This is a genomic window from Geofilum rhodophaeum (assembly GCF_002210225.1).
In the GTDB taxonomy this organism is placed as follows: domain Bacteria; phylum Bacteroidota; class Bacteroidia; order Bacteroidales; family Marinilabiliaceae; genus Geofilum; species Geofilum rhodophaeum.
In genome coordinates, this window is the sequence record NZ_MWUJ01000005.1 from 1 (window position 1) to 57,671 (window position 57,671).

49 protein-coding genes (1 of these 49 running past the window's edge) are annotated in these 57,671 nt (G+C 51.9%); 22 read left to right on the forward strand and 27 right to left on the reverse strand.

Features of this window, described 5'->3' with window-relative positions:
* The first annotated feature begins 70 nt into the window (after positions 1-70).
* The gene (locus B4W65_RS06250; protein ID WP_088654282.1) at positions 71-520 is read left to right on the forward strand and encodes an SMI1/KNR4 family protein; all 450 of its coding nucleotides are present in this window, start codon (positions 71-73) and stop codon (positions 518-520) included.
* A 158-nt stretch (positions 521-678) separates the two neighbouring features.
* Here B4W65_RS06250 and B4W65_RS06255 read toward each other — a convergent pair whose 3' ends face one another.
* From B4W65_RS06255 to B4W65_RS06265, 3 genes are all read right to left on the reverse strand, one after another.
* Positions 679-1,158, reverse strand: coding sequence for an integrase core domain-containing protein (locus B4W65_RS06255; RefSeq protein ID WP_240509497.1), 480 nt, complete (start codon positions 1,156-1,158; stop codon positions 679-681).
* A 153-nt stretch (positions 1,159-1,311) separates the two neighbouring features.
* Positions 1,312-1,713, reverse strand: coding sequence for an IS3 family transposase (locus B4W65_RS06260; RefSeq protein ID WP_088654284.1), 402 nt, complete (start codon positions 1,711-1,713; stop codon positions 1,312-1,314).
* Between the two features lie 5 nt (positions 1,714-1,718).
* On the reverse strand, positions 1,719-2,000 hold the full coding sequence (locus B4W65_RS06265; protein WP_088654285.1) for a transposase: 282 nt from the start codon (positions 1,998-2,000) through the stop codon (positions 1,719-1,721).
* 448 nt (positions 2,001-2,448) lie between these two features.
* Here B4W65_RS06265 and B4W65_RS06270 point away from each other — a divergent pair, with 448 nt between their 5' ends.
* The 3 genes from B4W65_RS06270 (at position 2,449) to B4W65_RS06280 (ending at position 6,293) form a co-directional block, all read left to right on the forward strand.
* The gene (locus tag B4W65_RS06270; protein ID WP_088654286.1) at positions 2,449-3,543 is read left to right on the forward strand and encodes a fibronectin type III domain-containing protein; all 1,095 of its coding nucleotides are present in this window, start codon (positions 2,449-2,451) and stop codon (positions 3,541-3,543) included.
* 27 nt (positions 3,544-3,570) lie between these two features.
* Positions 3,571-4,533 carry a fibronectin type III domain-containing protein gene (locus B4W65_RS06275; RefSeq protein WP_088654287.1) on the forward strand — a complete coding sequence of 321 codons (963 nt, stop codon included), beginning with the start codon at positions 3,571-3,573 and terminating at the stop codon, positions 4,531-4,533.
* Between the two features lie 74 nt (positions 4,534-4,607).
* Positions 4,608-6,293, forward strand: a complete 1,686-nt coding sequence (locus B4W65_RS06280; RefSeq protein WP_146697725.1) for a TonB-dependent receptor — start codon at positions 4,608-4,610, stop codon at positions 6,291-6,293.
* Here B4W65_RS06280 and B4W65_RS06285 read toward each other — a convergent pair.
* Complete coding sequence (locus tag B4W65_RS06285) at positions 6,290-7,798, reverse strand: cellulase family glycosylhydrolase (RefSeq protein ID WP_088654482.1); 1,509 nt, start codon at positions 7,796-7,798, stop codon at positions 6,290-6,292. The genes B4W65_RS06280 and B4W65_RS06285 overlap by 4 nt on opposite strands.
* A gap of 103 nt (positions 7,799-7,901) precedes the next feature.
* Here B4W65_RS06285 and B4W65_RS06290 point away from each other — a divergent pair, with 103 nt between their 5' ends.
* Positions 7,902-9,077, forward strand: coding sequence for an MFS transporter (locus B4W65_RS06290; RefSeq protein WP_146697726.1), 1,176 nt, complete (start codon positions 7,902-7,904; stop codon positions 9,075-9,077).
* Between the two features lie 61 nt (positions 9,078-9,138).
* Here the strand turns inward: B4W65_RS06290 and B4W65_RS06295 are convergent, their stop codons facing one another.
* The 8 genes from B4W65_RS06295 to B4W65_RS06330 form a co-directional block, all read right to left on the reverse strand.
* Positions 9,139-10,749, reverse strand: coding sequence for a bifunctional metallophosphatase/5'-nucleotidase (locus B4W65_RS06295; protein ID WP_088654290.1), 1,611 nt, complete (start codon positions 10,747-10,749; stop codon positions 9,139-9,141).
* A 159-nt stretch (positions 10,750-10,908) separates the two neighbouring features.
* On the reverse strand, positions 10,909-11,400 hold the full coding sequence (locus tag B4W65_RS06300) for a dihydrofolate reductase (RefSeq protein ID WP_088654291.1): 492 nt from the start codon (positions 11,398-11,400) through the stop codon (positions 10,909-10,911).
* 10 nt (positions 11,401-11,410) lie between these two features.
* Positions 11,411-12,205 carry a thymidylate synthase gene (locus B4W65_RS06305; RefSeq protein ID WP_088654292.1) on the reverse strand — a complete coding sequence of 265 codons (795 nt, stop codon included), beginning with the start codon at positions 12,203-12,205 and terminating at the stop codon, positions 11,411-11,413.
* A gap of 20 nt (positions 12,206-12,225) precedes the next feature.
* Positions 12,226-13,332 carry an endonuclease/exonuclease/phosphatase family protein gene (locus B4W65_RS06310; protein WP_088654293.1) on the reverse strand — a complete coding sequence of 369 codons (1,107 nt, stop codon included), beginning with the start codon at positions 13,330-13,332 and terminating at the stop codon, positions 12,226-12,228.
* 61 nt (positions 13,333-13,393) lie between these two features.
* Positions 13,394-14,317, reverse strand: a complete 924-nt coding sequence (locus tag B4W65_RS06315; RefSeq protein ID WP_088654294.1) for a rhomboid family protein — start codon at positions 14,315-14,317, stop codon at positions 13,394-13,396.
* A 13-nt stretch (positions 14,318-14,330) separates the two neighbouring features.
* Positions 14,331-15,170, reverse strand: coding sequence for a rhomboid family intramembrane serine protease (locus B4W65_RS06320; RefSeq protein WP_088654295.1), 840 nt, complete (start codon positions 15,168-15,170; stop codon positions 14,331-14,333).
* Positions 15,171-15,218: 48 nt separating this feature from the next.
* Positions 15,219-17,087 carry a DNA mismatch repair endonuclease MutL gene (gene mutL, locus B4W65_RS06325; RefSeq protein ID WP_088654296.1) on the reverse strand — a complete coding sequence of 623 codons (1,869 nt, stop codon included), beginning with the start codon at positions 17,085-17,087 and terminating at the stop codon, positions 15,219-15,221.
* Positions 17,088-17,135: 48 nt separating this feature from the next.
* Positions 17,136-17,456 (reverse strand): hypothetical protein, encoded by a 321-nt coding sequence (locus B4W65_RS06330; RefSeq protein WP_088654297.1) that lies wholly within the window; start codon positions 17,454-17,456, stop codon positions 17,136-17,138.
* 103 nt (positions 17,457-17,559) lie between these two features.
* On the opposite strand from B4W65_RS06330, the gene B4W65_RS06335 reads away from it, so the two are divergent.
* Positions 17,560-19,098 (forward strand): YifB family Mg chelatase-like AAA ATPase, encoded by a 1,539-nt coding sequence (locus tag B4W65_RS06335; protein WP_088654298.1) that lies wholly within the window; start codon positions 17,560-17,562, stop codon positions 19,096-19,098.
* A gap of 82 nt (positions 19,099-19,180) precedes the next feature.
* Positions 19,181-19,888, forward strand: a complete 708-nt coding sequence (locus tag B4W65_RS06340; protein WP_240509498.1) for an inorganic pyrophosphatase — start codon at positions 19,181-19,183, stop codon at positions 19,886-19,888.
* A gap of 61 nt (positions 19,889-19,949) precedes the next feature.
* Here B4W65_RS06340 and B4W65_RS06345 read toward each other — a convergent pair whose 3' ends face one another.
* The 3 genes from B4W65_RS06345 to B4W65_RS06355 form a co-directional block, all read right to left on the reverse strand.
* Positions 19,950-23,066, reverse strand: coding sequence for an ATP-binding cassette domain-containing protein (locus B4W65_RS06345; RefSeq protein ID WP_088654299.1), 3,117 nt, complete (start codon positions 23,064-23,066; stop codon positions 19,950-19,952).
* A gap of 179 nt (positions 23,067-23,245) precedes the next feature.
* Positions 23,246-24,463, reverse strand: coding sequence for a mannonate dehydratase (gene uxuA / locus B4W65_RS06350; protein ID WP_088654300.1), 1,218 nt, complete (start codon positions 24,461-24,463; stop codon positions 23,246-23,248).
* 14 nt (positions 24,464-24,477) lie between these two features.
* A complete protein-coding gene (locus B4W65_RS06355) occupies positions 24,478-25,293 on the reverse strand; it encodes an SDR family oxidoreductase (protein ID WP_088654301.1) in 816 nt (271 codons plus the stop codon).
* Positions 25,294-25,449: 156 nt separating this feature from the next.
* On the opposite strand from B4W65_RS06355, the gene B4W65_RS06360 reads away from it, so the two are divergent.
* From B4W65_RS06360 to B4W65_RS06380, 5 genes are all read left to right on the forward strand, one after another.
* Positions 25,450-26,337 (forward strand): AraC family transcriptional regulator, encoded by an 888-nt coding sequence (locus B4W65_RS06360; protein WP_146697727.1) that lies wholly within the window; start codon positions 25,450-25,452, stop codon positions 26,335-26,337.
* 112 nt (positions 26,338-26,449) lie between these two features.
* Positions 26,450-30,184: a methionine synthase gene (gene metH, locus B4W65_RS06365; RefSeq protein WP_088654484.1), complete on the forward strand. Its 3,735-nt coding sequence runs from the start codon at positions 26,450-26,452 to the stop codon at positions 30,182-30,184.
* A 38-nt stretch (positions 30,185-30,222) separates the two neighbouring features.
* Complete coding sequence (metF, locus tag B4W65_RS06370; RefSeq protein ID WP_088654303.1) at positions 30,223-31,179, forward strand: methylenetetrahydrofolate reductase [NAD(P)H]; 957 nt, start codon at positions 30,223-30,225, stop codon at positions 31,177-31,179.
* 13 nt (positions 31,180-31,192) lie between these two features.
* The gene (locus B4W65_RS06375; protein WP_088654304.1) at positions 31,193-32,560 is read left to right on the forward strand and encodes an NAD-dependent succinate-semialdehyde dehydrogenase; all 1,368 of its coding nucleotides are present in this window, start codon (positions 31,193-31,195) and stop codon (positions 32,558-32,560) included.
* Positions 32,560-33,027: a regulatory protein RecX gene (locus B4W65_RS06380; protein ID WP_088654305.1), complete on the forward strand. Its 468-nt coding sequence runs from the start codon at positions 32,560-32,562 to the stop codon at positions 33,025-33,027. Before B4W65_RS06375 ends, B4W65_RS06380 begins: the two co-directional genes overlap by 1 nt.
* Before the next feature lie 36 nt (positions 33,028-33,063).
* On the opposite strand, the gene B4W65_RS06385 is transcribed toward B4W65_RS06380, so the two are convergent.
* The 9 genes from B4W65_RS06385 to B4W65_RS06425 form a co-directional block, all read right to left on the reverse strand.
* Positions 33,064-33,933 (reverse strand): lysylphosphatidylglycerol synthase transmembrane domain-containing protein, encoded by an 870-nt coding sequence (locus B4W65_RS06385; protein ID WP_240509499.1) that lies wholly within the window; start codon positions 33,931-33,933, stop codon positions 33,064-33,066.
* 57 nt (positions 33,934-33,990) lie between these two features.
* Positions 33,991-35,292 (reverse strand): KamA family radical SAM protein, encoded by a 1,302-nt coding sequence (locus B4W65_RS06390; protein ID WP_088654306.1) that lies wholly within the window; start codon positions 35,290-35,292, stop codon positions 33,991-33,993.
* 210 nt (positions 35,293-35,502) lie between these two features.
* Positions 35,503-36,924, reverse strand: a complete 1,422-nt coding sequence (gene rodA / locus B4W65_RS06395) for a rod shape-determining protein RodA (protein ID WP_088654307.1) — start codon at positions 36,922-36,924, stop codon at positions 35,503-35,505.
* Positions 36,908-38,752: a penicillin-binding protein 2 gene (mrdA, locus tag B4W65_RS06400; protein ID WP_088654308.1), complete on the reverse strand. Its 1,845-nt coding sequence runs from the start codon at positions 38,750-38,752 to the stop codon at positions 36,908-36,910. Before mrdA ends, rodA begins: the two co-directional genes overlap by 17 nt.
* Positions 38,753-38,768: 16 nt before the next feature.
* Entirely contained in the window at positions 38,769-39,284 is a 516-nt protein-coding gene (gene mreD, locus B4W65_RS06405; protein ID WP_088654309.1) for a rod shape-determining protein MreD, read from the reverse strand.
* On the reverse strand, positions 39,277-40,107 hold the full coding sequence (gene mreC, locus B4W65_RS06410) for a rod shape-determining protein MreC (protein WP_088654310.1): 831 nt from the start codon (positions 40,105-40,107) through the stop codon (positions 39,277-39,279). Before mreC ends, mreD begins: the two co-directional genes overlap by 8 nt.
* Positions 40,108-40,174: 67 nt before the next feature.
* Entirely contained in the window at positions 40,175-41,200 is a 1,026-nt protein-coding gene (locus B4W65_RS06415) for a rod shape-determining protein (protein WP_088654311.1), read from the reverse strand.
* A 12-nt stretch (positions 41,201-41,212) separates the two neighbouring features.
* A complete protein-coding gene (purH, locus tag B4W65_RS06420) occupies positions 41,213-42,736 on the reverse strand; it encodes a bifunctional phosphoribosylaminoimidazolecarboxamide formyltransferase/IMP cyclohydrolase (RefSeq protein ID WP_088654312.1) in 1,524 nt (507 codons plus the stop codon).
* Between the two features lie 155 nt (positions 42,737-42,891).
* Positions 42,892-43,611 carry a ComF family protein gene (locus B4W65_RS06425; RefSeq protein WP_146697728.1) on the reverse strand — a complete coding sequence of 240 codons (720 nt, stop codon included), beginning with the start codon at positions 43,609-43,611 and terminating at the stop codon, positions 42,892-42,894.
* A 135-nt stretch (positions 43,612-43,746) separates the two neighbouring features.
* On the opposite strand from B4W65_RS06425, the gene B4W65_RS06430 reads away from it, so the two are divergent.
* On the forward strand, positions 43,747-45,111 hold the full coding sequence (locus tag B4W65_RS06430) for a UDP-N-acetylmuramate--L-alanine ligase (RefSeq protein WP_088654314.1): 1,365 nt from the start codon (positions 43,747-43,749) through the stop codon (positions 45,109-45,111).
* A 91-nt stretch (positions 45,112-45,202) separates the two neighbouring features.
* Here the strand turns inward: B4W65_RS06430 and B4W65_RS06435 are convergent, their stop codons facing one another.
* On the reverse strand, positions 45,203-46,507 hold the full coding sequence (locus B4W65_RS06435) for an acetyl-CoA hydrolase/transferase family protein (protein ID WP_088654315.1): 1,305 nt from the start codon (positions 46,505-46,507) through the stop codon (positions 45,203-45,205).
* A 204-nt stretch (positions 46,508-46,711) separates the two neighbouring features.
* Here B4W65_RS06435 and pdxH point away from each other — a divergent pair, with 204 nt between their 5' ends.
* The gene (gene pdxH, locus B4W65_RS06440) at positions 46,712-47,359 is read left to right on the forward strand and encodes a pyridoxamine 5'-phosphate oxidase (RefSeq protein WP_088654316.1); all 648 of its coding nucleotides are present in this window, start codon (positions 46,712-46,714) and stop codon (positions 47,357-47,359) included.
* Here pdxH and gldA read toward each other — a convergent pair whose 3' ends face one another.
* A complete protein-coding gene (gldA, locus tag B4W65_RS06445) occupies positions 47,360-48,268 on the reverse strand; it encodes a gliding motility-associated ABC transporter ATP-binding subunit GldA (RefSeq protein WP_088654317.1) in 909 nt (302 codons plus the stop codon). It lies immediately after the preceding gene.
* An 82-nt stretch (positions 48,269-48,350) separates the two neighbouring features.
* On the opposite strand from gldA, the gene ispG reads away from it, so the two are divergent.
* From ispG to B4W65_RS06480, 7 genes are all read left to right on the forward strand, one after another.
* Positions 48,351-50,237 carry a (E)-4-hydroxy-3-methylbut-2-enyl-diphosphate synthase gene (gene ispG / locus B4W65_RS06450; RefSeq protein WP_088654318.1) on the forward strand — a complete coding sequence of 629 codons (1,887 nt, stop codon included), beginning with the start codon at positions 48,351-48,353 and terminating at the stop codon, positions 50,235-50,237.
* Positions 50,238-50,406: 169 nt separating this feature from the next.
* Complete coding sequence (locus tag B4W65_RS06455; protein ID WP_088654319.1) at positions 50,407-51,189, forward strand: hypothetical protein; 783 nt, start codon at positions 50,407-50,409, stop codon at positions 51,187-51,189.
* A gap of 173 nt (positions 51,190-51,362) precedes the next feature.
* Positions 51,363-52,163 (forward strand): ParA family protein, encoded by an 801-nt coding sequence (locus B4W65_RS06460; protein WP_088654320.1) that lies wholly within the window; start codon positions 51,363-51,365, stop codon positions 52,161-52,163.
* A 24-nt stretch (positions 52,164-52,187) separates the two neighbouring features.
* Entirely contained in the window at positions 52,188-53,069 is an 882-nt protein-coding gene (locus tag B4W65_RS06465; protein ID WP_088654321.1) for a ParB/RepB/Spo0J family partition protein, read from the forward strand.
* Between the two features lie 16 nt (positions 53,070-53,085).
* Positions 53,086-53,865 (forward strand): DUF5683 domain-containing protein, encoded by a 780-nt coding sequence (locus B4W65_RS06470; protein ID WP_146697729.1) that lies wholly within the window; start codon positions 53,086-53,088, stop codon positions 53,863-53,865.
* Positions 53,866-53,875: 10 nt separating this feature from the next.
* Positions 53,876-55,405 (forward strand): lytic transglycosylase domain-containing protein, encoded by a 1,530-nt coding sequence (locus B4W65_RS06475; protein ID WP_088654323.1) that lies wholly within the window; start codon positions 53,876-53,878, stop codon positions 55,403-55,405.
* Between the two features lie 89 nt (positions 55,406-55,494).
* The gene (locus tag B4W65_RS06480; RefSeq protein WP_088654324.1) at positions 55,495-56,199 is read left to right on the forward strand and encodes a zinc metallopeptidase; all 705 of its coding nucleotides are present in this window, start codon (positions 55,495-55,497) and stop codon (positions 56,197-56,199) included.
* Here B4W65_RS06480 and B4W65_RS06485 read toward each other — a convergent pair whose 3' ends face one another.
* On the reverse strand, positions 56,200-56,925 hold the full coding sequence (locus tag B4W65_RS06485) for an RDD family protein (RefSeq protein ID WP_088654325.1): 726 nt from the start codon (positions 56,923-56,925) through the stop codon (positions 56,200-56,202).
* 83 nt (positions 56,926-57,008) lie between these two features.
* On the opposite strand from B4W65_RS06485, the gene B4W65_RS06490 reads away from it, so the two are divergent.
* On the forward strand, positions 57,009-57,671 hold the 5' portion of the coding sequence (locus tag B4W65_RS06490; RefSeq protein ID WP_088654326.1) for a stage II sporulation protein M. The gene runs 315 nt beyond the window's last position; the window shows 663 of its 978 coding nt (coding positions 1-663); it begins with the start codon at positions 57,009-57,011; its stop codon lies beyond the right edge, outside the window.

Here is a 57,671-nt window from a genome sequence, read left to right on the forward strand (position 1 = left end):
TGTCCAATAAAGGGGAAGTCTACAATACAAATCGAACTATTGGAAAAATAGGGCGGCAAATTTTTGATTTATGGATGCATTTGATAAAATAAAAGAAAAAGTAGAGCAAAATACTGATACTGTTGAATTTCGTGATTTTGGCGATGGGACAACAGATAATTGGATAAAAAAAGCAGAATTAGCTTTAGGGGTTAAGTTTCCTGTTTCCTACAAATGGTGGTTGAAAAATTATGGGGGAGGAGAAATATTAGGAGAGGAAATATTTTCCATATATGAGATGGATTTTGAAGAAGTAGTAGGTGGAGATGTTGTTAAGATGACTAAACTATACAGGACAAGAGGGGTTGATAAAGATTCAATTGTTGTATCGACAACAGACCGTGGAGAGATTTTCTATCTAAAAACAAGTGAGATGAATAATTTTAATGATTGTCCTGTTTATTTAAATGTTACCAATGCCATTTATGCTGATAACTTTATAGATTTTTTACAGAAAAGGATTGACGAAAATATCACATAAATTTTCATTGCTCCCACGGGTTAAGCAATTTAATACCGTCAATATTTTTAAAATCGGAGGTATTGCGTGTAACCAGGGTGTCTTGGCCTCTAAAAACCGAGCACTTTTTTGATTTTTTTCTATTTTTGTGTCGGACAAACTGGTCCGACGGTGATTTATTATACCGAAGGATCTACGAAAGGGGCATTTCCGAAAGGTTTGCCCCTTTGTTTATTTGATCCTTTTTTTCGTGGTATCGAACCACTCAAAAGGAGGACAAACTGGTTCTCTGGCTCAATATTACCCGAAGTTTTGGCCTGGGTGTTCTTCAGCTCTTCCACATATCTACGTTTATACTCCAACGGGGAGTAATGGTCCAACCTATGCAATATCCAATGCGTATTGTATTTTTCAACAAAGTCCGCTATTTCTCTTTGAGCTTCTTCTAAAGAATTGAATGACTTGATTTGCAGGAGTTCTTCCTCCAGCGTTAGGTGAAATCGCTCAATTACGCCATTGCATTCCGGCGACCTAACGTATGCCTTTGACATATTCAGGCCAATAAATTTCATCTCATTCATAAAGTCTGAGGAGTCATATTGTGAACCATGGTCACTGCGTAGTTGCAGCTCCATCCCTTTGCAAACATCTTTATTCACAGAGCCAAATTGTTTCCGAACAGCAGAGCGTATAGGTTCCATAGCAGCAAATCGACTTCCAATCTTTGCAATATGCCAGGCCAATATTTCATCATTGAAATGGTCTATTACGCCAAAAAACCAATGCCACCCACTTCCATTAATCCAAAACTTCTACCCATCAGTAGCCCACATTAGGTTTGGTTTGTCTGTTATTATGCGCCCCTTATGTTCGTTTTTCTTAACTTTTTGAGGCCTGCGATGCGGACTGAGTAAGTCATGCTCACGCATTAACCTATTAACTCGTTCTTTTCCAGCCCTAATAGGGTTCTCTGGCCTTCTTTGCATGCGCTTCTTAACTTTAAAATAGCCTTCAGATTTAAAAACGCTGTTCGCTATTTCTGTTTTGATTGCATGTAAAACAGTCTCGTCACTATGAATTGGTTTTCGACCGCGCTTGCCCGTTTTAGAGCTTGGCTTTTCGTACCAAGTACTGCTGCTGTAGCCCACCACCTTGAAAATAAGTCTTTTTGGATATGGTTTTTGAGTAAATGTGCATGTCTCTTCAATCAGCAAAGCGATTATCTCCTTCTTAGTTTTGCTACCAATTCGTTCTTTTTTTTTGTGAGTTCCAGCTCCATTTGAAGTCGGCCTATCATCCGCTCAGCTTCCTTAAGCCTTGAATCTTCTGGTTTGCGCTTAAACCCATGAGCGCCTTGTTCAATAAACTGGTCCCGCCAAAGGCTCAAATCGGCGATTGTTACCCCATGTTTGCGGCTCAAAGCCTCAATGCTTTCTCCTCTAAGCAAAGTCAGAACTATTTCTGTCTTGATTTTTGTCGTAAAACGTGTCTTTTTCTCCATAGCAGTACAAATATAATTGCTTATTTACTGCTCGGTTTATTTGAGGGCTAATATACTCACTGCAGTTCCTTTGTCTGCTTAGGCCACTTGTTCCACAGCTCCCTTTCCCGCCCCGCGGGATAGGCTGTTCCTCTCTACGCCATGGCCCAAGCCGCCACGCATCTAACCGTTGCTGTGTTAGGCTCGCCTACTAACTCCCTCGATTTACTTTTACTTCCTCATACTTCGTTATAACAAGGATGTCAACACTGTAAGTGTGTTTCTGCGTGTAATCCCCGTCTAAAAAAATTGCTTGCAGTTTTTATGATTGGTGGTAAAATTCTGCCCGCCTTTCAAAAGGCTTGTTGTAAGCTGATTTTTATTGTTATACAGCATAGAACAGTAGAGTGGATTATGAGGTGAATTAATAAAAAATTTGTTATTATTGTACACCTTTTAATCCCATGCTATGTTCCCTAAACTGAAAACCCTTAAGCTTATATTGTCCCATTTCAGAGTTTCTTTCCTGGTTCTTGGTTTTTTGATTGTGTCGGGTCCCTTTGTTTATGCCGAGGGGGTTCAGCTTCTGGGCAGTCCGCGCCAGGATGCGGTGCTGCTGCGTTGGGCACCCATGTCTCCGGCGGTTTGGCGTTTGGGAAATGAGTATGGCTATGTGGTGGAACGTTTTACCGTGCTGCGCAATGGACAGATTCCGGATAGTATTGTAGGAGAACGTTTGTTTCAGACCCCGTTGCGTCCGATGGAGCAGGCAGCCTGGGAAAGGTATATTGATGAGGACAAGTATGTGGCCATTGCTGCAGAGTGTTTGTTTTCTTCCACTTTCAGGGGTTTGGACGCCGGGGGTAATCCGCACATGGTGTATAAAATGCATCAGGAAGAACAGCATCGTTTTAGTTTTGCTGTGTATGCTGCCGACCAGTCGGTAAGGGCTGCGGAGTTGTCGGGCTTGTTTTTGACGGATGAATCGGCACGTGCTGAGGAGAAGTATCTCTATCGTGTTTTTATCAATTGTCCCGATTCACTGGCTGTAGATACCGGATCGGTGTTTACCGGCTTGTCGGAGTATCGGCCTTTGCCAAAACCTCAGGCTCCGGAGGCGGAGTGGGGCGATAAAACGGTGTCCTTGGCGTGGAATACGCTGTATCTGAGTCACGTTTACAACAGCTATGTGTTGGAGCGGTCGGAGAATGGGGGCACATCTTTTGAGCGTGTGAGTGACAATGCTTTGGTTCAGCTGGCCGACGAGGGGGTCAGTCCCGAATACATGTATCGCAGTGATTCTTTGGCGAATAATCAGCAGGTTTATTATTATCGGGTTAGAGGAAGGAGTGCTTTTGGAGAAATGGGGCCACCTTCGGATTCGATATTTGGCCAGGGGCTTATGCCCCTGACCCATGCGCCGGTATTAATAGATAAAAAGGTGGTGGACAATAGCCGGGTGGAACTCACTTGGGAGTATCCCGATGAAATGAACCCCTACGTAAATGGCTTTAAAATATACCGTTCGTCGGGTCCCAAACAGCGTAAGGAGGTGATTTATTAGGGAGACGATGGTGCACAGCGCTCTTTTGTGGATACCGTGCCAGACATGACCAATTACTATTTGGTGTCTGCTTTCAACAATCAGGAAGAAAAGATTTCCCTTATTGAGACTTATGCCGCTCGAGTGGATAGCTTTCCGCCCTTGCCGCCGAAGGGTTTGTCCGGTTCGGTAGATTCACTGGGACAGGTGCAGATCTCCTGGTTGCCCAATCGGGAGTCGGATTTAGAGGGATATCGGGTTTATGTGTCCAATCATCCTGACCATGAATTCATTTTGTCTACAGCATCGGTTTTAAGGGATACTGTTTTTGCCGATTCCATCAATATTCGAACGCTGACAAGTAAGGTGTATTATAAAGTTACCGCTGTGGACGTGCGACAAAATCAATCGGCTATGTCGGATGTTTTGATTCTTCAACGCCCGGATGTTATACCACCAGTAGCGCCTCGTCTTCTTTCGGTTAAGGAGGGCCGGAAAGGTGTTGAGTTGGAATGGGTGCCCAGTTCCAGTACAGATGTGGTGCAACACCATGTTTATCGCAGAAGTGATAAAGATACAAGCCTGGTCAGGGTGGCGAGTGTGCCCGAAGCCGGGGAAGTCTTAAGTTTTGTGGATGCATTGATTTCTGGTGGGCTTGGATACTCTTATTGTGTTGTAGCTGAAGATGATGCCGGTTTGTTGTCCCCTTTTTCTAATCAACGCTTTGTACGTGTAAGCTCAACTATTCCGGAGGGCATTCGCCTTAGAACGACCCGGCGTATTGATCATGTCGTGCTGGAGTGGGACATTCAATCACTGAAGCTCGTGGAGCGGGTGGTCGTTTTTAGAAGTGTGGACGACGGGCCCCTGCGACTTTATGGTCATTCGGTGGAGGATCGTTTTGAAGACCGGGAACTTAGTCCTGGTAAGACCTATGTTTATCGGGCGCATGCGGTCTACGAAGATGGGTCTGTCTCTCCCTATAGCGCCCCTGTAAAAGTAAAACTGTAACCTTTTGTATTGTTTTCATGCTCAACCCTGGCCGTTTCCTAATTCTATTTTCCCTGGCTTTTCTTCCACAATTGATGGCTGCACAGGATGTGGAACAAGTTGTTAAGGCTCCGCCTCTGGTGGCTAACGGTGGACTTAATATGAGCCATATTTTTAATTATTCTCCCGATTCGGTGTCGCGCCTGGAGCCCTATTCCTATTATCTTTCAGGTAATTTTAATACTACGCTTTTTGGGGTGGTGAATCTGCCGCTTTCCTTTGCCTATACCAATAATCAGGTAACAGCCAATCTGCCTCAGCCTTTTAACCGTTTCTCGTTATCGCCCAGCTATCGGTGGATTACCACCCATATGGGTTACGGTTCAATGACTTTCTCGCCCTATACTTTATCGGGCCACGAATTTTTTGGTGGAGGAGTGGAACTTAAGCCTGAAAATGGTTTTCGTTTTGCTGCTTTGTATGGTCGTTTTCGAAAAGCGTTGGAGCCCGATTCATCGGTTTACGAGCCCATGTATCGGCGTATGGGAGGAGGTTTTTTGGTTGGCTATGAAGGGGATAATATGGATGTGTCGGTCAACCTTTTTAAGGCAAGCGACCAGGTTGGCAGTCTGGACTTGAGGGAAGAGCAGGAGCAGCCCATGTCTGCCCCTGCAGAGAATGTGGCTGGCAGCGTGGTTCTGAGCTATCGCCTGGCCAATGGCTTTTCGGTAATGGGCGAATATGGTCTTAGCGCCATAAATCACGATATTGGGCGCGCCGATAGTTTGTCGGGGGACTTTGGGGATCATTTTTTTACCTCCCATGGCGATGTTACGGTGCATCACGCTTTTAAAGCGGCGGTGGCGCAATCTACCTCATTGGGACGTATAGGGGCCACCTACGAAAGGGTGCAGCCCAACTACCAGACCTTTGGGGTGTATTATTTTACGAATGATTTTGAAAATATTACGGCCAACCTGGCTACTACGCTGTTTAAGCGGATTAGTGTGGCTTTGGATGCGGGTTACCAACGCGATAATCTGGAAGGGCAGAAGACCAGTACTGGTAAGCGCGCCATATATTCTGCAAATGTTTCTGCGCCTGTGTCCGACCGGCTTTCTTTGGGCTTGTCTTTTTCTAATGTGCAGTCGTATATGCATATACGAGATATTTACGACGAGGTAACGCGCAGCAATCAATACCAGAATTTGGATACGCTTAGTTTTACACAATTAAATCTATCCTCCTCGTTAAATGCCAATTATGTGCTAAGGACTACAGAGCAACAACGTCAGAATTTGAATTTTGCCTTTTCGTATCAGGAGGCCTCTGAGCAGCAGGAAGACGATCGTCGCTATGTGGGCAGTCGCATATACAACACCATGCTGTCGTATCTTTTTTCGCTTACCCCAACACGCTTTACGGCAGCCGCAACGGTCAATCACAATCAAAACAATATGCCCGAGATGAACATGCATGTTTTGAGTTATAATCTGTCGTTGCAAAAAGTCTTTGCAGAGCAGTTCAGGACTGCATTTACGGGCACCTACAGTTCAACGTTTAATGATGATGGCGGAGTAGCAGATATTCTGAATTTCAGATTGACCGGGGGCTACTCGCTTAAGAAGCGACACAACTTTAATGTGAGTCTCGCGATGGTCAACAATCAGGCAAAGCGGGGCCACTCCACTTCTTATTCGGCCAATCTGTCGTACAGCTATATTTTTGATATGCGCCTCCTTCGTACCAATAAGAAATTCGGCTTTGAGGGAAATTTCTAAGGCGCCTTCTGGTAAACCGCTTCGAGGGTGTAGGCAGGGTCGTCGTTGTTGACAGCCGTGACCATGATGGCTGCGATATCGGCGCCGTTGTTAAGGAACTCGCCCGTAGCGTGGTTGATGATGCCTGAGCTTTCGCGACCGGCAGCAGTGCTGCCGTTGTCCCAGTAGAAAGGGGCCATGCCGTAGGTTCGGGCCGCTTTACAGATGTATTCGAGGTAGTACTTGCGAAAAGCCTCTGCCGCTTCGGTGCTTCGGTGCACGCTGCCCATTTCGCCGATGTAAACCGGAATGCCTTTGTCGATGAATTTGGTTTTGAGCTTTCCAAAGATTTCCTGCACATGGGCTTCATCACCATAATCGGCTTTTTTGTCGGCTGCTGCGCTGTGTCCCCACTGCTGAAACTGGTCCTCCAGGGTAAAGAGGTGGGGGTCGTAATAATGTGCTGAAACCAGCAGGCGGTTGGTGGCCGGGTCGCTGGGAAGAACCAGGTGATCGATGGTCAGCTGGGGACTGGTAACGTAGCCGGGTATGCCCAAATAGCGCTCGCTGTTGTTGCCGCCGGTAGCACGTACGGCATCCACAAAAATCTGGTTCCATTGGTTGAGCGTGGCGTACTGCTTGCCGTTGTCTTTGAGGTTGGCACCGTAGCCCCATCCGCCGTCGTGGATCTCGTTCATGCTTTCGAAAATAAGGAAGTCTCCTTTGTCCTTAAATTTCCCGGCAATCTGGGTCCACATGGCCGCCAGTTGTTCTTTTACCGCCTGATTTACCTGAGGGTTGGTGGCGGCGTCTTTAATGTTGAGCCAATATTTGCTGTCGGCCCCGTCGTGGTGAATGTTGATGATGACATTCAGACCTGCATGCTCGGCATAGTCCACCAGTTCGGCTACGCGGTTGAGCCAGTCGCTGTCGATGGCATAGTCGGGAGCTGCACCCACCTTGCCCAGCCAGGTGACGGGTATGCGCACGGAGGCAAAGCCGGCTTCGGCCAGTTTATCGAAGGTGGCCTGCGTTGCGGCCTGGTTGCCCCAAATGGTTTCGTTGGCCGTTCCGTTGGCATGAGCGTCGAGCTGATTGCCCAGGTTCCAGCCCATGCCCAGCGTGCGGGCTACTTCCAGCGCTTCTTCGGGCTTGTAGCTTAGGCTGGTGCCCTCTTGTCGCAGCCAAAGGTCTCTGGCGTAATCGCGTCCCAGCAGGGTCAGCTTGGCCTCCCGGGAGTTGACGCTGCTGTTGGGCAAGGTCGTGATGGTAAATACCTGCTTGCTTTCGCTGCCTTCGCTGCTGCTTATGCTGTACCAGTCGGCTTCCGGTCCCTGCAGTTCAAGTTCGGTGTTGGTGCTTGCACTGAGGAGCATACTGCCCCCTTCATGGGTAAAATCAAAGCTGGTCTGGGAGAGGCTGACCTCGGGTGTGAAGATTTCTTCTTTTTTGTCCTTGCAACCTACCCAGAGTACAACAAGGGTCGAGAAGAGTAAGGTCTTGAAAATGTGATGAATATTTTTCATGGTCATGTTTTTCATGTGTGCTGCTTATTGCTGGTGCTAAAATACTATTTTTCAGGGATTTTTTGTCTTTTTTGCAGCGGGCTTAGGGGACAAATGCCTAGCTTTGCACACATTTTTTTCTATCCGCATGTTGTCGTTGAAAATATTCTTTAAAGAGCGTAAGTATTTTGCGCCGGCATTTTTGTATTCCTGTTTTGCCCTGGTCTTCAGCACCTGGATCATTTACATTCCCTTTTTAGCGGAAAAACTTCAGATTACGGAGGGACAGATTGGCACGGCCTTGTTTTTTGCTTCGGTGGGCTCCTTTGTAATGATTCCCCTGGCCAATCGACTCACCGATGTGTTGGGCGTAGGGCGTCAGGCCTACTGGGGTTATGTGTTGTACGGGACTTCGCTCTATGGGATTTTTCTGGCGCCCAGTTATTATTGGTTGTTGGCGGCGCTTTTTTATTACGGCATGACCAGTTCGGTTTTTGCCATTGCCGTTAATTCGCTCATTGCGGAGATGGAAAAGCAGGCGGGCAAGTACATCATGACGGGCAGTCATGGTTTTTGGAGCATCGGCGGCATCATCGGAGCTTCTTTGGGGGGCTATTTGGCCGGTCGTTTTGAGCTGCCTTTGGTGCACCTGAGTGTTTTGCTGGTGGTTTTGATTGGGGCGCAGACTTTTTTGCGTAAGGAGTACTACCACATTAAAGGGGAAGCCCGAAAGAAGGGAGAGAAACGCAGTACACCCTGGAAGCCGATGTTGCTGATTGCCCTCATAGGAATGATTTTGATGGCTTCGGAGGGCGCCATTGCCGACTGGAGCGGCTTGTACTTAAAGCAGGTGGTGGTAGTGAAACCGGAGCTGTTGGGACTGGGTTATGCTTTGTTTGCCGGTGGCATGGCGGTGGGACGTTTTACCGGCGATGCACTGAGTCTTCGCTTTGGCTCCTGGCGTTTGCTGCGTTCGGCCATTTTGGTGAGTCTGGTCGGCTTTGCCCTGGTGCTGACGGTGCAAACGGTTTTGGTCTTTGCCGGCTTTTTGGTGGTGGGACTGGGCTTTTCTATTGTGGTGCCGGAGATTTATCGTCTGGCTTCGAATGTGCCGGGGGTGCGGGCGGCTGATGGTATTTCGCTGATTGCGGCTTCGTCGAACGTGGGTTTTTTAACGGGACCGGTGGTGCTGGGTTTTGTGGCGGAACTGCACACCTTGTACGCCAGCTTTTTGGTGCTGACGGTTTTTGTATTTCTGGCCTATGTATTGGGCAGCATTCAAAAGCGCAGGGCCAATTAGGCGGGGAATATAAAAGTATTGGGGGACGGTTGGCCGGATGGGTCGACCGTCCCCTGTTTTTTTAGCGGAATTCGTAGTTGGTTCCGGGCACTGTACTGAAGGGCAACGGGCCCAGGTCGGTCGCTCTGGCGCGACCGTCCACGCGGGGGTCAATGGGGGAGTGGACTTTCAGGTAGTCTTCGAGGGCCTGGTGCAGGGTGTAGTCTTCCACGGCCACATCGGTGGCGTGGTGCAGGCGACAAAGCGCATGATCGGGATCGCCGGGGCGCACGCAGGTGGCCAGACTGTAGGTCTTTTGTTTTTGCAGGGCTGCGCCGTTGATGCGGACTTCTTGGACGCGCTGACCACGGGGGGCGTTGGCGACAAAAGTGACTTCCATGCCGGAGAAGCGCACCAGCCAGCCGCCGAAGCGTTCCATGGGGTTGGCGGCAAAAACGTTGTGTATTTCTTTTTCCAGCCAGTCGAGCAATTGCTGTCCGCTTACCTTTCCGGTTTTAACGTAATCGTTGACGGGCAGCATGTTGTAGATGTCGCCCCGCGTGATGGGGGCTGCAGCTCCATTTTTCGGAACAATGGGGTTGCCGAAGCGGAAGCCGTTGGACAGGGCAATGTCGGCACCGGTCTTCCAGCGCAAGGCATCGGTAATCATATTGTCCATGGGATTTTCTACGGTGAGGTAGCGGTAGAGCGGGGTAGAGCTGTGTCCCACAACGGTTTCCATTTCTTCCTTCCAGGGGGCCTTGGCCTGTTCGACCAGGGCAGCTGCCTTGGGGTCGGCGGGGTAGACTTCCGGATCGACTTCCAGCAGTTCGTAATCGTCGCCCACGAGTTTTCCGCCTACAAAGTGCAGGGTCAGTTTGCCTACAAAGGAGCCGAAGGCACCGGGTTCGGTGACTTTGGCGTGCTTGCCCCGGATGGGCTTGCGGATGCGCTCATGGGTGTCTGAACCCAGCACGTAATCTACGCCGCTTGCTGCTTCGCTGTTGGCCAAATCGACTTGCTTAAAAATGCCGATGTGGGTCATGAGAAATACCGCTGCAGGTTTTTCTTTTTCCTGCACTGCTCTGATGAGGGCTTTTACTTCCTCATTGATGGGGTTAAAGGCAATGCCTTCGCTGAAGCTGGGGTTTTGGCGGACCGGCACATCGGGGTCGTTGATGCCGATGAAGGCCAGTTTGATGCCTTCGATTTCGGTGGTCCAGTAGGGTGCAAACAACTGTTCCCCGCTGTCTTCGTGCTTCATGTTTTGTACAATGATGTTGGTGTTGTAGGCGTTCATGACTTCCAGCATGATGTCCTTGCCATAAACCACCTCCCAGTTACCGGGTTGCAGCAGGTCGTAGCCCATTTCCCGTACGATGGGCGGAAAGATGCGGCCTTGCGAGCGGGCAGCGTAGCCGCTGCCCTGAATCAGGTCGCCCGAATCGACGATGAGGGTGCGGCCCGGGTTTTTCGCTCTTTCGCGGTCGAAGAGGGTTTTGATGTGGGCCAAGCCGCCCCGCTCACGGAAGACCAGTTGCCCGTCTTCGACAAAGAGTTCGTCGTGGGCATCGAGTTGACCGTGGATGTCGGCGGTTTGTAAGAGGCTTATGCTGAGGGTGTCGGTCTGGGCCTGTAGTTTAGCGGTGCCGAGCAGTAGTGTCGCTGCCAGCAGGATTTTGAATGCTTGCATGATCAAACTTGTTTGAGGTTTCGTAAGTAACAACTATGAATATCTAAAAATGTTCATAGTTGTATTTATGCAAGTATCGTACCGAAGGACGGCTTGGTGGTGTTTACCCGAAATGCGCTTTTGCGATGTTATTGTGTAATAGTAGTGACGCGACCGGAGCTACCGTCTTTCGAGGGTTTCGTAGTGGTAGTGGAGACCGGTTTTTTCGTCGACCTGCGTGGGTCCGCATTCTACACTTTGCCAGTCCCCGGGCAACCATTGGGGAAACCAGGTGTCGGCTCCTTCAAAGCGGTAGTGGATGTGGGTGAGGTAGAGGCGATGGGCCAGGGGCAGGAAGGCCTTATAGATTTCGCCACCGCCTATGATGAAGCATTGCTCCTGACCAGAGGCGGACTGGAGGGCGGCCTCCGGGGTGGTGGCCATGCTGCAGCCGGGCAGTTGCAGACCGGCGTCACGTGTGAGTACAATGTTCTGACGCTTGGGCAGGGCCCCTTTGGGCAGGGCCGCAAAGGTCTTACGACCCATCACGATGGCCTGTCCGGTGGTGAGTTGTTTGAAGCGCCGGAGATCGCCGCCGATGTAGGCCAGCTGGTCGCCCCCGCGCCCGATGGCCAGGTTTTGATCGACGACTGCTATGAGGGCTATTTGCATGGCTGGGGGTTTATACGGCAACACTGCCTTTGATGTGGGGATGGGGATCGTAGCCGCTGAGTTGGAAGTCCTCAAAGGAAAAGTCGTTGATGCTTTTCACCTCGGGATTGAGCGTCATGTTGGGCAGGGGACGCGGGGAGCGACTCAGTTGCAGCTTGACTTGTTCGAGGTGGTTGGTATAGATGTGGGCATCGCCAAGGGTATGCACAAAATCCCCGGGTTGCAATCCAGTTACCTGGGCCACCATCAGCAGCAGCAGGGCGTAGGAGGCAATGTTGAAGGGCACGCCCAGAAAGATGTCGGCGCTGCGTTGGTAGAGCTGGCAGCTCAGTCGGCCCTCAGCCACATAAAACTGAAAAAGAATGTGGCAGGGCGGCAGTTGCATGTCGTCGATCTGGCCCACGTTCCAGGCACTGACCAAATGGCGACGCGAGTCGGGGTTCTTCCTGATCGCATCCACCACCTGTGCAATCTGGTCGATATGCCCCCCTTTGTAATCGGGCCAGCTGCGCCATTGGTAGCCGTAGATGGGACCGAGTTCGCCGTCTTCTTTGGCCCACTCGTTCCAGATGCGCACTCCGTTTTCCTGCAGGTAGGTGGCGTTGGTGCTGCCTTGCAAAAACCACAAGAGCTCGTGGATGATGGATTTCAGGTGCAGTTTTTTGGTGGTGACCAAAGGGAAGCCTTCGGCCAGATTAAAGCGCATTTGGTGACCAAATACGCTGTACGTCCCCGTACCGGTTCGGTCGGCTTTGTAAACACCTTCGTCGAGTACGCGCTGTATGAGTGAGAGGTATTGCTGCATGGTTTCTACTTGCTTTAGATTCAGGATTGGGGTTTCAAATCCAGGGTGGTCATGATGGGATGGTGATCGGAATAGGGCAGGGGCAGGGTTTCGAAGTTCCAGGATTTAAAGGCCGGATCATGAAAAATGTAGTCGATGCGCAGGGAGGGCAGTCGGCCGTTGTAAGTCGCACCAAAACCACTGCCGCTTTCCACAAAGGCGTCTTTCAATTTTCCCCGCATGGTACGGTAGACGTAAGACACCGGCGTGTCGTTGAAGTCGCCACACACAATAACGGGGTAGGGGGCGTTTTTGATGTGTCGGGCCAGGGTTTCGGCCTGACTCGAGCGCATTTTAAAGGCGCGGGTCAGCTTGCGTGAGATGTTGACCAGGCCCTGTTTCTGGCTTTCTGTCATGCGGAAATCCAGACTGTCGAGCACATTCAAATCGTTGTCCTGAAAGCCGATGGATTCGAGGTGCACACTGAAGACCCTGATGGTGGTCTCTCCTACTTTTACATCGGCGTAAATGGCCATGTTGCGCGAGTGCTCAAAGGGTATCACGCCCTGGTCGACCAGCGGGTACTTGGAAAAAATGGCCAGTCCGTAGCCCGTATTTTGCTGGTGGGTGGTGGCGTAGTGAATGTGTTTGTGGGGATAGCCCCTGAATTTGGCCGCGATGGCCGTTGGGGTGAAATCCTTTTTATTCAGATTGGTGTAGTATTCCTGAAAACAAAGGAGGTCGGCGCCCTGGCGCAGCAAGTCCTCGTAGGTGCGCTGTGGCGTTCCCTCGAGGCCCGAATGTCCGTAGTAGTCGAACATGCGGGTGTTGTACGACATTACTTTCAGTGTTTTCCCCAGTTCTTCGGGGTGATTGGTGCTTCGGCTGCTTATTTGAAAGGTGTTGTTCCAGTGCGACCACGAGGCGGCCAGTGCCAGCAGGGGAATGATGATCCAAAAACTGCGACGAATCAACAGCCATAGTGCAAAAAACAGGTTTACCAGCCAAAGCAGGGTAAAGCCAAAGCCGGCAAAAGCCAGTACATTGATTTTGGCGGGACTGACATAGGCGGTTCCGATGGAACCCAGTAGAAGCAGGGCCGGTGTTAAAATCAGGAGGACCGATATGGAGTAAAAAAGCCGTTTCAAGGTGCAGAGGTGCTTTGGTTGGACATCCAAAAATAAATAAAAAAAACGGGTTTTGCAGGGGCTATTCCTTGCTGGCCTCGAAGAGGGTTTTCTTTTCGGCGCTGCTGAGACTCTCGTAGCCGCTCTGTTTTATTTTTTCCAGAATGCGGTCGAGCTCCTGTTGACGTTGAACCTTTATGGCGTTGTATTCGAGGTCGCTCAAGGGCCGCTTATGGGCTACCGATAATTTACTTTTTTTGCCGAAAGACCACCTGAAAGAGGACTTTCGGGGGGGACTGTAAGTCTCGTTAGAAAAGGTCGTTGCGGTGGGGCGACCCTGTGGCGGGAGGCCTTTTCGGCTCCAGACATAGCCCAGCCAAAGGCCTGCTGCGGCGCCGCCCAGGTGGGCCAGGTGCCCGCCTGTATTGTTGAGGGTGGGGATGCTGATGAGGTCGATCACCAGGGCCACCAGGGCCACGTATTTCAGGCGGACTTCCCCAAAGAAAAGGAGGGTGATGGTGGCTTCGGGTCGGTAGCGGGCTAGGGCAAAGAGAATGGCCATGGCCGAGGCCGAGGCGCCCAGCAGAAAGGACGAGCCGAAGTAGGAGGAAAAGGCTGGAAGGAAGTTGTAGCTTAAGAGGTAGAATACGGCTCCTGCCAAGCCTCCCAGTACATAGGTCTTTAAAAAGGGACCGGGGCCGATGTAGTGCAAAAAGAGGCGACCAAACCAGTAGAGGTAGAGCACATTAAAAAGCAGGTGCAGGAAGTCGAAGTGCAGGAACATGTAAGTCAGCAGCGTCCAGGGTTGCCGCAGCAGGAGGGCCGGCTCGGAGGGCACGCTCAAGAAGTGGAGCCAGCCCACGATGGTATCGGCGCCGGCACCTCCGAGCACCATGAATAATTGAATGAAGCGAAAGATTAAAAAAACGCCGATGTTGATGTAAATCAGTCGCGTTAAAATGCTTCCTTGCTTGAATGAACTGCGTATTTCCTGAACAATACTCATACGGTTTACCAGTTTAGTATATGCCTTTGCTGCGCCAGTATTTGATGAGGATGAAACCAAAGAGCATGCCCCCAAGGTGGGCAAAGTGGGCCACATTGGTCATGCTGCCGCTGATGCCTAAAAACAGCTCCATGGCGCCGTAGCCGATAACAAAGTATTTGGCTTTAATGGGAATGGGCGGAAAGAGGAGCATCAATCGGGTGTTGGGGAAGAGCATGCCAAAGGCAAGGAGAATGCCGAAAACGGCTCCCGAGGCGCCCACGGTTACGTGACTGTTTAGATAGTCGCTGCGGAAACCATAGAGATATTCCCGTGCCAGTCCCGTTGCCAGCTCCGGGTCGGTGTGCAATAGCTCGTTGTAGGAGGCCACAAAGGCATTGAATTTTTGCTGCATCTCCATGGAGCGGATTTGCAGGTGCTCGTCTAAAAAGAGCTGCAGCTCTTCGTGACCGGCATTGTTCATGTAATGGGTAATGCCCTTGAGCACGGGCAGGATGTCGATGTATTGGGTCAGCAGGTGAACGAAGGCGGCACCTACGCCGGTCACCAGGTAAAAGACCAGGAAGCGTTTGGGTCCCCAAACCAGCTCCAGCATGCGGCCGAACATGAAGAGGGCAAACATGTTGAAGAAGATGTGCATGGGATCGGGGTAGGCGTGCAAAAACATGTAGGTAAAGAGCTGGTGCACCCCAAAGTCACCGGCCATGGGCACATGCAGCCCCAGAAATTTTTCGAGGGGCAATCCCAGGGTGCTGTTCAGTACAATGCTGGCCAAATAAAACAGCACGTTAATGATCAAGAGATTCTTGACCACGGGGGGTAAGCCGCCAAAGGGAGATGCTCCGTAATTCATGCTAAATATTTTTACAAATATAGTGCCTGTTGCTGCACATCTGTTGTTTTAATTACCGAATCGTTTTTCGAACTCTTCGTTGTCGATGATGAAAAAGACGGTCTTTCCGCGGGGCGAAAAGCCCGGCATGCTGCATTGGAAGAGTTGCCCCACGAGCAGCGTCATGGCTTCGGGCGTCAGGCGTTCGCCACTACTCATCCGGGCCTTGCGGGCCATAATGCCGGCCAGGCCTTCGCGCAAATGTTCGGTGGCATTTTTTTCTCCGGTTTTATAGGCCTGAAGCAGTTCTTCAATCAGCTGGGTATGGTCGGTCTTTTCCATTTCTGCAGGAATGCCCCGGAGACAAAACTGTCCGGAAGCTTCCTCCACCAAATCGAAGCCGAAGGCGCTGAGTTCTTCCTGCAAGTCGCGAACCAGTGCGGCGTCCTCGGCACCAAAGGAAAGGGTTTGGGTAAAAAGCACCTGCTGTGTGGTGGAGCGGCGACTTTGTACGCGTGCCATAAAGCGCTCGTAGAGAATGCGCTCATGGGCCCTGCGTTGGTCAATCACCATCAGTCCCGATTTAACAGGTGTAAGGATGTATTTGTTCTTGAGCTGAAAAAAAGCCGCGTCCTGTACCGGGCGGTCCTCTTGTTGCGGGTGCAACTCCTGTTGCCTGGGCGCTGCATTGCCCCGCGAAGGCAGTACGATGGTTTCGGGCTCGCGGGGCCCTTCATCTGCCGGAAAGGCTTCGTCACCACTTTCGAAACCGCTGTAGAGTTGATCCCAGTCGCGGGGCAGGGGATCTTTCCGCTGGTAGCTGCTGCCGGTGTTAAAGGGATTGTAGTCGGGGTTAAAATGGACCTGGGGCGTTTTTATTTCGTCGCCGCCACGGGCTACCGGGATCTGCAATTGGTTGTCGGTGTCAAAATCGATGGAGGGCACGATGTTGTGCTTACCCAGACTCTCGCGAACGGCGGCGTTGAGCACTTTCCACACCAGTTTTTCGTCTTCAAACTTGATTTCCGTCTTGGTGGGATGGATGTTGACGTCTATGTCGCCCGGATCTACATCAAAATACAGAAAGTAGGCCGGGTACTGGTCGCTCCCAATCAGGTTGGCGTAGGCCTCCATGACCGCCTTGTGGAGATAGGGGTGACGCATGTAGCGGTTGTTGACAAAGAAGTACTGATCGCCAGCTGTTTTGCGGGCACCCTGCGGGGTGCCAATGAAGCCGTGGATGTGCAGAACGGTGGCTTCGGTGTTTACAGGGACCAATTGTTGGTTGACCTGGCGGCCCAGGATGCCGGCAATGCGTTGCCTGTGGTTGCCTGTGGCCAGGTTCATCAGTGGCTGGTCGTTGTGGTAGAGCGAAAGGGCTACCTGGGGCTGGGCCAGGGCGATGCGCTGAAATTCGGTGAGAATGTGGCGCAGTTCCGTGGTGTTGGATTTCAGGAATTTTCGTCGGGCTGGTACGTTGTAGAAGAGGTTTTTGATGAGGAAGTTGGCGCCCTGGTCGCAGGCAACGGGCTCTTGTTTCTCGATGCGGGAGGCGGCGGTTTCGATGCGGGTGCCGATATCGGCGCCCGCTTCCCGGGTGCGCAGTTCTACCTGAGCAATGGCCGCAATCGAGGCCAGAGCTTCCCCACGGAAGCCCATGGTGTTGAGGGCAAATAAATCGCCCGCTTCCCGTATTTTGGAGGTGGCGTGGCGCTCAAAGGCCAACCGCGCATCGCTCTCGCTCATTCCTTTGCCGTTGTCGATGACCTGAATGGCGGTGCGACCGGCATCTTTAATGAGGACTTTGATTTGGGTGGCTCCGGCGTCGATGGCGTTTTCCACCAGTTCTTTAACTACCGAAGCGGGACGTTGTATGACCTCTCCGGCAGCAATTTGATTGGCTACCGAATCGGGTAATAATTGAATGATGTCGGACATGAAAAGCGCTTCTTCTTTTGTTTTGCAGTGGTTTAGGACTGGGTTGGCTTATAGAAAGCGGCTGTACCACTCGTACCCGGCCTGCAGCAAATAGTAGAACAGGGCCATGAGTGCCAGTAAAATAACAATAAGGCGGAGGTTCGACTTCTTGCGGGCACTGCGGGTCACCTCAAAAGGGGTTTTGATGCGGCGACGCATTTGTCCCCGAATCCGTGTGTCGAAGCTGCGGTGGTCTTCCTCGGTTTTCAAACCCATTTCGAGGCGTATGCGTCGCTCCCTTTCTTCCCGCTCTTCCTTATCGGCGTCGTAATAAATCGGGTCGTGCTTAAACTTTCGGTGTTCGGGTACTTTCACGAATGTAAACCTCATGGCACAGTTTCTTTTTGTTTGTACAAAAATACAAAATCCCCTCGGGCTTTTTAAAAATATGGAATTTTATTAAATTGAGCGGGATTACTCTAACCTGATTACTATGTTGGTAAAGACTTTTGGCGCCGCGGTGAGCGGTATTGATGCGCTCGTGATAACCATGGAAGTGGATTTGTCGCGGGGCATTCGTTTTTTTATGGTGGGCCTGCCCGATAATGCGGTTAAGGAGAGTCAGCAGCGCATCGAATCGGCCTTTAGGGTGTGGGGCTTCGACTGGCCGGGCCGACGCATCGTCATTAATATGGCCCCGGCCGATACCCGCAAGGAGGGTTCGGCCTACGATTTGCCGCTGGCCATTGGTATTTTGGCGGGCGACGAGCAGTTGTCGGCCGAACGGCTGTCGGATTATATGCTGATGGGAGAGCTGTCGCTCGATGGCAGTCTCAAAGCCATTAAAGGGGCCTTGCCCATTGCGTTGCGCGCACGGGAGGCGGGCTTTAAGGGCCTGGTGCTTCCTATGGAGAATGCGCGGGAGGCTGCGGTGGTATCCGGTCTGGAAGTATATGGGGCCGGGGATTTGGGCGAGGTGGTGCGTTTTTTGAATGGGGAAGAAGGGCCGACTAAAACGCAGGTGGACCTGAAGGCCGAACTGGGTAAGGCGGGACTGGGTGAGCCGCTCGACTTTGCCGATGTACGGGGCCAGGAAAGTGTGAAAAGAGCCCTGGAAGTCGCCGCGGCCGGTGGTCATAACCTCATTATGGTAGGCGCTCCCGGCAGTGGAAAGTCGATGCTGGCCAAACGCTTACCTTCCATTTTACCGCCGATGGTGTTGGACGAGGCCCTGGAAACCACAAAGATTCACTCTGTTGCCGGCAGTTTGGCTGGCGGCAGCGCCTTGCTGACTCAGCGGCCCTTTCGTTCGCCCCACCATACGATTTCAAATATTGCGTTGGTAGGTGGGGGAGCGGTGCCCCAGCCCGGGGAAATTTCTCTGGCCCACAACGGGGTATTGTTTTTAGATGAGCTGCCCGAATTTAAGCGCTCGGTGCTGGAGGTGCTGCGGCAGCCTTTGGAGGACCGCAGCATAAGGGTTTCACGGGCCCGTTATGCCCTGGAGTATCCGGCCGGATTCATGTTGGTGGCCAGTATGAACCCTTGTCCCTGTGGTTTCTACAATCATCCCGATAAAGAATGTGTTTGTCCCCCCGGTGCCGTGCAGCGCTATCTGAGTCGCATTTCGGGCCCCCTGCTCGACCGCATCGACCTGCATGTGGAGGTGGTGCCGGTTGCTTTTGAGAAGTTGAGTGGGGCAGCACCGGGTGAAAGCAGTGCTCAAATCAGGGAGCGGGTGGTGGCTGCACGGGACTTGCAGGCCCGTCGTTTCGAAAAGGAGGACTACATTCATTGCAACGCTCAAATGGGCAGTCGCCTGCTGCGGCAGCATGCGCAGCCCGATGCTGCAGGGGGCCAGCTCTTGCGTGCCGCCATGCAGCGCCTGGGCTTGTCGGCCCGGGCCTACGACCGCATTTTGAAGGTGGCCCGTACCATTGCCGACCTTGAAGCCGCGCCCAGCGTGCAGGCTGCCCATGTGGCTGAGGCCATACAATATCGGAGTCTCGACCGTTCCGGATGGGCAGGCTAGAAATTTAACGAAGCCTTAATTAGGTAAAGCTTAGCATTAATGCGGAAAATCCCTTTATTTTGTAGCGCTAAGAACAGGAAAGATGGCTAAAACTAAAAAAAATACGCAAAAAGAAATGTCTTCGAACAGTTTAATGGACCCGATAGGTCGCCTAATGGGCCTTCGGTACAAGTCGCATCCCTGGCATGGGATTGATATTGGCGATAATGCCCCCGAGAGTGTGATGTGCTTTATTGAGGTGGTTCCTACCGATACCATCAAGTACGAAATAGATAAAGTCAGCGGCTACCTGCGCATCGACCGCCCCCAAAAATACTCGAATGTGGTTCCCTCGCTCTACGGCTTTATTCCGCAAACCTATTGTGGACTTAATGTGGGTAAGTTTTGTGAGGAAAAGACGGGGAAAAAGGACATAAAAGGGGATGGTGACCCACTGGATATATGTGTGCTCACCGAAAAGGATGTGATGCACGGCGACATTATTGCTGAAGTTATTCCCATTGGTGGTTTTCGGATGCTCGACGGCAATGCGGCCGACGATAAAATCATTTCGGTACTCAAGGGCGATGTGGTGTACGGAGGCGTTAAGGATGTGACCGAATTGCCCGAGCTCGTGCTCGAGCGACTCAAGCATTATTTTTTGACCTATAAAGATATGCCTGGTGTGAGTCGTGAGTCAGAAATTACTCACGTGTACAATGCTGAGGAAGCGCGGGAGGTGATCCGTCATTCCATGGTCGATTACGAGGCACGCTTCGAAAAGCTGCGCAACGCCCTGTCCTCCTACTAAAGGAGGGCAGCTTGCATTTGGGTCGTCACTGCCCCTTGGCCCTTGGTGGTTGTTGGTCGACTTAGGTGCCCAAACGCTGCAGGCGCTTGTTCAGCTGTCTCAGTCGGAAGGTCTCGAAGTAGTGGATGATGCGACGTAAAATATCGAGATAGAGGGTCACGTAAAGCAGTGCTACGCCGAGCCAGATGACCAGCAGGTTAAAGACGCCGGTCGGGATGTTCAGGGGGCCCAGGCGCTTGGATGCCGCATAGAAATGAGCCCGTCCCCAATGGCTGTCCGGGTTCTTGAATATGGGGTGCTTTTTTTGGATGTAGCGTTCGCCGGTAAACTCAAACTGGCGCACTTCGCGGCGATCGAGCAACCATTCGGCAAGGGCCTCATTGTAATGGCGTGCTTTAAGTTGAACCAGGGCATCAATGGAGCCCAGTTCCCTCACCATTTGTTCCACCTTCTGATCTTTTTGTTGAGAGTATTGCTGATAGGCCCGGTTGTAATGCCTTTGGGCTTGCAGCAGTGCCTCTTCGATACTTTGGTGCAAGGTCTCGTTGTAGCTTTGGGTGGCACGAGGAAGGATGTTTTGCCGCATAAGCAGTGGTAGGTCGTTGCGCAGTTGTTGCAGGGCCGCTGCTAAGGGCGTGCTGTTGCGCTGTACTTCAGCAAAATCATTGCGTTGGGCCGACCACAGACAAGCATCGTTGAGGCGGATGAGTTCGGGAATGAGGGTGCTGCCGTAGTAGGCGCTTTGGCTCATTTCCTTTTCTTCTTCAAAAAAGTGCCTTTGGTAGCGGTTGTTTTTAAATTGGTTGACCGCCAGGGCTTCGTACGACCAGCGGGTAACCATGATGTCGCCAATGCGTGGTGTAAATTCTTTGGAGCTGATGGAATTGTGCAGCTTGTCGAAATTGACAATGACGCCGCTGAACAGCAGGTGGGGCACCAGAATCAGTGGGATGAGCACATAAATGGCCACCACCGAATTGAGTCCGCTGCTGATGTTGAGGCCCAGCATGTTGGCAAAACAAGCTGTGGAAAAGAGGATGGCCCAGTAACGCAGGGTCATGCCTTCAATTTCCAGGATTCCGTTGCCAATGAGGACAAAACTGAGAGATTGAATGGCCGAGATCACAAAGAGGACAAAGACCTTGCTGTTTAGAAAGCTGAACCGACTTAGGTTGAGGAATGATTCTCGTTTTCGCAGTCTCCGGTCCCGGATGATCTCCTCTGCGCTTACATTGAGGCCGATGAAGAGGGACACGACCACACTCATAAAAAGGTAGGCCGGTATGTTCACGTTTTCGGAGAAGAGGTAAAGGTCGGGGTCGCCTTCTCCACCAATCAAAAACTTGGTAAAAAAGCCCAGGATGAGGGCCAGGAGGGGCGCTTCCAGTATGTTGATGGCCAGGTACTGGTGGTCCTTAAGTTTTGATAGGGCATCGCGCATGGAAAAAATCCAGAACTGCTTTTTACGGTTGGGAATGCTGAACCAGTTTTTGGGCAGCGCTTCCTTCTTGTCGAGATCACGTCGTTTTTTCCACTCAAATTGACTTTCAAAGTTGTCGATGTAAAGTTGGTACCATTCTTCGGGACTCACCTTACGCTTACGAATGAGTTTGCCGTAGGGGTTAACGATGCGTGCTTCAACAATGCGCAGGGGTTGTTCCGTTTTAACGCTGCCACAAACATAACACTCGCGCTCTTCGGGGTTCACGTAATTGGCTTCCCGCTTGAAATAGGCAATGGCGTCCATGGGATTGCCACTGTAGATGATGCGTCCCCCCTTGTCGATCATCAACAGCTTATCGAGCAACTTATACAAATCGGAGGAGGGCTGGTGAATGTTGATGACCACCAGCTTCCCTTTAAGGACCTGGCGTTTGAGCAGGAGCATTACTTTTTCCGAATCCATGGAAGAAAGGCCCGAGGTGGGCTCATCGACAAAGAGGATGGAGGGTTCGCGAATCAGTTCCAGGGCTATGTTCAAACGCTTACGCTGCCCCCCGCTCAGGATTTTATTCAGAGGCGTGCCCACTTTAAGATCACGTGCCTCCACCAAATCAAAATCCTGGAGGGCATCTTCCACCAGTTTCTTGATTTCTTCTTCCTTGAGTTCTGAAAAGCACAGCCTGGCATTGAACCACAGGTTTTCGAAGACGGTGAGTTCTTCTTTAAGCAAGTCGTCCTGCGGCACATAGCCAATGAGTCCCCGCAGGTCCTCCTTATCCTTGTGCAAATCGTAACCATTGATGAGGATGCGGCCCGAGCTGAGTTTAAAGTTGCCGTTGAGCACATTCAGGAGGGTCGATTTTCCGGTGCCGCTGCCGCCGATGATACCGACCAACTGACCGGAGCGACCGGTAAAGCTGAAGGGGTGGATCCCCATTTGGTTGTTGCTGAACTTGTAGGAGACATCTATGGCCCGATAAACGATGCGTCCTGTTTCTTTTTGGTGGATGAATTTTTGCGCTACACTGCTGTAATACACCGGCGGCATGCGGGAGGTCTTAATGACCGAGCCAACAGCCAGGGCATAGGTTCTGTTGCGCTCCACCTTGTGACCGTTCAGATAGAGGTTGCGTTCTCCGTCGTAGCGAAAGATGAAAGAGTTGGTGCTGCTTACGTGCAACACCCAAACCACCACCTGCTGTTTGGGGTTAAAAAGCAGACGCACCTCAGGGTGCGGCTTTTCGTTTTCCCCGCTGATGAGCAGGATCGCATTCTTATCGGGCACTTCCAGGGGATTGCCGAGGATAAAGCGCTTCAGATTGTGGTAGTCGCTTTCGGCAATTTTAAATTTCCGTGCCAGCAAGTCCACAAAGCCAATTTCTGCTTCGCCAATGTCTTCGTCTTTTTTAAGGAAGTCGAGCAGCTGCACAAAGAGCACAATTTTGGGCTCCTGCTCCAGCTCGGCATTTATTTTTTCGGCAATGTTGAGGATGCGACTCAGGTTGTCGTTCGATTGCTTCTCGCGCAGTTCCTGATTGCTGTTGTTGACCTCCGAGTGATAGCGATTCAGATAAACCTCAAAGCGCCCCAGGTACTGGTCCACATACTCCTTACTGAACTGTCGCGCCAGGAAATCCTGCACCAGCGAGTAGCCGCGTCCTGTCTGCCTTTCCTTCTGAACATCGGTCAGCAGGGCAAACAATTGCATCAGGGCTTCCAGCAGGGTTTCACTCATAAGACGGGCGCGTTTTCAGGTAAATGATGAAGCATGTTTTCTCCGGGGGAGGCTGCTGCTTTGATGAGGTGAAGATACAAAAAAAGTTTGCAGGCCCGAAAAGGGGGCCTGCAAACTTTTTTGTTGGAGTTGTTTGTACGCTCGTCTTAAAAGCTGGAGCCTGCATTTTGCTTGCAGCATCAATGCCCGCTTTCGTCCAATTGTCGCTCAATGGCCATCTCCATACCTGCGAGTTCAGCCAGTCCTTTGAGTCTGCCAACAAGCGGGTAACCCGGGTTAGCCTGGCGCTTGAAGTCGTCCAGTAATTTAATTCCATGGTCGGGTCGCACCGGCATGCGATGGTCTTTTCTTCCCGCTTGCTTTCTTCGCCTTTGTTCCTGCAAGAGGGCTTTCATTACTGCATACATATCCACCACCCCATGGATGTGGCCGTATTCGTGAAAGCAGCCGTCGGGCAGCAAGACGTTGTTGCGCAGGTGCAGAAAATGGATGCGGTGGCCTACCGATTGAACCATGGCCGTGAGCTGTTCGCTGCTGCGTATCGAAAGCGAGCCGGTGCAGAAGTTGATGCCGTTGGCCGTAGAGGGATGTTGGGCGACAATCCATTCCAGGTCTTCCTTTGTGCTGACAATACGCGGCAGGCCCAGTACCGGAAAAGGCGGGTCGTCGGGGTGAATGGCCATATTGATACCGGCCTCCTCGGCAACGGGGACCACCGCCTGAATGAAGTCCGACAGGTGCTGGCGCAGCTTGTCGCGACCAATTTCGCGATAGGTGTCGATGAAACTCAAAAAGACTTTCTTGTAATCGGGGGTGGAACCATCCACTACCCCGTCGATAAAGCCCTGGGTCACCACAATGATGTTGTAGGCCAGTTTTTCGGCTTCTTCCTCCGTCATGCTTTGCATGCGCTCTTTGGCCTTTTCCACAATTTCTGTCGGATAGTCCTTCTCGGCACCCGGCCTTTTTAAAATGTAGGCGTCGAAGGCCACAAAGGTCGGAAAGTCGAAATACATCACCTCGCCCCCCGAAGGCAGCAGGTAATGCAAGTCGGTCCGCACCCAGTCGAGTACCGGCATAAAATTGTAGACCACCGTGTCGATGCCGCATTGGCCCAGATTGCGGAGCGATTGCTGGTAGTTTTTAATCAGGCGGGGGGAGTCGGGCGACTGGGTTTTAATGCCTTCTGAAACCGGGAGACTCTCCACTACGCTCCAGCGCATCCCATGGGCTTCAATGTCGCGCTTCACCTTCATGATCTCTGCTACCGGCCACACTTCGCCATTGGGAATGTGGTGGAGGGCGGTTACTACGCCCTCTATGCCCATTTGTCTGAGTTCGGCCAGACTAAGTGCGTCTTTGGGCCCAAACCAGCGCCAGGTTTTCTCAAATGCCATACCTTAATTTTTTCTTATACGCCACTGAATGCACTGAAGCCGCCATCTACAGGAATAATGGTACCGGTGATGAAACTGGCGTCGTCGCTGCAAAGGAACTGAACAATGCCGTTGAGTTCGGTGATGTCGCCAAAGCGTTTCATAGGGGTGCGGGCCAGCACCTTTTTACTGCGCTCGGTGTAACTGCCGTCGGGGTTGATCAGCACAGCCCGGTTTTGGTCGCCGATGAAAAAGCCTGGTGCAATGGCGTTGACCCGGATTTTCTCATCGAATTTGGTCGCCATCTCCATCGCCAGCCATTGGGTCCAGATGTTTACACCGGTCTTGGCTACCGAGTAGCCCGGAACCCTTGTGATGGCCGAATAGGTGGCCATAGACGAAACATTGATGATGCTGCCCTTGCCTTGTTTGGCCATGGCTTCGCCAAAAACGATGGCGGGATAAACCGTTCCGTTGAGGTTCAGATCGTTTACCTTATTGAAATCTTCAAACTTCATGTCGAAGATGGTTTGTTCTTCGGTAAGCGTAGCGCCGGGCATATTTCCGCCTGCAGCATTCACCAGTATGTCGATGCGTCCCCAGTCGGCTACAATTTGTTCGCGCACGGCGGTGAGACTCTCCCGGTCGAGCACGTTGCAAACCAGTCCTTTTACAGTGCCTGCTTTCTTCAAATCGGCCATTCTGTTGTCGAGGGCTTCCTGGCGAATGTCGAGGATCACCACTTTAACGCCTGCTTCGAGTAAGCTCTTGGCAATACTGCTTCCCAGTACGCCTCCTCCTCCGGTTACTACGGCTACACGGCCGTTCAAATCAAATTTTCCCTGTGGCATGATCTCATTCTTTTAGAAGAGGCTGTGTTTGGGGCAGCCTCCTTGGTTTATTGAAACAACAAAGTTAGGGGCTTTGAGTTTTGGCAACAAATACTTATTTTGCCTGCCTTAATACTATCTTTGCTTATTTTGAAAAGCCCGGCAACACCCCCGCTTTTGCACGAACAATCGGTTTTGCCCGATCAGAGTCCCCTTAGAGTCAAGTGGAATGATTTTCCGCACTTTACCTTTCCCTGGCATGCCCACGGCGAAATGGAGATGGTTTTTGTTCTGCAAAGTTCGGGGACCCGTTTTGTTGGCGACAGTATGGAAGTCTTCACAGAGGGCGATTTGGTTCTGGTGGGCAGTCGCCTGCCCCATTACTGGAAAAACAATCAGGCTTATTACAATGAAAACTCCGGCTTAAGGGTGCAGGCCATTGTCGTACAGTTTTCTCCCGATTTTATGGAGAAGGCCATTCAGAATTATCCCGAAATGTCGGCCATTCGTGATTTGTGGCTGCGTGCCGGAAGAGGGGTTCATTTTCCTTTTCCCGAGAATAGGGACCTGGGGCAGCTCTTGAAGAAACTTTACGATCTTAAGGGTTTTGCGCGCTTGTTGTGCTTTTTGGATTTGTTGAATAGAATGGCCCGCAGCAAACATTTTCGTTTGTTGGCCTCCCCCGAATACGCCGTCCAACCCTCTTTGCAGGGCGAACATCGACTCGAAAAGGTGCTCAACTTTATTCACCTGAATTATACCCGCACCTTGCGGCTGGAGGAACTGGCTGCCCATGTGGGGATGAATCCGGCGGCCTTCAGTCGCTATTTTAAGCAGCGTACCGGTCAAACCCTGGTGCGCTATGTCAACGAGATGCGGGTGGGTTATGCTTGCAAGTTGTTGCAGGAGGGTGCTCCGTCCATCACTCAGATCTGTTACGACTGTGGTTTCAACAACTTATCCAATTTCAATCGCTTTTTTAAAAACCGGATGGGGGTGAGTCCCCGTGAGTACCTTGCTGTCTTTCAGGAGAATGGGGTTCAGTCACCCGGTGAAGAGGCTTAATCCTGTCATTTTCAAGGGCTTTATTTGTGCCTATTAATGCTTATATTTGTGGTTTGGCAGTGTCGATGCTTTTTTTTTGCACTTTTTTGGACAGATAATACATACCAGGATCATGAACAACACAGAACTACTGCACAAGGCCGCTGCAGCGCGCATCCTCTTGTTGGATGGCGCCATGGGCAGCCTTATTCAACAATACAAATTGAGTGAAGAGGGTTTCAGAGGAACTCGTTTTGCTGCACATAACTCTCCGGTACAGGGCAACAACGATTTGTTGTCGCTGACCCGGCCCGACATTATCTCCAGCATTCATGAGCAATATCTGGAGGCGGGGTCCGACATTATTGAGACCAATACCTTTAATGCCAATCGGATTTCGCAGGCCGATTACGGCATGGAAGATTTGGTGTACGAACTCAATAAGACTTCGGCAGCTCTGGCTGCCGAAGCGGCTAAAAAGTTCAGTACCCCTGAGCGTCCCCGCTTTGTGGCGGGCTCCATGGGTCCCACCAATAAAACCGCCTCCTTATCGCCCGATGTGAACAATCCCGGTTACCGGGCAGTGTCTTTCGACGATTTGGCCGAAGTTTATGCCGAGCAGGCCGCCGGCCTGCTCGACGGGGGCGCCGACATTTTACTGCTCGAAACCATTTTTGATACCCTCAACGCCAAGGCCGCTCTTTTTGGTATCCGCCGGGAGCTGCGTAAGCGCAATATCGAAGACTTCCCGATTATGGTTTCGGTCACCGTGGCCGATGCCAGCGGGCGCACCTTGTCGGGACAAACCCTGGAGGCTTTTATCATTTCAGTATCGCACGAGCCCTTGTTTTCCATTGGACTGAACTGTTCCTTTGGGGCTTCGGATTTGCGCATGTATGTGGAGGAGTTGGGACGGAAGGTCCCCTTTTACGTAAGTGCCTATCCCAATGCCGGTCTGCCCAACCAGTTTGGCGAATACGACGAAACGCCCGAGCAAATGGCGCCCCAGATTCTGGACTATCTGAAGCAGGGTTTGGTGAATATTGTGGGCGGCTGTTGCGGAACAACGCCCAGGCACATTGCGGCCTTTGCTGCCTTACTTAAGGACGGTCGGCCCCACGTCCCCCCTCAGCTGGAGGTCACCACGCGTTTGAGTGGTTTGGAGCCCTTGAGTATCGATAAGACTTCCAACTTTGTGAACGTGGGGGAGCGGACCAATGTGGCGGGGTCGAAGAAATTTGCACGGCTCATTCGTGATGAAAAATACGAGGAGGCACTTTCGGTGGCGCGCGACCAGGTAGAAGGGGGTGCGCAAATCATCGATGTGAACATGGACGACGCCATGCTCGATGCCAGAAAGGAGATGGTTACCTTTTTGAATCTGATGGCTGCCGAACCTGAAATTGCCCGTCTCCCGGTTATGATCGACTCCTCGCGCTGGGAAGTTTTGGAGGCGGGACTCAAATGCCTGCAGGGCAAATGTGTGGTCAATTCCATCAGTCTCAAAGAAGGGGAAGCTCCCTTTTTGGAGCAGGCACGTTTGCTGTGCGATTATGGCGCTGCCGTGGTGGTGATGGCCTTTGATGAAAAGGGGCAGGCCGATAGTTTTGAACGCCGCATTGAGATTTGCGAGCGGGCCTACCGCTTGCTTACCGAGACGGTGAAACTGCCGCCCCAGGACATCATCTTCGATCCCAATGTGCTGGCTATTGCTACCGGGATTGAGGAGCACAACAATTATGCGGTGGACTACATTAAAGCCACCCGATGGATCAAAGAAAATCTGCCTTATGCCCGGGTGAGTGGCGGCGTAAGCAACCTGTCCTTTTCCTTCAGGGGCAACGACACCGTTCGGGAGGCCATCCATTCGGTTTTTCTGTACTACGCCATTCAGGCGGGAATGGATATGGGAATTGTGAATCCCGGTATGTTGCAGATTTACGACCAAATTGAACCCGATTTGCTGGAGCTGGTGGAGGATGTGGTGTTGAACCGTCGCGCCGATGCTACCGAGCGTCTTATTGATAAGGCCGAGGCCTACAAGCTGGCGAAAGAAGGAGGCGTTGCTGCAGCCCGGGATGCCTGGCGCGACGAGCCGCTCGAAAAGCGTCTGCACCACAGTCTTATTAAAGGGATAGCCGATTACATTGAGGAAGACCTGGCCGAGGCGCGGACCAAGTACCCCTTTGCCCTCGACATTATTGAACAGCCTCTGATGGATGGTATGAACATCGTAGGGGGCCTTTTTGGAGCAGGAAAAATGTTCCTGCCCCAGGTGGTTAAAACCGCCCGGGTGATGAAAAAGGCCGTGGCCTGGTTGCAGCCCTTTATTGAAGAAGAAAAGCGGGCTTCCGGTGCAGAACCCACCAAGGCCGGTCGCATCTTGATGGCCACCGTAAAGGGCGATGTGCACGATATTGGAAAGAACATCGTGGGGGTAATACTGGCTTGCAACAATTACGATGTCATTGATTTGGGCGTGATGGTACCGGCCGATCGTATTTTACAGGAGGCGGTTGAAAGGGAAGTGGATGTTGTGGGACTGAGTGGACTCATTACGCCTTCTTTGGAAGAGATGGTGAATGTGGGTCGGGAGATGGAGCGGCGCGGGATGAAGCTGCCGTTGTTGATTGGCGGGGCAACGACTTCCAGCGTGCATACTGCGGTTAAAATTGACCCGGTGTATTCGGGCCCGGTGGTGTATGTCAAGGATGCCTCGACCAGCGCTCAGGTGGTTGGCGGCCTCTTGTCGCGCGATCGGGAGAACTATGCCAAAGGCGTTGCTGCTGAGTACGAACGTCTTCGGGTGGCCAATGCCGGAAAGAAAGAACGGAAGTATCTGGCCATCGAAGAGGCACGTAAGCGTAAGTACGTCATCGACTGGGATAAGGCGGCTCCGGTGCTCCCCAAAAAGCCCGGTTTGCATGTGCTGGACGATTATCCGATTGCTGAATTGCTGCCCTTTATCGATTGGACTTTCTTTTTCCATGCCTGGCGCCTGACGGGAAGTTATGAGGGGATTGAGGGCGTGGTGGATGCTGCCTCTGAAGAGGAGTGGCTGAAGCGCTTTGGTAGTGAGGATGCCAAAGCACGAGCCAGGGAGGCGGTAAAGCTTTGGCGAGATGCCCAGGCTATGTTGCAACGCATACAAAAAGATAAAATGCTGAAGGCACGGGGCGTTTTTGCCCTATACCCCGCCAACAGCGTGGGCGACGACATTGAAGTCTACCACCCTGAGCGGCCCCAAGAGCATTTATTTACCTTTCATCATATTCGCGAACAGCAGGAAAAGCCGGGCAAGGAACATTATTACTGTCTCTCAGATTTTGTGGCCCCAAAGGAGAGTGGGAAACAGGATTATATCGGCGGTTTTGCCGTGAGTGCCGGAGAGGGTATTGAGCCCTGGATTGCTCAATTTGAGGCCGACGATGACGATTACAGTGCCATTTTGTTGAAGGCCCTGGCCGACCGTCTGGCGGAGGCTTTTGCGGAGCTGCTGCACTTTAGGGTGCGTAAGGAGTTTTGGGCTTATGCACCCGATGAAGCTTTTGATCACCACAACCTGATTCGCGAGCGCTACCGGGGCATTCGTCCCGCCCTGGGCTATCCGGCCTGCCCCGATCACAGCGAAAAGGCCACGCTTTTCAAGTGGTTACAGGCTGAAGAAAAGGCGGGCATTTCGCTCACCGAGCATTTTAGTATGTATCCCAATGCCGCCGTCAGTGGCATCTATCTGGCACATCCTGAGGCCATTTACTTTGGCGTGGGCAATATTCAGCGCGATCAGGTGGAGGATTTGGCGCGTCGAAAGGGCGTACCCGCCCAGGAGGTGGAAAAATGGATGCCGTCCAATCTCGCCTATCGTTAATTGCTTAAAAGATACATAACCCGGATAAATTGTTTTTTATGACCACCGCAGCCCAAAGCATAAGGGAGCTTAAGGCTCCTGCTTTTTCCTTTGAATTGTTGCCCCCGCTTAAGGGCAACAGCATCAGTCGGGTGTACCGCACCATCGATGCTCTAAAGGATTTTAAGCCTTTGTTTGTCAACATCACCTCGCATCGTGATGAGGTGGTTTTTCGAAGTGCGGACGGAGGCCTTTATGAGCGCAAGGTAACGCGTAAGCGACCCGGTACTGTCGCTGTGGCGGCTTCCATTAAGCACCGCTACGGCATACCGGTGGTGCCGCACATCATTTGCAGTGGTTTTACGCGCAGTGAAACGGAGTACGCCCTAATCGATCTTAATTTTTTGGGCATACACGATGTCTTGTTGCTGCGTGGCGATAAGGCGCAGCGCGATCGTTTTTACGAACCCGCTGAGGCAGGCAATGCCTATGCCATAGAATTGATAGAACAAGTCAACAACCTGAATAAGGGGGTGTTTTTAGACGAGACCCTGGCCGAGGCTTTTGAAACGCCCTTCAGTTTTGGGGTGGCGGGTTACCCTGAGAAGCATGAGGAGGCACCGAATTTGGATTCGGACTTGTTTTGGTTGAAAAAGAAGGTGGATGCAGGGGCCGAATACGTGGTGACCCAGATGTTTTTTGACAACAGCAAGTATTTTGCTTTTGTGGAAAAGTGCAGGGCAGCCGGGATTACGGTGCCGATTGTGCCCGGCTTAAAGCCCATCACCCTGAAGAATCAGCTGACGGTGTTGCCCAAGATTTTCCATACCGATATTCCGGAGGACTTTGCCAAGGCTTTGCGGACTTGCAAGACCGATGAGGAGGCGGCTCGTGTGGGTGTGGAGTGGACCACCATGCAGGCCAGGGATTTGTTGGACAATGGCGTAAAATTGTTGCACTTTTATACCATGATGGCCACCCAGAGCGTGCGTAAGGTGGCCGAGCAAATATATTGAAAGGAGGCTCCCAATGATGTTGAAGTCGATTAATCCAGCTACTGGCGAGGTGGTGCGCAGTTATGAAGAATGGGAATGGGCTGCTGTGGATGAGGCGCTCGACGATGCACAAACCCTCTGGTACCAATGGCGGCGCAGCAATGTTGAAGAAAGGGTGGACTTGCTGCAAACTTTAGCGCAGCAGTTGGAGCAGCAGAAGGAGGGACTGGCTTTTACGATGGCGCTGGAGATGGGCAAGCCACTGAAGGAGGCTCGTGCCGAGTTGGAAAAATGTGCCTGGGTCTGTCGCTATTATGCGGATAATGGTCCCGCCTTTTTGAGGTCGATGGACGTCCCCACCGAATACAGCAGGTCTTATGTGAGTTTTCAGTCGCTGGGACCCGTACTGGCCATTATGCCCTGGAATTATCCTTTTTGGCAGGTCTTTCGCTTTGCTGCCCCGGCGCTTCTGGCCGGGAACACCGTTCTTTTGAAACATGCATCCAACGTGCCGGCCTGTGCTTTGGCAATTGAACAGCTGTTTTTGGATGCAGGTTTTCCTTCCAAAGTCTTTCAAACCTTATTGATCAGCAGTAGAAAGATTGATCGGGTCATTGGCGATCGCAGGGTACAGGCGGTTACTTTTACCGGCAGCACGCCGGCGGGTCGCAGCGTGGCCGAACTGGCGGGTCGACATTTGAAGAAATCGGTGTTGGAACTGGGGGGCAGTGACCCCTATTTGATTTTGGCAGATGCCGACCTCGACAGGGCTGCTGCCCTGTGTGTGCAGGCGCGTTTGGCCAATGCGGGACAAAGTTGTATCTCGGCCAAGCGTTTTATTGTGGAGGCGCCTGTTTACGAAGCTTTTACCGAGAAAGTATGTGCTTTGATGAGGGCTGCTGTAGTGGGCGACCCCATGGAGGAGGGGACGGAGGTGGGACCGCTGGCCCGGAACAATCTGCGCCTTGATCTGGAGGCTCAGGTGAACAACAGTGTGCACAAGGGTGCCCGACTCTTATTGGGGGGCAATCCGGAAGCCTATCCTGCTGCTTTTTATCCGCCCACGGTGCTGGCCGATGTTAAGCCCGGAATGCCAGCCTATCATGAAGAACTGTTTGGCCCCGTGGCTGTTCTTATAAAAGCAAGCGATGCGGATGAGGCCGTTTGTCTGGCCAACGACACCAGTTTTGGCTTGGGCGCCGCTGTCTTTACCGCTGATGCCGAAAAAGGGCGGAAGCTGGCCGAATTTGAATTGGAAGCAGGATGTTGCTTTGTTAATGATTTTGTTCGTTCCGATCCGCGCCTGCCCTTTGGTGGAATCAAGGAAAGTGGCTATGGGCGTGAGCTTGGCCTTTGGGGCCTGCATGAATTTATGAACCTCAAGACTGTGGTGCTGCGCTGATGGAATTGGAGAAAGCTTATCAGAAGATTACTGCGCTTTGTGCGCGTCGGGAGTATTGCTGTTCCGACATTCGCGCTAAGTTGTTGAAGTGGGAGCTGGAGGCCGGAGAGGTAGAGCAATTGATGCAACAGCTGATTCAGCAGGATTTTATTAATGAGGGGCGCTATGCCGGCGTGTATGTGCGCGATAAGGCCCGTTTTAATAAGTGGGGACCCACAAAAATTATTTGGAATCTGCGCCAGAAGGGCTTGTCTGAAGAGGTGATAAAGGATGCATTGGCCACGTTGGAGGAAGATGTTTTTGGCAGTCAATTGGAGCAGGGGCTGCGCCAGAAGCTGCGTTTGCTGCGTCAGGATGATCCCTACAAGAGAAAGCAGGCCTTGCTTCGCTTTGGGGCTTCCCGGGGTTTTGCATTTGAGGAGATTGCTGCGGTGCTTGATCGTTTGAAAGCTGAAGGTTTGTTGTAGCCGGACGGTTGTCCATATTTATTGGTGTTTACGCAGCTAAGTATGGCGTTGGAGAATTTTTCCGGGTTGAAAGGTAAATACAATTCCCGGCAGGGCGGTGAGGGCTGAGGCTACATAGAACAGCAGACTCAGGGCAACGGCTGTGTCTTCGTTGATGCCCAGGTATTGTGCTCCCCATAAGAATACGAGTTCGCGTGCACCAATGCCTCCTAAGGTGATGGGTACCGAGCCGGCGATGGCCGAGAGGAAGAAGAGGAACAAATAGGCGTTGAAGGGTTCTCCTGCGGAGGTGGGCAGCGCTTGCAGCAGGAGGAGGGCAGCCAGCATTTGCAGGAGCTGTGTCATCAAGGCCCAGCCCAGGGTTGGGGCCCAAGCCGGCAGCAGGGATGCGTTGAAGAGGCGCAGAAAGAGCCAGAACGCCACCACCACCATGGGAATGCCTGTCCATGCCCAGTCCTTTAAGGGCAGGGGATAGTCTAAAAAGGGCAAAAGCACCAATAGAAACACGACAATTACCGTCAGGCCGCTGATGCGATCGGAAAGTATGGCCCCCAGTGTTTTGCGCAAATTGCTGTTGAGGTGCTTGCCCAGTAAATAGACCTTGAAGCCATCCCCACCTACACCCCCGGGTAAAAAGAGGTTGTAAAACAGTCCCAGCCAGTAGAGGCGGATGTTTTCGAGGTGATTGATGGGTATGGGGATGCGTTGGAAAAGAACCTTTAAGCGGAACGCTGCAGCAATTTGCGAAAGGGCATAGGAACAGAGGGCAGCCAGCAGCCAGGGGCTGTGTGCCGCACGCAGTTCACGGGCGATGTTGTGGAGGTTAATGTGCGAAAATACATAGTACAGGGCAAAGCCGCTGATGATGATTTTCAAAAGGAGTTTTATGGTTTTCTGGTGCTTCATTGACCTCGCTTGCAAGCACAAAAATAAACTTTTTGTCCGATTGTCCCTCTGTTTTTTTTAATCGAGCAGCATTTCGGCCAATTCTTCTTCAAAAAAGAATTCCGTTTTTCCAAAGGCTGGTTGTAAATCGTCCATCCATAAAGCGTTGGGATCGTATTTGGCAAAGAAGGGGCGGGTGGCCCATTGGTTGTTTCGGCCCTGAATAAACTCGAGCACAAAGACTTTCTCACCATGTATTTCTGTGATGCCGCAAACCCGAACCTTTCCGGGGGTACAGGACATGCTGGGACCTCTGACGGTGCGTGCAATACCGCTAACGCGTGTGTAGGCGCGCTGAAAAATATCCCAGGCACGGTGCAGGCTTACCCCAAAGTACTCCTGCGCACCAGTATCGCGGGCAATGAACATATAGTAGGGGATGAGTCCCAGACCAACTTGCTTTTTCCACATGTCGGCCCAAACCTGGGCGCTGGCGTTGATGTGGTTAAGGAGGGGCGATTGGGTGCGAATTTGTGCTCCTGTGGCCCGTATTTTTTTTATGGCTTCTTGAACCGCCTCTGTTTCCAGTTCCCGGGGATGGTTAAAATGGGCCATGAAGGCCAGAGATTTTCCTGAGTCGCTGACTTTCTTAAATATTTGAAGTACTTCTTCGGCATCGGGGTCGCTCAAATAACGATAGGGCCAAAAGGAGAGCGATTTGGAGCCGATGCGTATAGTCTGCAAATGGGGTAAGTCGGCCTCAAGCAGGCGACTGATGTAGGTGTCGAGCACCGATGCCTTCATTACCATAGGGTCGCCGCCCGTTATAAGAAGATCGGAGATTTCTTTGTGTTGACGCAGATAGGCAATGACATTGTCTATTTCTTTCATGGCAAACTTCATGTTGTCCATGCCCGTGAATTGGGGCCAGCGAAAGCAGAAGGTACAATAGGCGTGGCAGGTTTGTCCCTGGGAGGGGAAAAACAACATGGTTTCGTTGTATTTGTGCTGAGCACCTGTGAGCTTTTCTCCGTTAACTTCGGGTACGTTGTGGGTTTGTCCCGCCGGATGGGGGTTGAGCTGATGTCTTATTTCGTCGGCTGTTTTACGCAGGGTGGCGGTGTCGGCTCCGGCGTCGACTGCTTTGGCCATTTTAGAAAAATGCTCGGGACTGAGCATTCCTTTTTGCGGGAAGTTGAGAATGAAAATGGGGTCGTTTTGATAGTTGTCCCAGTCGATGAGCTCATTAACTACATAGTTGTTTGTTTTGAAAGGCAGCACGTGTGCCACAATTTCTATGCTCCGCAAATCCTCCTGCGACACTTGACTGATTTGTGGTATTTGACGGTAATTCCGTGCGGTATAAATCTGATACTTCATAGGCATACTCGTAATTATATGTATATAAATAAATATGTGAGTCGATGTCTCATCTGTGGCAGTTTTCAAAGCTGCCATTGGCTCGCAATGGAACGTAAGAGGCCGGTTGTTATCGGATGATCGTGAGGTATTGGGCGCTTCTTCCCAATTTTCGTTCAAATATACGAAAAATCAGGGAGGCCGACAAGTGAATTTTCCAGCTGGCGGGGACTAGCGCAGCACTTGTCCCCGATTGGTGTCGAGCTTCAAAAAGATGAAGAGCAGGATGGAGAAGCCCCACAGGGAGGAGCCTCCGTAACTGAAAAAGGGCAAAGGAATTCCTATCACTGGCGCCAGTCCGATGGTCATTCCGACATTTACAGCCAGGTGAAAAAAGAAGATGGCTGCCACGCCGTAGCCGTAGATGCGACTGAAGGCGGAATGCTGTCGTTCGGCCAGGTAGGTGAGTCGCATCAGCAAAAACAGAAACAGAAGGATGACACTGGTGGTTCCCAAAAAGCCCCACTCTTCGCCAACGGTGCAGAAAATAAAATCGGTGCTCTGTTCGGGAACGAAATTGAACTTGGTTTGGGTTCCCTGTAAAAAGCCTTTCCCGGAAAAGCCTCCTGAGCCGATGGCTATTTTGGATTGATTTACGTTGTAGCCTGCTCCTTGCGGGTCGTTTTTCAGATTAAGCAGTACCAGAATGCGCGAGCGCTGGTACTCGCCCAGCATATTTTCATAAAAGTAGTCGGCACTGTAAGCGAAGCCTACCGACGACCAAAAAAGCAGCAAATAAATGCCGACGGTGGGCAAACGTCGCAGTAGGGCTTTAAAGCCCAAGCCAAGACTGGCCAGTCCCATGCCGCTAAGCAGGGCCAAATCGTGGTTGACGGCGCCGCTGTTAACCTGCATCAACAAGGCCATTAGTCCGTATACCCCCGCTGCTGCCCCCAGGGCCATGAGCGTTTCTTTTCGGTATTTGTGAAACAGAAGGATGGCAAAGAAGGTGCCTGCCATCAGCAACAGAATGCTGTAATTTGGGAGGAGGAGGGTGAGTACGAAGATGAGGGCGGCCAGCAGACCCAGTACCAGGACGTAGGGACTCATGCCTTGGCGATAGAAGGGCAGTAGAAAGGCCATGAAAACCAGGCCGGAACCCAGGTCGTTTTGAAGGACCAGGATGATGGCCGGCAACAACCATACGGAGCCCAGTAACAGCAGATCCTGCCAGCTGGTAAAGGAAAATTGGAAGCGGCTGAGCACACGTGCCAGGGTAAGGGCGGTTGCCACCTTAGCCAGTTCAACGGGCTGAAAACGGAAGGCCCCCAGTTGAAACCAGGACTTGGCGCCATTGACTTCCACGCCAACGATGAGGACGGCCAGCAGTAAGAGGATGCCCAGAATGTAGGAGGGGTAAGCAAATTCTACGTAGAATTTGCTGTCGATGAGCAACAGGATACCAACGGTCAACAAGGAAAATCCAATCCAGATCAATTGTTTTACATACTCTTTGTTGGCGATCCAAAATACGGGACTGTCGGCTTCGGTATTGGCGGCGTAGATGTTGACCCAGCCAAAACCAACCAGAAGCAGGTACAGTACAATGCTGACCCAATCGATACTTTGTGTGTTGCTATTCCTGCTGTGCATCTATAAAATTGGCATTGAGCATTCGTTGCTCCAGCCAGTGGCGGGAGGGGTGAATGTTCTCGGTTAAATATTTCTCAATCATCAGACTGGCTATGGGGGCTGCCCAACTGGAACCGAAGCCGGCATTTTCTACGTAAACGGCAATGGCGATTTTTGGATCGTCTTTGGGGGCAAAAGCGACGAAAATGCTGTGGTCCTCGCCGTGGGGATTTTGGGCGGTGCCGGTCTTTCCGCAGATGTCGATGCCGGGAATGCGGGCCAGGCGGGCGGTACCACCGATTTCACCCAGGATGGCTTGTTCCATTCCCTCAATAACCGGCTCAAAGTGAATCGAATCGATTCCTGTGTTGTGACGTTCTTTAAAACGTGAGGGGATGGTGTCGTTTTCTATGGCTTTGACCACATGGGGGGTGTGGTACCAGCCCCGGTTGGCTATGGCGGCGGTCATGTTGGCCATTTGGATGGGGGTGGTGAGCAATTCGCCCTGACCAATGGACAGGGAAATGACGGTGAGCGAACCCCAGCTGCCGCGGTAAAGGCGGTTGAAATATTCGGAATTGGGCACGAAGCCCGGGTTTTCATTGAAAAAGTCGCTGCCCAGTCTTTGCCCAAAACCAAAGTTGTGGAGGTAATTGCTCCAGTGATCGAGTCCCTCCTTGGGCGAGCCGAGCGCGGGGTTATCGAGTACATCGCGAAAGGCATAACAATAATAGGCGTTGCACGAATTGGCCAGGGAGGGGACCAGGCTGAGGGGACTGCGGTGGGGGTGGCAACCTACGTGGACGCCGCGGGCATAAAAACCGTTGTTGCAGACGTGGGTGGTGTTGCTGCGCAATACGCCTTCCTGCATGGCAATAAGTGCCATTACTGTTTTAAAGGTGGAGCCGGGCGGATAGCCCGACATGATGGCCCGGTTGAGCAGGGGGGAGAGGCTGTCGGTCACCAAAGCCGGAAAGTTTCGGGAACGCTCGCGGCCTACGAGCAGGGCCGGGTCGTAGCCGGGACTGCTGACCAGACTGAGGATTTCTCCGGTGGAGGGCTCTATGGCCACCACGCTGCCGCTTTTGTTTTGCATGAGCAGCTCGCCATAGGCTTGCAGGTCGATGTCGAGGGTCAGGGTAACATCTTTGCCGGCAACCGCTGCGGTGTCGAGGCGCCCTCCGCGCATGGGCCCTTTTTCGCGGCCGTGCACGTCTACAAGGATGTAGCGTGCCCCTTTTTCGCCACGAAGAAAAGTTTCGTAAGTGCGCTCTATGCCGCTGATGCCGGTGTAGTCGCCCAGACTGTAATAGGCATCGTTTTTAAGGTGGTTTTCGTTGGTTTCGGCTACATAACCGAAAACGTGGGCGGCCAGGGGGTATTCGTACTTGCGAACGGTACGGCGTTGCGCAAAGAAACCCTTAAACAGGTAGAGCTGTTCCTGCAATACGGCGTATTGTTCGGCCGACAGCTGTTTGTAGAATACGGAAGGTTTGAAGCTGGATATTTTCCGGCTGCGAAGGTTGTTGCGGACTTCCGCAAAGAGCTCGCGTACCTGGTCGTGAGGCAGGCCCAGGGCCTGACTGAAGGCCAGGGTATCGAAAGGCGTTACTTCGCGGGGCACGATCATGAGGTCGTAAACCGGCTGGTTGGCTACCAGAAGCTTTCCGTTACGATCGTAGATGAGTCCCCGGGAGGGATATTGGGTGAGCTGGCGTTGGGTGTTGCTTTCTGCATAAAACTTGTAGGAGGGATCGACCACCTGCAGCACAAACAGGCGGACGATGTAGATCAGTCCGATGAGCACAAAGGCGATGTTGATGATTATGGCTCGGTTGCTGTTTCCCACGTTTTATCTGGTTTTATCAAATTCTTTTTTGTTGACTGCTGAAGAGTTGGGCCAGGAGGATGACCGCCAGGGTGGCGGCGGAACTGAGCAGGGTTTTGGAGAGGGTGGCTCCAGGCTTGGAAAAACCAAAGGCTTCGGTAAAGAAGAGGAAGAGGTGATGGGCCACTACGGCCAGGCTGGCGTATTTCATGAACCAGGCGAGTCCGAAATGTGCGCGGGTGGGCAGACTGCCCGGTTCGTAACCATCGCGGGGGGCGAAGATGCGCAAAAGTGAGGGGCGCAAAAAGCAAAGAAAAACGGTGGCTGCGGTATGCATGCCGATGGTGTTCAGAAAAAGGTCCATCAGCAGTCCCGTAAAAAACCCGATGATCAGCAGCAGCCAGCCCGGCATTTCTACGGGCAGGATGAGTAGGAACAGCACGTAGAGCCAGGGGTTGACGTAGCCGCCCAGATTCAGGTTGTTGAGTACCAGAATCTGAATCAGCAGGATGGCTGCAAAACTTAGCAGGTAGCGCCCCAGGTAGTTAATCATTTTCGGTCAGTTTTTCCAGTTCGTTGATTTCTTCGCGATCAATTTTTTCCACCACTTCGACATGGGTCAGGTTTTTAAAGTCGATCGACAGCTTGACCCGAATGACATAAAAGCCTTCGCCCTGGTTGAGTTCAAAATCCTCGATGGTGCCAATAAGGATGTTCTCCGGAAAGATGGCGGAAAAGCCGCTGGTAACGACGGCATCGCCTACCGCCACTGGTGCGTGGGCGGGAATTTCATTGAGCAGCACGTGTTGGTACGAGCGGGCATCCCATTCCAGGGAGCCAAAGTGGTTGGTTTCTCTCAGTTTTGCCGATATTTTCAGCTGGGTGTTGAGGAGGGATATCACGGTGGCGTACCCTTTTGAGGTGTGGCGTACCACACCGACCAGTCCCCTGGCTGAAATTACGCCCATTCCTGCTTCAATGCCGTGGCTCTCTCCGCGATTGATGGTGAGGTAGTTGTGGTGCTTGTTGACCGAGTTGTTGATGACACTCGCCGGCCTGAAAAGGTAGTTGAGGGTGGCGGGTGTTTGTCCCGGTCCAAAGGGGCGGTCGGCCTCAAATTGTTCGGGACTGGGGAGCTGACTGCGTAAAAAGGCGTTCTCCCTGGAGAGCTCTTCGTTGGCGCGCTTGAGACTGAAATAGTCGCTGAAGGTGGAGGAAATTTGCAGCACGCCGGCTGCAAAGCGTCCCGAGGAGTTGAGAAAGGTCTGGCGGTGATGGTGATTGTAATTCACCAACAGGTAAAAACTGATCGTTTCGAGGAAAAGAAACAGAAAAAAGAGGTGGTATCTGAGGAGGAAACGGATGAAGTTTCTCATACAGCCGAAACGTTTTTAAAGCTTTAAACTTCGGACAGGCTCCGCGAGCCTGTCCGAAGAGGATCTTTTAGCGCAACAGGAACGAAAACTTGTGCCTGTTTTTGAGGGCGATGCCGGTACCTCTGGCTACGGCGTGCAGCGGGTTTTCGGCAATGTGGAAGGGGATGTTCAGTTTGTTGGTCAAACGCTTGTCGAGTCCGCGCAGCAAGGCACCTCCTCCAGCCAGGTAAATGCCCTTGTTTACGATGTCGGAATACAATTCGGGGGGCGTTTGTTCCAGCGCATTTAGAATGGCGGTCTCCATTTTGGAAATGGATTTTTCCAGACAGTGGGAGATTTCCTGATAGGATACGGGCACCTCAATAGGCAGGGCGGTCATTTGGTTTGGACCGTTTACAATGTAGTCTGCCGGCGGCTCGTCGAGTTCGGGCAGGGCAGAGCCCACGCGGATTTTGATTTCTTCGGCGGTGCGCTCGCCAATTTTAATGTTGTGTTGGCGGCGCATGTACTCCATAATGTCGGCCGTGAGGTCGTCGCCCGCAATGCGGATGGATTTGTTGGTGACTATGCCTCCGAGTGAAATAACGGCAATCTCCGTAGAACCACCACCGATGTCCACCACCATGTGTCCTTCGGGGGCTTCTACATCCAAGCCGATGCCCAGGGCGGCAGCCATGGGCTCATAGATCATGTACACTTCGCGTCCGCCGGCATGCTCGGCAGAGTCGCGTACGGCGCGGATTTCCACTTCGGTACTGCCGGAGGGAATACAGACCACGATGGTCAACGAGGGCGTAAACAGCCGCTTTTTGTTCTGATCCATCATTTTAATCATCCCCCGAATCATTTGCTCGGCGGCGTTAAAGTCGGCAATTACCCCGTCGCGCAAGGGGCGTATGGTGTAGATGTTGTCGTGGGTCTTCCCATGCATTTGCCGCGCCTTCTCTCCAATGGCCACCAGCTTGTCGCTGCGGCGGTCGAGGGCTACGATGCTGGGTTCGTCCACTACAATTTTGTCGTTGTGGATGATGATGGTATTGGCGGTACCCAGGTCCATCGCCAATTCTTGTGAGAGGAAGGAAAACAATCCCATGCTGATGTTTTTTTAATGTTTGAAATGGCGGTTTCCTGTAAATACCATGGAAACGTTGTTTTGATCGCAAAACGTGATGGTCTCGTTGTCGCGAATGGAACCTCCGGGTTGTATAACGGCGGTGATGCCTGCTTTTTGGGCCAGCTCCACCGAATCGGCAAAAGGAAAGAAGGCGTCGGAGGCCATTACTGCTCCTTTTAGGTCAAATTCGAAGGATCCGGCTTTGCTGATGGCGTGTTTAAGTGCATCTACCCGGGATGTTTGTCCCACCCCGCTGGCAATCAGCTGCTTGTTTTTGGCCAGTACGATGGCGTTGGACTTGGAATGCTTCACTATTTTGTTGGCAAACAGCAAATCTTCGATTTCTTTTGCGCTGGGCGCGCTCTGGGTTACACTTTTCAGGTCGTCCGCAGTTTCGGTTTTGGTGTCGCGCTCCTGAATGAGTACGCCGTTGAGCAGGGTGCGCGATTGAAGCGCGGGCTGGGCTTGCTGTTTCAGAATTAAAATGATGCGGTTCTTTTTCTTTTTGAGAATTTCCAGAGCCGCTGCATCGTAGGCCGGAGCCAGTATAACTTCAAAAAATATCTTGTCCATTTCAGCAGCAGCAGCGGCGTCTACCGCAGTGTTGGTGATGATGATGCCGCCAAAGGCCGAAACCGGATCGCCGGCCAGGGCATCGTTCCATGCCTCGGTGAGGTTGGGCCGGGAGGCCAAACCGCAAGCATTGTTGTGTTTGAGGATGGCTACGGTTGTTTCATCAAAATCGGCAATTAAGGCAACGGCTGCATCAATGTCCAGCAGGTTGTTGTAGGATATTTCCTTGCCGTGTACCTGCTCAAAAACATCGTCGAGCCGGCCATAGAAAATGCCTTTTTGGTGGGGGTTTTCACCGTAGCGCAGACTTTTCTGCTCGTCCACTGCAGCGCGGTGGGCGGGGAATTCTTCGTGGCTGAAATAATTGTAGATGGCGCTGTCGTAACCCGAAGATACGGCAAAGGCGGCAGTGGCGAACCAGCGTCGATCGTCCAGGGTAGTGGCGCCGTCTTGCTTTTTCAGCAGGTCCAGCAAGGTTTCGTACTGCTTTTGGGAGGGCACAATCACCACATCTTTATAATTCTTGGCTGCTGCCCGTATCAGTGAAATGCCGCCAATGTCAATTTTTTCGATGATGCTGGCGTGGTCGGCCCCGGAGGCTACGGTTTCCTCAAAGGGGTAAAGGTCCACGATGACCAGGTCGATTTCGGGAATTTTGTATTCCTCCAGTTGTTGCAGGTGGGTGGTTTCTTCGCGTCGGGCCAAAATGCCGCCAAAAACACCCGGGTGGAGGGTTTTTACCCGACCGCCCAAAATGGAGGGATAGCCGGTGAGATTTTCCACAGGCGTTACCGTAACGCCCAGCTGCTCAATAAAGGTTTGCGTTCCTCCGGTGGAGTATATTTTTACGCCTTGTTGATCAAGGGTTTTAACAATTTCGTCGAGTCCGTCTTTATAAAAAACAGAAATCAGGGCGGATTTTATTTTCTTAGTTGCGCTCATTGTGTGTAAAATTTCTTTCAATAGTCGCAAAAATAAGAAAATAAGCACAGTTGGCAACGCAATTTCGGCTTTTTGTTGAGGGTTTACAGGCCGAATACATACAGATTCTTTTCTTGTCGCCTGGCCTGTTTTTCTATGCTGCCCGGTTTTTAGGTTTATTTTGACGCAAAACCTACCGTTACGATGCTGATTTTGGCTCCTGGAATTTGGTTCAGGGTGCGGCAACAGGCTTCGAGAGTGGCCCCGGTGGTCAGCACATCATCGACCAGCATCAAGTGGGTGTAGTCCGGATGGGCCGGACTGAGTGCGAAGGCGTCTTTCACATTCTCCCACCTTTCGTAGCGCGTTTTTCGGGTTTGTGAGGGCTTGTAGTGTCGGCGTATCAGCACCTGATCCATGATGGGCAGTTGCAGCACTTCGGCCATGCCCCGGGCTATTAGGAGGGATTGGTTGTAGCCGCGTTGCTTTTCCTTTAAGGGATGCAGGGGCACGGGAATGAGGCAGTCGGGTTGCGGAAAATCCCTGCACCGGAGCAGGTGCTGGGCGCTGATGCGCCCCAGCAGCTGTCCCACCTCCGGTTGATTGCGGTACTTGAGCTGGTGCAAGAGGTTTTGGAGGACTTCTCCCTTGCGAAAGTGATAGAGGGAGGTGGCGTAGTCGACCGGGACCCTGCCCCAGAAGGATTGGACCACCGGGTTTTCGGGATTGGACTCGTAGTGGGTGGCTGGTAGGCGACTGAGACACTGTCGACAAAGAAAATCTTCGTATTGGTTGAGTGCCTGGCCACAATGGCGACAGTATTCCGGGAAGAGCAGGCTTAGGAGTCCGTCCCACCAGTCGCGCCATCGCGGTATTATCGGCTTTAAGTTGGGCATGTTTGTCGGGTTAGCGCTTGAAGCAGACAAGTTCCACAATTTTGCCCTTTTGGGCAAGCGGTCGATAAATTTTTGTCGCCGGGTAGCGGTGGCCCCGCTTTATTCCTTATTTTTGAAAGAACAATCAGAAAATTTATGCGTGTACATTTTATAGCAATAGGGGGCAGTGCCATGCACAATTTGGCTTTGGCGCTTCACGAAAATGGTTTTGAGGTGAGTGGCAGCGACGATGAGGTTTTTGAGCCCAGTCGTTCCCGACTGGCTGCGCGGGGACTCTTGCCGGCCGGGGAGGGTTGGCAGCCGGAGCTGATTACCCGGGAGCTGGATGCCATTATATTGGGCATGCATGCCCGGCCGGACAATCCGGAGTTGTTGCGTGCGCAGGAGCTGGGTCTCAAGGTGTATTCCTATCCCGAGTATTTGTACGAGCAGTGTCGCGACAAGACCCGGGTGGTGATTGGGGGCAGTCACGGCAAAACCACCGTTACGTCCATGATTATGCACGCTCTGCGTTTTCAGGGGGTGGACTTTGATTACATGGTGGGGGCGCAGTTGGAGGGCTTCGAAACCATGGTGCGCTTGTCCAAAACAGCCAAAATTGCCGTGTTCGAAGGCGATGAGTATTTGTCGTCGCCCATTGATTTGCGGCCCAAGTTTTTGTGGTACCGTCCGCATTTGGCTTTGTTGACCGGGGTGGCCTGGGATCATATCAATGTTTTTCCCACCCAGGAAAAGTACAATGAGCAGTTTCGTTTGTTTGCAGAAACTGTTGATGACAGTGGCTACCTAACCTGGTTTAGTGGCGATTCTGTTTTGCAAAAATTGTTTGCTGAAAACACCTGGCCCTTTAGGGTGGAGCCTTATTCGGAACTGGCGCAGCGGGAGGCGGAGGGACCGTCCTGCATCTGGTACGGGGAGCGCAGCTGGCCGGTGCCTGTGTTCGGTGCCCACAACCGCCAGAATATGGCGGGTGCCTTGAAAGTCTGCCAACAGCTGGGACTGAGTGCCGGACAGTTTTTGGAAGCTATGGCCAGCTTTAAGGGGGCTGCACGCCGTTTGCAAGTGTTGCGCGAAAAAGGAGACGCCGCCGTTTTTTATGATTTTGCGCACGCGCCTTCTAAGTTAAGGGCCAGTATTGCCGCCGTTAAGGAGCAGTATCCCGGACGTCGGCTCCTGGCTTGCATGGAATTGCATACTTTCAGCAGTCTCAACAAGGATTTTTTGCCCCAGTACCAGGGCAGTATGGCTCTGGCCGACGAGGCCCTGGTGTATTTTAATCCCCAGGTTTTGGCGCACAAGCGTTTGCCTGAGGTGTCGGCTGCGGAGGTGGCACAGGCCTTTGGTCTGCCGGAAACGGCAGTGGTGACTTCGAACGCCGACCTGCTGGAGCGCCTCAGGGGCTTCTCCTTGCAGGAAGCCAATCTGCTGATCATGACTTCAGGCAACTTTGGCGGGCTGAAGGTGCAGGACTTTGTGGCAGAAGAATTGAACTGGGATTAGGGTCCCCGCCAGGTCCTGGAAATAAAAAAGCCCCGGATGTCCGGGGCTTTTGTTTGGGATAAGCCGGCGCTTAAGCTCAGCTGCGACCTGTTTATTTTCCGCTTACAAAGTGATAGTGCGATCCGAAGCGCTCGAAAGCCGCCTTGTCCAGCATCTCGCGGTGATCGGGGTGGGCCACTGAAATGATGGCGCGCGCACGGTCCTGCAGCGTCTTTCCATACAAATTGATGGCGCCGTACTCGGTGACCAGCCAGTGCATGTTCGAACGGGTAGTTACTACTCCGGCCCCTTCCATAAGGGTGGGTGATATCTTGGAAACGCCCTTTGAGGTGATGGAAGGCATGGCGATGATGGGCTTTCCGCCTTCGGAGTGACCGGCACCACGGATAAAGTCGATTTGGCCCCCTACGCCCGAGTAATGGGTGGTGCCAATGGAGTCGGCACAAACCTGGCCGGTTATGTCAACCGAAAGGGCCGAGTTGATGGCGGTCACCTTGTGGTTTTTACGAATCACCTGAATGCCGTTGGTGTGCCCCACATCCATCATGGCTACTTCGGGGTTGTCGTCAATGAAATCGTACAAGGCCTGAGAGCCCATCAAAAACGAGGCCACCATTTTGCCTTTATCGATCTGCTTTCTTTTTCCGTTGACTACGCCTTTTTCTACCAGGGGAAGAATGCCGTCCGAAAACATTTCGGTGTGTACACCCAGGTCCTTGTGGTTGCCCAATTCGGCCAATACGGCATTGGGAATACCACCAATACCCATTTGCAAACAGGCGCCGTCTTCTACCAGGGCGGCAACATTGCGACCGATGGCTCTTTCGGTTTCGGAAAGGGGTGCGTTATTGTGGATGTAAAGCTGCTCGTCGTGCTCTACAAAATAATCAATCTCTTTGATGCTGATCATGGCATCGCCCCAGGCACGGGGTACAAATTTGTTCACCTGGGCAATAACAACATCGGCAGTTTCAATAGCGGCCAGGGTAGCATCTACCGAGGTGCCCAGCGATACATAGCCGTGCTTGTCGGGCGGAGAAACCTGAACCATCGCGATGTTTACCTTCAGGTAGCCCTGACGAATCAGCTTCTGGGTTTCGCTCAAGAAAACAGGAATGTAATCGGCATAGCCTGCCTGCGTGGCTTTGCGCACGTTGCCGCCTACGAAAAAGGATTCCAGTTGAAAAATGCCTTCAAATTCGGCCTCTGCATAGGGGGCAGGACCTTCGGTGTGAATGTGCTGGATGCGAACATTTTCAAACTCTTTGTTGCGACCTCTTTCTACCATCGCTCTGATCAAGGCATGAGGGGTCACCGCCACACTACTCAGGTGGATGCGGTCGCCCGACTTGATCACCTTCACCGCCTCTTCGGCTGTAACTGTTTTGTAAGCCATTTTTTGCTAGTTTTATGAGATATTATGGTTGTTAAAAGAATACCTGTTTTTAAGACGCTGCAAAATTAGTGTTTTAAATGGTATTTTTATCCCCTGAAAATGTGTTGCATAATAGCTTTTTGAACCATTTTGTCGCTTTGTTCGGAACCGGGATGAAGGATGCGTTGTTTTTAGATATACATTAAATAAAAGGAGGGCTTGTATATGGCTACTAAAGATTTGGCAGGATTGCGTAAGGAGTTTACCCGGGGAGGTTTGGCTCCGGAAAATTTGGCCGCCGATCCCCGGCAGCAATTGCAGTTATGGTTAGATGAGGCCATCGCTGTAGAGCATCCTGAACCCAATGCCATGACTCTGGCAACGGCCGGTGCCGACGGACATCCCCACGCCCGGGTGGTATTGTTGAAGGGATTGGAGGAGGGCGGCTTGGTTTTTTATACCAATTACCAGAGTGCCAAGGGGCAGGAAATGGCGGAAAATCCCTGGGTCAGTGTCCTGTTTTTTTGGCCCCTGCTGGAGCGCCAGATCCGGGTAGGGGGAAAGGTGCAGCAGTTGTCTCCGGAGCTTTCTGATGCATATTTTGCTTCACGACCCCGTGCCAGTCAGTTGGGGGCCTGGGCCTCGCCACAGAGCGAGGAGGTGAGCGCTTATGAGGTGCTGGAGCAGCGTTTCAGGGAAGTGGAGGAACGTTTTAAGGGACGCCCGGTGCCGCGTCCACCCCACTGGGGCGGTTACCTTTTAGTGCCCGACTGGTATGAGTTTTGGCAGGGGCGCCCCGGTCGTCTGCACCAGCGTTACCGTTACGTACCGTCGGCGCCTTCAGGCTGGCGGCTTGCTGTGCTGGCACCCTGATTAATGCGCCGTCAGTTGCCGGAATATGTTCTCGAGGGAGGGTTGGTGTTGCCGCATTTCCAGTATTACCAGGTCGTTTTGTACCGCAAAACGAAATACTTCAGGGCGCAAGTCCTTGTCGCCCTCGGTGCCGAGGAGCCACTTGCCGTTTTCGTGGCGCAGTTGCACAATGCCGGGCAAGGCCTGCAAGCGTTCCTTATCTGGTTCGCGGTCGAACAGTACTTCTATCCATATTTGCTGTTGTCCGGTGGTGTTGTCCAGTGCATTGGCCCGCTCATCGGCCACTATGCGCCCCTGGTCAATAATGATGACCCGCTCGCACAGCGCCGTTACCTCCTGCATGATGTGGGTAGACAGCAAAACCGTTTTAGACTGGCCCAAATCTCCAATTAGTTTCCGAACTCCGCTGATCTGGTTGGGGTCCAGGCCCGAGGTCGGCTCGTCCAGAATCAGCACCTCCGGGTCGGGCAACAAAGCCTGGGCCAGTCCCACCCTCTGACGGTAGCCTTTCGAGAGGGCAGCCGCTTTTTTATGCTGTTCGGGACCCAGTCCCGTCATTTCCATAACCTCTGCCACCCGTTTGGCTGCCTGTTCGATTTGGTACACCTTCGCCACAAAGTGCAGGTACTCGGCAATGTACATATCCAGGTACAGGGGGTTGTGCTCGGGTAGGTAGCCCACCTTTCGCCGTAAGGCCAGTGCGTTTTCGCGCACCGGGTAGCCACAAACCTTTACTTCGCCTTCGGAGGGCGGCAGGTAGCCGGTCAGGATTTTCATCATGGTAGATTTTCCGGCTCCGTTGGGGCCAAGAAAGCCGACGATTTGACCGGAGGAGATTTCGAAAGATACTTTGTCGAGGGCCTTTTGGCGACCGTAATTTTTGCTGATTTGCGAAACGGAAATGGACATAGACCAAACAATTTTGCCTTAAAGTTATGAATTTTCGGTTTAGAGGGGATAATTTAGCAGCTTCTAAACGAATTGTTGCCTTATGAAAAAAGTGGCCGATCTTCCTTTTTACTGTGCTTCCTTGTTTGACTACCAGCGCCGAAGTACCCGTGAAGTGCGGGTGGGAGAAGTTGGGATAGGGGGAAGCAACCCTTTGCGTTTGCAATCGATGACCACCACTTCGTCGATGGACACCGCGGCAACGGCTGCCCAATGCCTGCGCATTGTGCAGGCAGGGGGTGAACTGGTGCGCATTACTACGCAGGGGCGACGCGAAGCCATTAATTTGGAAGCCATTAAGTCGGAGCTGAAGCAAAAAGGCCAGGATTTCCCCCTGGTGGCCGATGTCCATTTTAATCCCAATGCCGCGCTGTTGGCGGCCGAAAGAGTGGAAAAGGTGCGCATCAATCCCGGCAATTTTGCCGATGGGGCCAAGAAATTTCGTGAAGTGGCCTACGATGCGGAGAGCTATGCGGCCGATTTGGCCGAAATAGAGGACAAGCTGGTGCCCTTGCTGGATTTGTGCAAAAAGCACGGAACGGCCTTGCGCATAGGCGCCAATCACGGCAGCTTGTCCGACCGCATCATGTCGCGCTACGGCGATACCCCTGAGGGCATGGTGGCTTCGTGTATGGAATTCCTGCGCTTGTGTCGGAAGTATGATTTTCATGAAATTGTGCTCAGCATCAAATCGAGCAATACCCGGGTAATGGTACACACGGTGCGCTTGCTGGTCGCAAGCATGCAGGCCGAGGGGATGGCCTATCCGCTGCATTTGGGAGTGACCGAGGCCGGCAGCGGTGAAGACGGCCGCATTAAATCGGCCGTTGGCATAGGGGCTTTGTTGGCCGATGGATTGGGCGACACCATTCGGGTGTCCCTGACCGAAGATCCGGAAGCGGAGGTGCCTGTAGCGGCCTTGTTGCGCGATTATGTAAGTGGTCGGGCGGGGCATGCACCCATTAAGCCGGTGGTCGATTTTTCTTACAGTCCCTATGCCTACCAACAAAGGCAGAGTCACCCCATAGGTCTTTTTGGGGGTGGACAAACGGCGGGGGTGGTGCCCGACCTGAGGGGCTGTGGGGCACTGATGTCGGGTTTGTTGCGACCCGAAGCGGTGATTGTGGATGCTGTCGACAGCAACTTGCCCGAGGATTGGTCCGGCGTTCAACGATGGGTGCCTGTTGCGGGCAACGAAGGCTTTGTGCCCACTCAGGCAGTATGGCCTTTGCTGGATGTGAAAACGTATCTCGCCGACCGGGTGGCCAGTGGTCCCAAGGTGCTTGAAATAAGCTATGTGGACCTGCAGCCAGAGCTGTTGGGCCGTTTAAAGACCGATAAGGATGTGGTATTGTTGCTGAAAACCGGGCACCAAAATGGCACTGCTGAACAGCGCGCTTGTTTTTTCGCCTTGGATAAGGCCGGCTTAAGTCATCCGGTAGTGCTTCATCGCAGTTACACGGATGCGGTGGCTGGCGAATTTCAGTTAAAGGCTGCGGCCGATACCGGACTGTTGTTGCTCGATGGATACGGCGATGGGCTGTCGCTGTCGGCCCCAGCCGTTCCGCCCAAAGTGCTGCTCGATACCCATTTTGGTGTTTTGCAGGCCGCCCGTGTTCGATTTTCTAAAACGGAGTTTATTTCCTGTCCCGGTTGCGGGCGAACGCTTTTCGATCTGCAGGAAACCACCCGTAAGGTACAGGCCCGTACCGGGCACCTTAAAGATTTAAAAATAGCCATTATGGGCTGTATTGTAAACGGGATCGGGGAAATGGCCGATGCAGATTACGGCTATGTGGGTGCCGGTCCCGGCAAGGTTTCGCTTTTTAAAAATCGCGAACTGGTGGTGAAAACACTCCCTGAAGCCGAAGCGGTAGAGCGACTGGTGGAGCTGATTAAGGAAAGTGGCGATTGGCTGGAGCCAAAGTAGTTTTTTAGGGCCTTGCAGGATGCTGATTTTCAGTGTTGGTCAAATATCCTGCTACAATCATGGAAAGTAATTTATTTTTTTTGTTTAGGATTAAAGGTTTTTTTAAATTGCCGGGACATAAATCTGTGAAATTTTGAAATAACCCATACTAATAGTCCCCAAACACCCCATGAAACAGCTTCTTCCTATACTTGTCATGTTCTGCCTGAGTGCAACGGCTCTTTATGCCGGTCAGATTGAAATCAGGGGAACCTATCAGGGAGAGAACTTGTATGTTAAGAATCCGTTTGCCGCTGCGGGCGTTGGTTTTTGTGTGTATGAAGTCTCTGTGAATGGAATGACCACAACAGATGAGATCAACTCCGCAGCCTTTGAAATAGACCTGGCTGTTTATGGTTTTACCCTGGGCGATCCCATTCGCGTTGCCATTAATTACAAGGACGGGTGTTTGCCCCGAGTGCTTAATCCGGATGTGCTTAATGCACGCGCCTCCTTTGAAATTGTAAATCTTCGTTTCGAAGGCGACAAGGTGATGTGGACCACCAAAAACGAAGCAGGCACCCTGCCTTTTGTGGTTGAGCAGTTTCGTTGGAATAAGTGGGTGGCGGTTGGTCGGGTTGAAGGTAAGGGGCAACCCGGAGAGCATCATTATTCCGCCCCTGTACGACTGCATGCCGGCGAAAATCGTTTTCGTCTGCGCCAAACCGATGCCCGCCGAAAGAGTAAGTATTCTGCCGAATTGCTCATCAGCAGTTCCCGGGCACCCTTGACTTTTTCTGTTGCATCGGGAGGCAACGAAGTTGTTTTTTCCGAGGCCACCATGTACGAGCTGTACGACAGTCACGGCCGAATTGTACTAAAGGGCTTTGGCGACCGGCTTTCGATCGATGGCCTGGACAGGGGTTGGTACTATTTGAATTTTGACAATCAGATGGAGATGTTCCGCAAGTAGCAGCTGATTTGTAAAACAGCCTGGTTGTTAGGCGTTTATTTCTTTACACGCTTCGTGTTCCGATAAAATTGTCGGTCTTATTCTCTTTTGTTTTTAATAAAAGCTTAACTTTGGCTTTCGTCAGAAATTGGCTATTTTCGGTTCTGACGATAAATCAATAAACTGGAATTTCTATGGCTAAAGTTATCGCGCTGGCAAATCAAAAAGGAGGAGTTGGAAAAACCACCACAGCAATCAACCTGGCAGCCAGTCTGGCAGTACTTGAGTACAACGTGCTGGTGGTCGATGCGGACCCCCAGGCCAATGCTACCTCTGGTTTGGGCTTTGACTTGAACAACATTGAGAACAGCATTTATGAATGTATTGTTGATAAGGTCCCTACCGAAAAAGCCATTCTAAAAGCAGAAATCGAACATCTGGATCTGTTGCCCTCTCATATCGATTTGGTTGGTGCGGAAATTGAGATGTTGAATATGCCGCAGCGAGAGTATGTGCTTAAGGAGGTGCTGGATAAAGTGCGTGACCGCTACGATTTTGTATTGATTGACTGCTCCCCTTCCTTGGGCCTGATTACTGTCAACGCCCTAACTGCAGCCGATTCCGTGATTATTCCCGTTCAATGCGAGTATTTTGCTTTGGAAGGTTTGGGGAAATTGTTGAATACCATAAAGATCATCCAAAACCGGCTCAATCCCGAGTTGGAGATTGAAGGCTTTTTGCTGACCATGTACGATTCGCGTTTGCGTCTGTCCAATCAGGTGGTGGAAGAGGTACAAAGTCACTTTCAGGAAATGGTGTTTGAAACGCTCATTACCCGTAACATCAAATTGAGTGAGGCGCCTAGTTATGGTAAGGCGGTGGTCATGTACGATGCTGCCTCCAAGGGGGCGACCAACTACCTGAATCTGGCACGGGAGTTGCTACAAAAGAACAATATGACCAAGATGGATAAGGACAATAAGGTGATCGATTAATAAACCGCATACCGGAACGTTAAAATGGCAAAGAAAAACGCATTAGGAAGAGGACTTGGCGCACTGATTGAAAACAGCGAAGAGGTCAGACGGCCGCGGCCATCTGCCTCCATAATGGAGATAGACATTAATCAAATAGAGGTAAATCCCTGGCAGCCCCGATCCCGCTTTGATGAGGAAAGGCTTCAGGAATTGTCTATGTCTATTCAATCGGTAGGCATTGTACAGCCTCTTACCCTGCGAAAAATCGGAGCAGATCGCTACCAGATCATTGCCGGGGAACGTCGTTTCAGGGCGTCTAAACTGGCGGGACTGACCAAAGTGCCGGCCTATGTGCGCGAAGCTGAAGACGACCTGATGCTGGAAATGGCTTTGGTGGAGAACATTCAACGTGAAGATCTCGATCCCATCGAAGTGGCCATCAGTTACCAGCGTTTGATGGAAGAGTGCAAGCTGACGCAGGAAAGCATGTCCGACCGGGTGGGTAAAAAGCGTTCGACCATTTCCAACTACCTGCGTTTGTTGAAGCTGCCGGCTGAGATTCAACTGGGACTGCGGGAGAAGCAGATTTCGATGGGGCATGCCCGTGCGCTCATCAATGTAGAAGATCCTGCCCGGCAGTTGGCTTTTTTTGCGCAGACCATTAAAGAAGATTTATCGGTGCGTAAGGTGGAGGCTTTGGTCCGGGATTTGGATAAGCCGGTTGAGCCGCAAGCACCTAAAGAGCCTGTTGGGGAGGACAATAATGAAGCCTACAGCGCTTTGCGACATCAGCTCTCCTCCTTTTTTAAGACCAATATTCAATTTTCCCGTGATCCCAAAGGAAAGGGAAAGATTGTGATTCCTTTTCGTTCGGACGAGGAGCTGGAGCAGATTGTCGCTATTCTCGACAAGGTTAAATCCTAAAATACTGCCGTTGCCTGTGCGTTACTACCTGAAAAGTATCTGTTTGGCTGGTCTGCTGCTTTTTGGCTCGGGCCTGGGCTTTGTGGAGCTCCGGTCGGCTGAAGCCTATATGTCGTGGCCTGGGGATTTTCTGGTGGCCAGGATCGACAGCCTGGTACAGCTGGTTGAGCCAGCCGACAGTCTGGTACAGCTGGCTGAACCAGCCGACAGTCTGGTACAGTTGGCAGAGCCAGTCGACAGCCTGGTTCTTGATTCGGTACCTGAAGCGCTTGAAGTGGAGCTATTGGAAGATGAGTACGTACATTCGCCGCACAAAGCCACGGTGTATGCGGCGGTTTTTCCGGGGGCGGGCCAAATCTACAACAAAAAATACTGGAAGCTGCCCATCTTGTATGGCGGTATAGGCGGCTTGATATATGCCATCAGTTTTAATTCGAATTACTACAACAAATACCGTTCGGCTTACCGTGATTTTCTGATTCGGGATCCGGGCAACACCAGTTACGAGGAGTTTATTCCCCCTCAGCTGAGCCTTGACGATGTGCATGGACAACATGCCGAATGGTTTCAGCGTTCCTTACAGAACAAAAGACGTTATTACAAACGTTCCCGCGATTTGAGCTACATTGTTATGGTCGGCCTCTATGTTATCAGTATTATTGATGCCAGTGTGGATGCCCATTTTTACGACTTTGACATCTCGGACGACTTGTCCTTCAGGGTGGAGCCGGCCATGTTGTCGCCCTTTGATGAGCGGGGTTCGGCCTTGGGTTTGCAGATGCGAATACAGTTTTAAGAGAAATGGTATGACAGGAAAACGAATGATTTGGCTGGGCCTGCTGGGTCTGTTTTTTATGGGTTTGCAGGCAGAAGAACCGGAGGTGGCCGAGGCTGTTGAGGAGGATTTTCAAGCCTATATGAGCTCCCTGGACAGTATGATTAACGTATGGCATGTTCGTCCCAAAATGGAAAGTCTGGTGCTCGACTCCATCAATGAACGGGCAGAACAGCTGATCGAAGAGCTGCCCGATTCTGTTTATATTGCTCGCTTGGCTGCGATTTCTTCGCCCATGCAATTTCCCTTTAACAGTCGGGTCAAATCCTACATCAAATTATATACCCAGCGCCGCAGAGACCAAGTGGAGACGATGCTGGGTCTGAGTCATTTTTACTTCCCTGTTTTCGAGGAGGCGCTGGATGCAGCCGGTTTGCCGCATGAGCTGAAATACCTTCCGGTCATTGAATCTGCGCTTAATCCCCGCGCCCTTTCCCGCGCCGGGGCATCCGGACTTTGGCAGTTTATGTACTATACCGGAAAGCGCTATGGTTTGGAGGTCGATTCCTATGTGGATGAGCGGCGCGATCCGGTACAAGCGAGTCGTGCTGCAGTGGCCTTTTTATCGGATCTCTACGACATTTATGGCGACTGGCAGTTGGTTATTGCGGCCTATAATTGCGGGCCAGGTAATGTGAATAAGGCCATCCGCCGATCCGGAGGCAAGCGTGATTTTTGGGAGATTTATTACCGTCTTCCCAGGGAAACGCGTGGTTATGTGCCTGCTTTTATCGCAGCCACCTATACCTTTACTTATGCCCGCGAGCATGGCTTGCAAGCCCGGCCCATAAACCTGCCGGTAGCCACCGATACCATTATGGTAACCCAGCCCTTGCATTTTGAGCAGGTCGCTGCGGTATTGCAGTTGCCACTTGAAAATTTGCGGGAGCTGAACCCGCAATATCGCCGGGATCTTGTCCCCGCCAAAACCAAAGCCTACCCCTTGCGTTTGTCCTTCGAGCAGAGTTCCGCTTTTGCCGGAGTGGAGGACAGTATTTATGCCCATCGTCGACTGCAGTATTTTCCCGATAATCAGTTGGCTGCCCCGGTGGCTGTTACAGCACATCCGGTGGTGGCGCCTTCCGGTAGCGCAGCCATTCATTATACTGTCAAATCGGGTGATGTGGTGGGACTCATAGCCGAGTGGTTTAATGTTCGGGCTTCTGATTTGCGTTATTGGAACAACATCAATCGCAACATTATTCGGGTGGGACAAAAGCTTGTGGTTTATGTGCCCAAGGCGCAGGAGGCGCATTATCGAAGTGTTGCCCAGCAGCATGGTTCGCGCCAGCTTGCAGCTTCCGGCGCGGCCCATGCCACAGCAGCTCCCGAAGTGGATGGTGCTTACATTTATTATACCGTCCGTTCAGGGGATAATTTGTGGACCATTGCCCGACAGTTTCCAGGCGTAAGTAACGACGACATTATGCGTTGGAACAACATCAGCGATGCGCGCAAGTTGAAACCCGGGCAGCGACTTAAAATCAAGTCGGACAACTAAAATGCGACTTCGGTAAGTCTTTGTGTCAGTCGCTCGTCCTGTGGCAGAGTTTTTGATCTGTTTGCGTTGGATTTAAAAATGGAGGACTTATGTTTTCATCACCTTTGCTGATTATTTTTATCGTATTTGCCCTGGCCAGCTGGCTGGTCAGTTCGCAATTGAAACGCCGGTTTAAGCAATATTCGAAGACGGCACTCCCAAGTGGGCTTTCCGGACGGGAAGTGGCGGAGAAGATGTTGCGCGACAATGGCATTACGAATGTGGCGGTTAACTCGGTGGGTGGTCAGCTCAGCGATCATTACAATCCGGCCAACCGCACAGTTAATTTGAGCCCCGAAGTGTATGGTGGTCGTAATGTGGCTGCTGCTGCGGTTGCGGCGCATGAATGCGGCCACGCCATTCAGCATGCACGCGCCTACACGCCGCTTAAGCTGAGGTCGGCCCTGGTGCCCTTGCAGAATGTGAGTGCCCGGATTCTGAATGCCATTTTTATTGCGATGTTTTTTGGGGCCTTTTTGTTGCCTCAGGTCATTTCTTTTGATGCCGCCCTGCTGGTAATCATTGCTTGTTACGGCATTTTTACTGCCTTTGCCTTCATTACGCTGCCGGTAGAAATTGATGCTACGCAAAGAGCCCTGGCCTGGTTAAATACCAGCGGTATTACCGGTGGACGCAGTCACCAGGAAGCAAAGGATGCCTTGCGCTGGGCTGCTTATACCTATGTGGTGGCCGCTCTTTCGGCTCTGGCCACTCTGCTGTATTACGTGATGTTGTTTTTGGGCCGCAGGGACTAATTATATTTCGGCATAGGCTTGCTGGAACAAGGCATTGTAGTCCTTGACCACAGTATGTAAAAATTCAAGGTCGCCCAGGTCGGTGTTGATTCCGGTTTTTTCGGCAACGGCCTTTCTGGTTTTTCGGAGCAGCTCTTCATTGGAGAGCTGCTTCGTGCTTTTTGAGGTATGGCGCAGCACTTCCCGTATGGTGCGAATGTCCCCGTCGTTCAGCAGCTCAGCCTGGGTGAAGCGGGGACTGTAGTCGGCCTCGACCTCCTGCCAGGCACTGTGCTCCAGCATTTTTTTTCCAGGGAGTTTCAGTACGGTGGTTCCGGCAGCCAGATCGCCGAGGCGTTGTCCCTTGCCGTTTAAAATAATGGTGGCCAAGGCCAGACTCCCCGAAGTAACGGTGAGCTCAATGAGGCGGAATATCCAACGGATGATGCAGGCGCCGGGGCTCAGTCTGCCCCCGTCTGCCTTGAGCACGCGTATGCCCATTATTTTCTTCCCGGGACTTTGTCCGTTAAAAAACAGCTCGAAAAGAAGGTGGTAAAAAAGCAGGGGCAGCAACAGCCAAAAGAAGGTGTTCGGAAAAGCTGCAGCATTTTGTATGATGGTCAGTATCAGGGCGTAGCTGCCCATAAACAGAAAATCGAGTAAGGTGGCCAGAATGCGATCGCCTACACTGGCTAAGGTGTGTTCCAGACTGACGTTTTGACTGGTTTGCAGATGAAAAGTTTCCATATTGGGTTTTGATTGTGGCAGATTGTGCTAAATTTGTTCAAATTTAATAAAAGATTTGCCCCTGAAAACCTCTTGAGCCCAAAATGAAGGAAATTGCTTTCATCCATCAAAACAAAGCCCGCTGGTCTGCCTTTGAACAGCAATTGAAGCAAGAGCGCTTGCTGTCTCCCGACGAACTCGCCACGCAGTACATTTTACTGACCGATGATTTGTCTTACGCGCGCACCTTCTATCCCCAATCGGGCGTGGTGCAATACCTCAACGCTTTAAGTGCGCGTACGCATGGGCTGTTGTACGCAGGCAAAAAGGAGCCGGTGGCTCGTTTACTTACTTTTTGGACAAGGGAACTGCCTTTAGAGCTCTATCACAGCCGCTACGACTTTTTGTGGGCGCTGCTTTTGTTTCTGGGCGCAGCGCTGATTGGTTGGGTCTCGGTCTTTCATGAGAGTGATTTCATACGCTACATTCTGGGCGATGCCTATGTCGATCAAACGCTGGACAACATTGCTCAGGGCAACCCCATGGGCATTTACGACCAGCCGAATGCCTTTGCGATGTTTTTTATGATTGCGGTGAACAACATCAGGGTGTCTTTTATGGCTTTTCTGTTTGGACTGTTTACGCCGGTGGGCACCGGCGTAATTTTGTTGCGCAACGGAATTATGGTGGGTGCCTTTCTGGCTTTCTTTTTTGAACAGTCGCTTGGGCTCGTCTCCCTACCCACCATATTGTTGCACGGAACCATT

What these genes read in the sequence shown, in the direction of transcription:
- B4W65_RS06390 (WP_088654306.1), bottom strand. Translation starts at nt 35,292, where the DNA reads ATGAAGTATCAGATTTATACCGCACGGAATTACCGTCAAATACCACAA.
- B4W65_RS06415 (WP_088654311.1), bottom strand. Translation starts at nt 41,200, where the DNA reads ATGGGATTGTTTTCCTTCCTCTCACAAGAATTGGCGATGGACCTGGGT.
- B4W65_RS06380 (WP_088654305.1), top strand. Translation starts at nt 32,560, where the DNA reads ATGGAATTGGAGAAAGCTTATCAGAAGATTACTGCGCTTTGTGCGCGT.
- uxuA (WP_088654300.1), bottom strand. Translation starts at nt 24,463, where the DNA reads ATGGCATTTGAGAAAACCTGGCGCTGGTTTGGGCCCAAAGACGCACTT.
- B4W65_RS06480 (WP_088654324.1), top strand. Translation starts at nt 55,495, where the DNA reads ATGTTTTCATCACCTTTGCTGATTATTTTTATCGTATTTGCCCTGGCC.
- B4W65_RS06435 (WP_088654315.1), bottom strand. Translation starts at nt 46,507, where the DNA reads ATGGCTTACAAAACAGTTACAGCCGAAGAGGCGGTGAAGGTGATCAAG.
- B4W65_RS06485 (WP_088654325.1), bottom strand. Translation starts at nt 56,925, where the DNA reads ATGGAAACTTTTCATCTGCAAACCAGTCAAAACGTCAGTCTGGAACAC.
- B4W65_RS06355 (WP_088654301.1), bottom strand. Translation starts at nt 25,293, where the DNA reads ATGCCACAGGGAAAATTTGATTTGAACGGCCGTGTAGCCGTAGTAACC.
- B4W65_RS06300 (WP_088654291.1), bottom strand. Translation starts at nt 11,400, where the DNA reads ATGCAAATAGCCCTCATAGCAGTCGTCGATCAAAACCTGGCCATCGGG.
- metH (WP_088654484.1), top strand. Translation starts at nt 26,450, where the DNA reads ATGAACAACACAGAACTACTGCACAAGGCCGCTGCAGCGCGCATCCTC.
- B4W65_RS06475 (WP_088654323.1), top strand. Translation starts at nt 53,876, where the DNA reads ATGACAGGAAAACGAATGATTTGGCTGGGCCTGCTGGGTCTGTTTTTT.
- B4W65_RS06285 (WP_088654482.1), bottom strand. Translation starts at nt 7,798, where the DNA reads ATGAAAAATATTCATCACATTTTCAAGACCTTACTCTTCTCGACCCTT.
- mreD (WP_088654309.1), bottom strand. Translation starts at nt 39,284, where the DNA reads ATGATTAACTACCTGGGGCGCTACCTGCTAAGTTTTGCAGCCATCCTG.
- gldA (WP_088654317.1), bottom strand. Translation starts at nt 48,268, where the DNA reads ATGTCCATTTCCGTTTCGCAAATCAGCAAAAATTACGGTCGCCAAAAG.
- B4W65_RS06265 (WP_088654285.1), bottom strand. Translation starts at nt 2,000, where the DNA reads ATGGAGAAAAAGACACGTTTTACGACAAAAATCAAGACAGAAATAGTT.
- B4W65_RS06270 (WP_088654286.1), top strand. Translation starts at nt 2,449, where the DNA reads ATGTTCCCTAAACTGAAAACCCTTAAGCTTATATTGTCCCATTTCAGA.
- B4W65_RS06335 (WP_088654298.1), top strand. Translation starts at nt 17,560, where the DNA reads ATGTTGGTAAAGACTTTTGGCGCCGCGGTGAGCGGTATTGATGCGCTC.
- B4W65_RS06280 (WP_146697725.1), top strand. Translation starts at nt 4,608, where the DNA reads ATGGCTGCACAGGATGTGGAACAAGTTGTTAAGGCTCCGCCTCTGGTG.
- B4W65_RS06460 (WP_088654320.1), top strand. Translation starts at nt 51,363, where the DNA reads ATGGCTAAAGTTATCGCGCTGGCAAATCAAAAAGGAGGAGTTGGAAAA.
- B4W65_RS06295 (WP_088654290.1), bottom strand. Translation starts at nt 10,749, where the DNA reads ATGCAAGCATTCAAAATCCTGCTGGCAGCGACACTACTGCTCGGCACC.
- B4W65_RS06305 (WP_088654292.1), bottom strand. Translation starts at nt 12,205, where the DNA reads ATGCAGCAATACCTCTCACTCATACAGCGCGTACTCGACGAAGGTGTT.
- B4W65_RS06330 (WP_088654297.1), bottom strand. Translation starts at nt 17,456, where the DNA reads ATGAGGTTTACATTCGTGAAAGTACCCGAACACCGAAAGTTTAAGCAC.
- B4W65_RS06375 (WP_088654304.1), top strand. Translation starts at nt 31,193, where the DNA reads ATGATGTTGAAGTCGATTAATCCAGCTACTGGCGAGGTGGTGCGCAGT.
- ispG (WP_088654318.1), top strand. Translation starts at nt 48,351, where the DNA reads ATGAAAAAAGTGGCCGATCTTCCTTTTTACTGTGCTTCCTTGTTTGAC.
- B4W65_RS06385 (WP_240509499.1), bottom strand. Translation starts at nt 33,933, where the DNA reads ATGAAGCACCAGAAAACCATAAAACTCCTTTTGAAAATCATCATCAGC.
- mreC (WP_088654310.1), bottom strand. Translation starts at nt 40,107, where the DNA reads ATGAGAAACTTCATCCGTTTCCTCCTCAGATACCACCTCTTTTTTCTG.
- B4W65_RS06320 (WP_088654295.1), bottom strand. Translation starts at nt 15,170, where the DNA reads ATGAATTACGGAGCATCTCCCTTTGGCGGCTTACCCCCCGTGGTCAAG.
- B4W65_RS06465 (WP_088654321.1), top strand. Translation starts at nt 52,188, where the DNA reads ATGGCAAAGAAAAACGCATTAGGAAGAGGACTTGGCGCACTGATTGAA.
- B4W65_RS06425 (WP_146697728.1), bottom strand. Translation starts at nt 43,611, where the DNA reads ATGCCCAACTTAAAGCCGATAATACCGCGATGGCGCGACTGGTGGGAC.
- purH (WP_088654312.1), bottom strand. Translation starts at nt 42,736, where the DNA reads ATGAGCGCAACTAAGAAAATAAAATCCGCCCTGATTTCTGTTTTTTAT.
- B4W65_RS06340 (WP_240509498.1), top strand. Translation starts at nt 19,181, where the DNA reads ATGGCTAAAACTAAAAAAAATACGCAAAAAGAAATGTCTTCGAACAGT.
- B4W65_RS06430 (WP_088654314.1), top strand. Translation starts at nt 43,747, where the DNA reads ATGCGTGTACATTTTATAGCAATAGGGGGCAGTGCCATGCACAATTTG.
- pdxH (WP_088654316.1), top strand. Translation starts at nt 46,712, where the DNA reads ATGGCTACTAAAGATTTGGCAGGATTGCGTAAGGAGTTTACCCGGGGA.
- mutL (WP_088654296.1), bottom strand. Translation starts at nt 17,087, where the DNA reads ATGTCCGACATCATTCAATTATTACCCGATTCGGTAGCCAATCAAATT.
- metF (WP_088654303.1), top strand. Translation starts at nt 30,223, where the DNA reads ATGACCACCGCAGCCCAAAGCATAAGGGAGCTTAAGGCTCCTGCTTTT.
- B4W65_RS06455 (WP_088654319.1), top strand. Translation starts at nt 50,407, where the DNA reads ATGAAACAGCTTCTTCCTATACTTGTCATGTTCTGCCTGAGTGCAACG.
- rodA (WP_088654307.1), bottom strand. Translation starts at nt 36,924, where the DNA reads ATGCACAGCAGGAATAGCAACACACAAAGTATCGATTGGGTCAGCATT.
- B4W65_RS06315 (WP_088654294.1), bottom strand. Translation starts at nt 14,317, where the DNA reads ATGAGTATTGTTCAGGAAATACGCAGTTCATTCAAGCAAGGAAGCATT.
- B4W65_RS06345 (WP_088654299.1), bottom strand. Translation starts at nt 23,066, where the DNA reads ATGAGTGAAACCCTGCTGGAAGCCCTGATGCAATTGTTTGCCCTGCTG.
- B4W65_RS06250 (WP_088654282.1), top strand. Translation starts at nt 71, where the DNA reads ATGGATGCATTTGATAAAATAAAAGAAAAAGTAGAGCAAAATACTGAT.